This window comes from Leisingera sp. ANG-S5, from assembly GCF_000813925.1.
In the GTDB taxonomy this organism is placed as follows: Bacteria; Pseudomonadota; Alphaproteobacteria; order Rhodobacterales; family Rhodobacteraceae; genus Leisingera.
Map to the genome: position 1 here is coordinate 459 of NZ_JWLH01000029.1, position 57335 is coordinate 57793.

50 protein-coding genes and 1 pseudogene (1 of these 51 only partly in view) are annotated in these 57335 nt (G+C 63.2%); 27 read left to right on the forward strand and 24 right to left on the reverse strand.

What is annotated here, in order from left to right; all coding sequences use genetic code 11:
- Window positions 1-89: 89 nt before the first annotated feature.
- A pseudogene (locus RA25_RS21620) lies at window positions 90-994 on the forward strand (IS3 family transposase); the annotation flags it as partial.
- Between the two features lie 218 nt (window positions 995-1212).
- Here the strand turns inward: RA25_RS21620 and RA25_RS22545 are convergent.
- Both RA25_RS22545 and RA25_RS21630 read right to left on the reverse strand, forming a co-directional pair.
- Window positions 1213-2334 (reverse strand): flavin-containing monooxygenase, encoded by a 1122-nt coding sequence (locus tag RA25_RS22545; protein WP_082023131.1) that lies wholly within the window; start codon window positions 2332-2334, stop codon window positions 1213-1215.
- A complete protein-coding gene (locus RA25_RS21630; RefSeq protein WP_241477462.1) occupies window positions 2331-3326 on the reverse strand; it encodes a class I SAM-dependent methyltransferase in 996 nt (331 codons plus the stop codon). Before RA25_RS21630 ends, RA25_RS22545 begins: the two co-directional genes overlap by 4 nt.
- A 203-nt stretch (window positions 3327-3529) precedes the next feature.
- Between RA25_RS21630 and RA25_RS21635 the strand changes: the two genes are divergently transcribed.
- Entirely contained in the window at window positions 3530-4570 is a 1041-nt protein-coding gene (locus RA25_RS21635; protein WP_039174938.1) for a GlxA family transcriptional regulator, read from the forward strand.
- A gap of 302 nt (window positions 4571-4872) precedes the next feature.
- Entirely contained in the window at window positions 4873-5454 is a 582-nt protein-coding gene (locus tag RA25_RS21640; protein ID WP_019295373.1) for a GNAT family N-acetyltransferase, read from the forward strand.
- A 333-nt stretch (window positions 5455-5787) separates the two neighbouring features.
- On the opposite strand, the gene RA25_RS21645 is transcribed toward RA25_RS21640, so the two are convergent.
- Window positions 5788-6480, reverse strand: a complete 693-nt coding sequence (locus RA25_RS21645) for a winged helix-turn-helix transcriptional regulator (RefSeq protein WP_039175028.1) — start codon at window positions 6478-6480, stop codon at window positions 5788-5790.
- A gap of 239 nt (window positions 6481-6719) precedes the next feature.
- Between RA25_RS21645 and RA25_RS21650 the strand changes: the two genes are divergently transcribed.
- The gene (locus RA25_RS21650) at window positions 6720-7862 is read left to right on the forward strand and encodes a hypothetical protein (RefSeq protein WP_039174940.1); all 1143 of its coding nucleotides are present in this window, start codon (window positions 6720-6722) and stop codon (window positions 7860-7862) included.
- A 391-nt stretch (window positions 7863-8253) separates the two neighbouring features.
- Here the strand turns inward: RA25_RS21650 and RA25_RS21655 are convergent, their stop codons facing one another.
- Together RA25_RS21655 and RA25_RS21660 are read right to left on the reverse strand one after the other, a co-directional pair.
- On the reverse strand, window positions 8254-9351 hold the full coding sequence (locus RA25_RS21655) for an AAA family ATPase (protein WP_039174942.1): 1098 nt from the start codon (window positions 9349-9351) through the stop codon (window positions 8254-8256).
- 324 nt (window positions 9352-9675) lie between these two features.
- On the reverse strand, window positions 9676-11961 hold the full coding sequence (locus RA25_RS21660) for an adenosylcobalamin-dependent ribonucleoside-diphosphate reductase (RefSeq protein ID WP_039174946.1): 2286 nt from the start codon (window positions 11959-11961) through the stop codon (window positions 9676-9678).
- A gap of 194 nt (window positions 11962-12155) precedes the next feature.
- On the opposite strand from RA25_RS21660, the gene RA25_RS21665 reads away from it, so the two are divergent.
- On the forward strand, window positions 12156-12587 hold the full coding sequence (locus RA25_RS21665; protein WP_019294802.1) for a DUF1489 family protein: 432 nt from the start codon (window positions 12156-12158) through the stop codon (window positions 12585-12587).
- A gap of 224 nt (window positions 12588-12811) precedes the next feature.
- Here the strand turns inward: RA25_RS21665 and hisG are convergent, their stop codons facing one another.
- From hisG to hisS, 3 genes are read right to left on the reverse strand one after another with little or no spacing between them, the layout of a single operon-like run.
- On the reverse strand, window positions 12812-13510 hold the full coding sequence (hisG, locus tag RA25_RS21670) for an ATP phosphoribosyltransferase (RefSeq protein WP_019294801.1): 699 nt from the start codon (window positions 13508-13510) through the stop codon (window positions 12812-12814).
- Complete coding sequence (locus RA25_RS21675) at window positions 13507-14595, reverse strand: ATP phosphoribosyltransferase regulatory subunit (RefSeq protein ID WP_039174948.1); 1089 nt, start codon at window positions 14593-14595, stop codon at window positions 13507-13509. Before RA25_RS21675 ends, hisG begins: the two co-directional genes overlap by 4 nt.
- A gap of 2 nt (window positions 14596-14597) precedes the next feature.
- A complete protein-coding gene (hisS, locus tag RA25_RS21680) occupies window positions 14598-16085 on the reverse strand; it encodes a histidine--tRNA ligase (RefSeq protein ID WP_039174950.1) in 1488 nt (495 codons plus the stop codon).
- A gap of 275 nt (window positions 16086-16360) precedes the next feature.
- Here hisS and RA25_RS21685 point away from each other — a divergent pair, with 275 nt between their 5' ends.
- Window positions 16361-16555: a SlyX family protein gene (locus tag RA25_RS21685; RefSeq protein WP_019294798.1), complete on the forward strand. Its 195-nt coding sequence runs from the start codon at window positions 16361-16363 to the stop codon at window positions 16553-16555.
- A 100-nt stretch (window positions 16556-16655) separates the two neighbouring features.
- Window positions 16656-17279 (forward strand): hypothetical protein, encoded by a 624-nt coding sequence (locus RA25_RS21690; protein ID WP_039174953.1) that lies wholly within the window; start codon window positions 16656-16658, stop codon window positions 17277-17279.
- 223 nt (window positions 17280-17502) lie between these two features.
- Here RA25_RS21690 and RA25_RS22895 read toward each other — a convergent pair whose 3' ends face one another.
- Entirely contained in the window at window positions 17503-18270 is a 768-nt protein-coding gene (locus RA25_RS22895; RefSeq protein ID WP_152612269.1) for a hypothetical protein, read from the reverse strand.
- A gap of 75 nt (window positions 18271-18345) precedes the next feature.
- Window positions 18346-21858: a DNA polymerase III subunit alpha gene (dnaE, locus tag RA25_RS21700; protein WP_039174956.1), complete on the reverse strand. Its 3513-nt coding sequence runs from the start codon at window positions 21856-21858 to the stop codon at window positions 18346-18348.
- A 361-nt stretch (window positions 21859-22219) separates the two neighbouring features.
- Here dnaE and RA25_RS21705 point away from each other — a divergent pair, with 361 nt between their 5' ends.
- From RA25_RS21705 to RA25_RS21745, 9 genes are all read left to right on the forward strand, one after another.
- A complete protein-coding gene (locus tag RA25_RS21705; protein ID WP_039174958.1) occupies window positions 22220-23581 on the forward strand; it encodes a xanthine dehydrogenase small subunit in 1362 nt (453 codons plus the stop codon).
- Window positions 23578-25872 carry a xanthine dehydrogenase molybdopterin binding subunit gene (gene xdhB, locus RA25_RS21710; protein ID WP_039174960.1) on the forward strand — a complete coding sequence of 765 codons (2295 nt, stop codon included), beginning with the start codon at window positions 23578-23580 and terminating at the stop codon, window positions 25870-25872. The genes RA25_RS21705 and xdhB overlap by 4 nt, the downstream gene beginning before the upstream one ends.
- Complete coding sequence (xdhC, locus tag RA25_RS21715) at window positions 25862-26797, forward strand: xanthine dehydrogenase accessory protein XdhC (RefSeq protein WP_039174962.1); 936 nt, start codon at window positions 25862-25864, stop codon at window positions 26795-26797. The genes xdhB and xdhC overlap by 11 nt, the downstream gene beginning before the upstream one ends.
- Window positions 26794-28311, forward strand: coding sequence for an ABC transporter ATP-binding protein (locus RA25_RS21720; RefSeq protein WP_019294791.1), 1518 nt, complete (start codon window positions 26794-26796; stop codon window positions 28309-28311). Before xdhC ends, RA25_RS21720 begins: the two co-directional genes overlap by 4 nt.
- A 42-nt stretch (window positions 28312-28353) precedes the next feature.
- Window positions 28354-29436 (forward strand): ABC transporter permease, encoded by a 1083-nt coding sequence (locus RA25_RS21725; protein WP_019294790.1) that lies wholly within the window; start codon window positions 28354-28356, stop codon window positions 29434-29436.
- Window positions 29436-29732 carry a hypothetical protein gene (locus RA25_RS21730; RefSeq protein ID WP_039174964.1) on the forward strand — a complete coding sequence of 99 codons (297 nt, stop codon included), beginning with the start codon at window positions 29436-29438 and terminating at the stop codon, window positions 29730-29732. The genes RA25_RS21725 and RA25_RS21730 overlap by 1 nt, the downstream gene beginning before the upstream one ends.
- Before the next feature lies 1 nt (window position 29733).
- Window positions 29734-30654 (forward strand): ABC transporter permease, encoded by a 921-nt coding sequence (locus tag RA25_RS21735; protein ID WP_039148584.1) that lies wholly within the window; start codon window positions 29734-29736, stop codon window positions 30652-30654.
- 58 nt (window positions 30655-30712) lie between these two features.
- On the forward strand, window positions 30713-31789 hold the full coding sequence (locus RA25_RS21740; RefSeq protein WP_039174965.1) for a BMP family ABC transporter substrate-binding protein: 1077 nt from the start codon (window positions 30713-30715) through the stop codon (window positions 31787-31789).
- A gap of 178 nt (window positions 31790-31967) precedes the next feature.
- Window positions 31968-32324 carry a VOC family protein gene (locus tag RA25_RS21745; RefSeq protein WP_019294787.1) on the forward strand — a complete coding sequence of 119 codons (357 nt, stop codon included), beginning with the start codon at window positions 31968-31970 and terminating at the stop codon, window positions 32322-32324.
- 66 nt (window positions 32325-32390) lie between these two features.
- On the opposite strand, the gene RA25_RS21750 is transcribed toward RA25_RS21745, so the two are convergent.
- Both RA25_RS21750 and RA25_RS21755 read right to left on the reverse strand, forming a co-directional pair.
- Window positions 32391-33626: an HlyD family secretion protein gene (locus RA25_RS21750; protein WP_019294786.1), complete on the reverse strand. Its 1236-nt coding sequence runs from the start codon at window positions 33624-33626 to the stop codon at window positions 32391-32393.
- A 3-nt stretch (window positions 33627-33629) separates the two neighbouring features.
- On the reverse strand, window positions 33630-34079 hold the full coding sequence (locus RA25_RS21755; RefSeq protein WP_039174967.1) for a hypothetical protein: 450 nt from the start codon (window positions 34077-34079) through the stop codon (window positions 33630-33632).
- 137 nt (window positions 34080-34216) lie between these two features.
- Here RA25_RS21755 and RA25_RS21760 point away from each other — a divergent pair, with 137 nt between their 5' ends.
- Genes RA25_RS21760 through RA25_RS21770 form a run of 3 tightly spaced genes read left to right on the forward strand, consistent with a single transcriptional unit; the run spans window position 34217 to window position 36922 of the window.
- Window positions 34217-35179, forward strand: a complete 963-nt coding sequence (locus RA25_RS21760; protein ID WP_039174970.1) for an aldo/keto reductase — start codon at window positions 34217-34219, stop codon at window positions 35177-35179.
- A gap of 4 nt (window positions 35180-35183) precedes the next feature.
- Window positions 35184-36254, forward strand: coding sequence for an NAD(P)/FAD-dependent oxidoreductase (locus RA25_RS21765; RefSeq protein WP_039174972.1), 1071 nt, complete (start codon window positions 35184-35186; stop codon window positions 36252-36254).
- On the forward strand, window positions 36254-36922 hold the full coding sequence (locus RA25_RS21770) for a DUF938 domain-containing protein (RefSeq protein WP_039174974.1): 669 nt from the start codon (window positions 36254-36256) through the stop codon (window positions 36920-36922). Before RA25_RS21765 ends, RA25_RS21770 begins: the two co-directional genes overlap by 1 nt.
- Here RA25_RS21770 and RA25_RS21775 read toward each other — a convergent pair.
- On the reverse strand, window positions 36919-37767 hold the full coding sequence (locus RA25_RS21775; RefSeq protein ID WP_241477461.1) for a LysR family transcriptional regulator: 849 nt from the start codon (window positions 37765-37767) through the stop codon (window positions 36919-36921). The two genes, RA25_RS21770 and RA25_RS21775, sit on opposite strands and share 4 nt — an antisense overlap.
- A gap of 99 nt (window positions 37768-37866) precedes the next feature.
- Between RA25_RS21775 and RA25_RS21780 the strand changes: the two genes are divergently transcribed.
- Entirely contained in the window at window positions 37867-38469 is a 603-nt protein-coding gene (locus RA25_RS21780; protein ID WP_039174977.1) for an HD domain-containing protein, read from the forward strand.
- 69 nt (window positions 38470-38538) lie between these two features.
- Here the strand turns inward: RA25_RS21780 and RA25_RS21785 are convergent, their stop codons facing one another.
- Window positions 38539-39459, reverse strand: coding sequence for a LytTR family DNA-binding domain-containing protein (locus RA25_RS21785; RefSeq protein ID WP_193748000.1), 921 nt, complete (start codon window positions 39457-39459; stop codon window positions 38539-38541).
- A 181-nt stretch (window positions 39460-39640) separates the two neighbouring features.
- On the opposite strand from RA25_RS21785, the gene RA25_RS21790 reads away from it, so the two are divergent.
- A complete protein-coding gene (locus tag RA25_RS21790; protein WP_019294778.1) occupies window positions 39641-39829 on the forward strand; it encodes a hypothetical protein in 189 nt (62 codons plus the stop codon).
- 339 nt (window positions 39830-40168) lie between these two features.
- On the opposite strand, the gene RA25_RS21795 is transcribed toward RA25_RS21790, so the two are convergent.
- The gene (locus RA25_RS21795; protein ID WP_039174981.1) at window positions 40169-41089 is read right to left on the reverse strand and encodes a LysR family transcriptional regulator; all 921 of its coding nucleotides are present in this window, start codon (window positions 41087-41089) and stop codon (window positions 40169-40171) included.
- Between the two features lie 112 nt (window positions 41090-41201).
- Between RA25_RS21795 and RA25_RS21800 the strand changes: the two genes are divergently transcribed.
- Window positions 41202-41825 carry an FMN-dependent NADH-azoreductase gene (locus RA25_RS21800; RefSeq protein WP_039174983.1) on the forward strand — a complete coding sequence of 208 codons (624 nt, stop codon included), beginning with the start codon at window positions 41202-41204 and terminating at the stop codon, window positions 41823-41825.
- Window positions 41826-41981: 156 nt separating this feature from the next.
- On the opposite strand, the gene RA25_RS21805 is transcribed toward RA25_RS21800, so the two are convergent.
- On the reverse strand, window positions 41982-42584 hold the full coding sequence (locus tag RA25_RS21805; protein WP_039174984.1) for a class I SAM-dependent DNA methyltransferase: 603 nt from the start codon (window positions 42582-42584) through the stop codon (window positions 41982-41984).
- 117 nt (window positions 42585-42701) lie between these two features.
- Window positions 42702-42923: a hypothetical protein gene (locus RA25_RS21810; protein ID WP_039174986.1), complete on the reverse strand. Its 222-nt coding sequence runs from the start codon at window positions 42921-42923 to the stop codon at window positions 42702-42704.
- 91 nt (window positions 42924-43014) lie between these two features.
- Here RA25_RS21810 and RA25_RS21815 point away from each other — a divergent pair, with 91 nt between their 5' ends.
- Both RA25_RS21815 and RA25_RS21820 read left to right on the forward strand, forming a co-directional pair.
- On the forward strand, window positions 43015-43926 hold the full coding sequence (locus RA25_RS21815) for a LysR family transcriptional regulator (RefSeq protein WP_039174988.1): 912 nt from the start codon (window positions 43015-43017) through the stop codon (window positions 43924-43926).
- A gap of 58 nt (window positions 43927-43984) precedes the next feature.
- Window positions 43985-44554, forward strand: a complete 570-nt coding sequence (locus RA25_RS21820; RefSeq protein WP_039175029.1) for a carboxymuconolactone decarboxylase family protein — start codon at window positions 43985-43987, stop codon at window positions 44552-44554.
- Between the two features lie 70 nt (window positions 44555-44624).
- Here RA25_RS21820 and RA25_RS21825 read toward each other — a convergent pair whose 3' ends face one another.
- The 3 genes from RA25_RS21825 to RA25_RS21835 form a co-directional block, all read right to left on the reverse strand.
- Window positions 44625-47132 carry a GcvT family protein gene (locus RA25_RS21825; RefSeq protein WP_039175031.1) on the reverse strand — a complete coding sequence of 836 codons (2508 nt, stop codon included), beginning with the start codon at window positions 47130-47132 and terminating at the stop codon, window positions 44625-44627.
- Between the two features lie 219 nt (window positions 47133-47351).
- Window positions 47352-47639, reverse strand: coding sequence for a hypothetical protein (locus tag RA25_RS21830; protein ID WP_019298478.1), 288 nt, complete (start codon window positions 47637-47639; stop codon window positions 47352-47354).
- Between the two features lie 139 nt (window positions 47640-47778).
- Window positions 47779-49047, reverse strand: coding sequence for a hypothetical protein (locus tag RA25_RS21835; protein ID WP_039174990.1), 1269 nt, complete (start codon window positions 49045-49047; stop codon window positions 47779-47781).
- Between the two features lie 507 nt (window positions 49048-49554).
- Between RA25_RS21835 and aqpZ the strand changes: the two genes are divergently transcribed.
- Entirely contained in the window at window positions 49555-50238 is a 684-nt protein-coding gene (gene aqpZ, locus RA25_RS21840) for an aquaporin Z (RefSeq protein ID WP_019298476.1), read from the forward strand.
- A 46-nt stretch (window positions 50239-50284) separates the two neighbouring features.
- Here aqpZ and RA25_RS21845 read toward each other — a convergent pair whose 3' ends face one another.
- The 4 genes from RA25_RS21845 to RA25_RS21860 all read right to left on the reverse strand — a co-directional run bounded on the left by RA25_RS21845 (window position 50285) and on the right by RA25_RS21860 (window position 55731).
- On the reverse strand, window positions 50285-51298 hold the full coding sequence (locus tag RA25_RS21845; protein WP_039174992.1) for a VOC family protein: 1014 nt from the start codon (window positions 51296-51298) through the stop codon (window positions 50285-50287).
- A 104-nt stretch (window positions 51299-51402) separates the two neighbouring features.
- Entirely contained in the window at window positions 51403-52806 is a 1404-nt protein-coding gene (locus RA25_RS21850; RefSeq protein WP_039174993.1) for an FAD-binding oxidoreductase, read from the reverse strand.
- A gap of 117 nt (window positions 52807-52923) precedes the next feature.
- Window positions 52924-54705: a gamma-glutamyltransferase gene (gene ggt / locus RA25_RS21855; RefSeq protein ID WP_039174995.1), complete on the reverse strand. Its 1782-nt coding sequence runs from the start codon at window positions 54703-54705 to the stop codon at window positions 52924-52926.
- A 39-nt stretch (window positions 54706-54744) separates the two neighbouring features.
- Window positions 54745-55731 (reverse strand): 2-hydroxyacid dehydrogenase, encoded by a 987-nt coding sequence (locus RA25_RS21860; RefSeq protein ID WP_039174997.1) that lies wholly within the window; start codon window positions 55729-55731, stop codon window positions 54745-54747.
- 218 nt (window positions 55732-55949) lie between these two features.
- On the opposite strand from RA25_RS21860, the gene RA25_RS21865 reads away from it, so the two are divergent.
- Entirely contained in the window at window positions 55950-56447 is a 498-nt protein-coding gene (locus RA25_RS21865) for an SH3 domain-containing protein (protein WP_039174999.1), read from the forward strand.
- 364 nt (window positions 56448-56811) lie between these two features.
- Window positions 56812-57335, forward strand: partial view of an NADP-dependent isocitrate dehydrogenase gene (locus RA25_RS21870; protein WP_039175001.1) — the 5' end (the start) only. 1690 nt of this gene lie beyond the right edge of the window; only the first 524 of its 2214 coding nucleotides appear in the window; the start codon lies at window positions 56812-56814; the stop codon falls past the right edge of the window.

Here is a 57335-nt window from a genome sequence, read left to right on the forward strand (position 1 = left end):
CGCTGGACTTCGTCTCGGACGGTAATCCCCCCATTTTTGCGGGGGCTTGGTCGTAGAATTTTCTCGGCAGGATGAACGAGGAGATTCCGATGAAGAAGACACGTTTCCCTGAGGCCCAGATCATGGGTATTCTGCGGCAGATGGAGAACGGCGTGCCCGTATCCGAGCTGTGCCGCGAGCACGGTATGAGCAGTGCCACGGTCTACAAGTGGCGGGCCAAGTATGGCGGGATGGACGCCAGCCTCATCAGTGAGATGAAGGCTATGGCCGAGGAGAACCGCCGGCTGAAGCGCATGTACGCCGACGTCAGCATGCAGAACGACCTGCTGAAGGAGGCGCTCGGAAAAAAATGATACGGCCAGCTCAGCGCCGAGAGTTGGCCGTGAAAGCGGTGGCGATGAAAGGCGTCAGCATTGCGCTGGCCTGCCGGGCATTTGGCGTCAGCGAGACATGCTACCGATACAGCCCGAAGCTAAACGAGGAGAACGAACAGATCGCCGATCTGCTCCTCGGACTGACAACGGCGAGGAAGACCTGGGGGTTTGGCCTGAGCTTCCTGTATCTGCGCAATGTCCAGGGGCATTCATGGAACCACAAGCGCGTTTACAGGATCTACCGTGAACTGGAGCTGAACCTTCGGATCAAGCCGCGCAAGCGTTTGAAGCGGGAGAAGCCGGATGAACTGGCGGTTCCAGAGGTGCCAAACGAGGTCTGGTCGATGGATTTCATGGCGGATCGTCAGGAGGACGGTCGCCAGTTCCGGCTGCTGAACGTCTTGGATGATTTCAACCGAGAGGGTCTGGGCATAGAGGTGGACTTCTCGCTACTGGCTGAACGGGTCGTGCGCGCGCTGAACCAGATCATCGAATGGCGCGGCGCACCCAGGACAATTCGAGTCGACAACGGCCCCGAATACGTCAGCGGAACGCTCATGGAGTGGGCTGAGAACAGGGGCATCACCCTGGCGACCAGCCTGGCGGGCCAGCACATGCAGGTCGGGCGGTAAGCGGCCATTTGCTGCGACAGCGAGGACAGTTCGTGAGACCAAAAAAGAGGACAATCCCAACTGGGAAGTTTTAGGGTCCAAGCCGTTTGATTTCCAAGGTCGGCAAAGCCCTGTTTCCGGATTTGCAGTGCCGACAGGGTGCGCGGAACTCGGCTCGCTCACCGTACTTCGTTTGCCTGCCGGGTCGTGCAAACAGCCTTGATGCCTCAATTCAAATCTCGCGCGATTGAACGGGCAATCACCGGTGCTTTCTTTGAGATCGCCCGCAGCGATCCGCCAAGGGGCGGCGGCATCAGCGCGAACCGAAGCCCTGGCCGAACGGCTGTCCCGCAGCATCGCGGCCGTCCGGCTTCGTCCAGCACTCCAAGATGCCCGGCAATGCTTTCCAGCCCGCTGCGGTAGCCTGTCGCTGCAATAACAAAATCAGGCCGCAGTGTTCGGCCGTCATCAAAATGCACTTGATCGGATGCGAACCTGGCGATCTGCGGAAACACCGGGATCTTGCCGCGTTTCAGCTCTGCAACGAAGCCGCGGTCCACTGCTGGTGCCACATGCTCGTTTTTCAGGCGGGACGCCGCTCCCGCGCGGTATCGGTTCAGCCCGAGCTTGGATAGATCGCCAAAAGCAACCCGTTCCACCCCTGACAGTACTCCATCAGCCAAACGGGCGGGGAGATGTTCCAGGAGAGGCGCAGTCAACTGTAAAGGAAAGCCAAATAGTTCCGCGGGCACCGTCGTGCCGCCAGTACGCACCGAAACACTTAGATCAGCGGTTTCAGCCCGCGCCAGTACGTTCAGGCAGTCTACGGCTGAGTTTCCGGCGCCCGCGACCAGCATTGACTTGTTTCGGTATCTTCTTGCATCACCCATGTCCCGGGAATGCAAAATCGAACCGGAAAAGCCGCTGGACCCAGGCCAGTCGGGAAGAACTGGAGTGTGATCGAAGCCGGTTGCAAGAACGGCTTGATCCGCACGTATCTTGCCCTTGCCGGTTTTCAGTAACCATGTGCCTGCGTCGTGTTCCAGTTTTTGCACCGTGCAATTCACTTCGATCCGGCACCGGGATTGCCTGGCAATGCGGTCGAGGTAGGCGACATAGTCTGGTAGCGCTGGCCAGGTGCCTGCGGTGCGTGGTATCGGCTGGCCCCTCAGGCCTGAGTTCACACGGTGCGTATTCAACTGCAGTTGCGGATGGCGGGACCGCCAGGCGGAGGCCACTGCGCTGCCGCGTTCCAGAATGAGCGGGTCAAACCCCAGCCTGCGGAGTTCACGCCCCAGCGCCAGCCCGAACGGGCCGGCGCCGACGACAACAATACGTTCATGCCTCATACCGGCGCCTCTTTCCGGCTGACAAACCAGACGTTCATCGGGTCATGCGGCAGAACACTGCGCACCGGTCTCTGGAAACCTGCCTGGCGCAGCATCGTTTCAGCCGTCTCCCAGCCCCACATGGTGCCGAGGCCCTTGCCCCCCTGCGCCAGAGACACTGGAGTGCAGTGGCTGCAGGAAATGGCATAGAGAAAGGCGGCGAAGGGAAAATCGAGGTTGTTTTCGAGCCGCACCGACCCGCCGATGTCCTGCATGAGGTGAACGCCGCCAGGACGCAATGCCCGGTGATAGGATTTCAAAAGTTCCTCGGGGTCCTTGGTGTCATGCACAGCATCGAAAGAGGTGATCAGATCGTAGGCTGAGGCTTCATCGAAACCGGACAGGTCCCGCACCTCAAACCCCACATTGCTCACGCCGCGTGACGCTGCGGTGCCCTGGGCCATCTCGATAGCATCCGGACAAAGATCAATCCCTTTGAACCGGCTGTTTGGATGCAGTTCAGCCAGCCGGATCAGCGCAAGCCCGGCACCGCAACCGGCGTCCAGAACGTCGATGCCCTGATCCAGCCGTTCGGCGAGATCGGGGGCCAGCGTTTGAATGATCTCGCCGATGCCTGCGACGACGGTCTGTTCACTGTCCTCGGACATGATTTGGTGAAAACAGGGATAATCGCTGTAAGGAATTCCTTCGCCGTCTCGGAAGGCTTGCATCAAGCGGTCCTCGACCTTGCCGAAAAGCGCAACCGACTGAGCATAGACAGCCAGGTTCCCGAACGGTGCGCCGGCAGTCAGGCACGCGGCGTGTTCGGACGGCAGGCTGTAGGTTCCTTCTTGCGGCGCATAGTCAACGATCTGCCCCGTGACCATTACCGCAAGCCATTCCCGCACGTAACGCTCGGCCAGCCCTGCGGTTTTGGCAATTGTGGCGCTTTGGCTGGGCGGCAGTGAGGCAAGCGTGTCAAACAGACCCAGGCGGTGGCCGACTGAAATCATAGCGGCCACGGCACCGTTGTTCAGGGTTGCTGCAACTGTGTCAAGAAATGCTTCGGCCCTGGTTTGGTCGAACACAGGAGGGAGGGCAGCGTGGTGGGTCATTGGTGGTTCCTTTCGAAATTTCTACCCCTGCCTACCCCCGGCCCGCGCATGCCGTCAGATCGGCTATGGACAGAAACGGCCCTTTTCGGACAAAATCCCACATGGAAGGTAAGACCCGGGACACAAAGTTTGCGCTTTTGGCGCTGCCCCAAGCGACGCCGCTGGCCTTGTACGGGCTTTATGAAGTGTTCCAATCGGTCGGCCGGGCATGGTTGGACATGACCGGCGAAGAAAACACACCTGTCCGCTTCTCACCGGCAATCGTAGCGCGGTCCCTTGCCACAATTCCGACCGCAATCGGCATTGAGATCACGCCTCAGGCGAAACTTGGCCTGGCCGATGTTGTGATTGTGCCCGACATCGCCGTCGGCGCTTCATTTGATCCGCGCGGCAGCTGGCCGGAAGAATGCGCCTGGCTGCGCGAATGCTTCGACCAAGGAGCCATCATCTGTTCGGTCTGCACAGGCTCGCTGGTTCTCGCTGAGGCTGGGCTTATCAACGGGCAGCAAGCTACCTGCCATTGGGCAAGTGTTGAACAGTTCAAAAAATTCTATCCGTCTGTAAATCTGGCGCCGGAGCGCATCCTGAGCACAGCCGGCGAGGCGGACCGCATCGTGACCAGTGGCGGGGCGTCGTCCTGGGAAGATCTCGCGTTGTATCTTGTCGCGCGGTTTGCCGGCGGACAAGAAGCGGTCCGGATCGCAAAGATATTCCTGTTTGGCGAGCGGGCAGAGGGGCAGTTGATGTATGCCGGCGCGCGGACCGCCCACCGGCACGCGGACTCCGTGATCGCGGATGCCCAGAGCTGGATCGCTGAAAACTACCACGAGAGTAACATCGTTGGCAGGCTTGCGCGCCGCTCTAACCTCAATGAGCGAACATTTAACCGGCGTTTCCGCGCGGCGACCGGTTATACACCTATCGACTACGTTCAAACTTTGCGCATCGAAGAAGCAAAGCAATTGCTGGAAACGACCGGCCTGCAGATCGATGAGATCAGTGAAGAAGTGGGTTATGCAAATCCCTCCTATTTTCGCAAGCTGTTCCGGCGGCGGACAGGTGTGCCGCCGGCCCGCTACCGGCAAAGGTTTTCCCCGATTGCCTTGGCAGGAAATTTACCGAAGCATAACGAAACGTCCTGAAGCCGAAGATCGGCAATTTACTGGTTTCGTCATATTTTGCTTTCGTCCGGAATTTCTATTGCTTGACGGCGGCCATATGAACATTCGCTTCTTCCATCAGGGCAATTCGACCCGATGGCGGCTTCGGGCTGAGCTGCTGTCATCCAGATGGTCTGACGACCTCGAGACGGGAAGGAAATGGAGCTGCGGTACCACAAGGCAGCTTTGAGCTGTGTCGCCTATATCGAAGGCGTTAAAACCGTTACGCTTGTTCGGGCACACGGACCGACGCCAACTCCACAACCCAAACACTGGAGGGGTGAATGATAGAGTTAGAACCACCGCTGCGACTGGCCAGGGAATCGGATGCATCTCAGCTCGCCGATCTCGTGAACTATGCCGGAGAAGGGCTGCCTTACTACATCTGGACCGGCCTTGCGGAAGATGGCCAAGACCCTTGGAAGATCGGCCGTGCAAGACAGGCCGAAAAGGCGCGTGACGGACAGATTGTCGTGGTGGATTTCGGAAGCGGTGCGGTGGCGAGCCTGACCGGCTACAAGATCGGGGCGGAACCGGTGGAGATAGGCGAGGATTTCCCGGCCCTGTTTCGGCCATTGCAGGAATTGGAGAACCAGGCACTCGAAAGCTGGTATGTGAACGTTCTGGCTTGCTATCCCGAGCACCGCGGTAAGGGTTATGGATCACGCTTGCTGGATCTGGCAGACGAAATTGCTTTGGCCGAGGGTTTAACCAGGATGAGCGTCATCGTGGCCGGAGACAACATTGGCGCGCGTCGTCTGTACGAACGAAAGGGATACAAAGAGGCCGCTCAAGCCCCGTGTCAGAAAGAGGATTGGGAAACAGACACCGAGTGCTGGGTGCTTCTGATGAAATCACTATCGTGATCACGATCCTTATGGGGCCGCGCTGCCGGAATTCCCGGGCTCCGTGTTTAAGCAAGCGCAGCGAAAAGGCAGCTATGAGGGGCCGCACTGAGGCATTAAGGTGCTAGGTCGAGCTTCCGGTGCGGGACGGTCGTGACAAGCTGGCTTGGGTCAAGGCGGATGCTGCGCCGCATCCGAGGTCGACTGCGAGCCAATTTTGCAAATGCTTAATATTTCACGAAAGACCGCTTTCCTGAGAAACTGGTTTCGCGGCATCCTTTTTTAGAGGCCGCCAATCTGAGTACGCGTAGGAATTGCAGCAGCACCGGCCTTGCTTGCGGCATCGCGCCCAACCTATTTATTCCCGGCCCCTTTCGCAGGTGGAATATCGGCAAAGTAATTGCGGCCCAGCCAGGTTGCGATGTCCCGTTTCAATCTGCCGGAACCGGACAGCCTGATACGATAATCGCGCAGGGCCTGTCCCAAGGCTGTGTCCCCCATCCAGACGCCGGTCAGCGTGCGGATGTCGGTCGTAATCGACATATCAATATCATGCCCGGGGTCCTTCATGCAGACGTCGACCTCGCCACTCTCGACAACCAGCCACCAGCGGCGGGACTTGGCGGTGAAATCGCTGAACTCGACATAGATCGTTGTCCTGCCGTCACTAAAATAGTCGACATTCATGGTTCTGTGGATGTCCCACATGAGCATGGAAGGATCCAGCTCGTCCGGCGTAAGGTTGCTCCGGGCCCAACGATGCCCCCAGATCCCCATCTGTACGATGATTGGCTTCAGCTCGCGCCCTGCCTCCGTCAGCGTATACCTGACGCCTCTGCCGGCTTCGGTGCGCGAGACCACGCCGGCGTGTTCCAGAGATTTCAATCGCGCTGACAGCGTCGAGGGCGGGATCAGCGGCATCCCGCGCCGTAGGTCATTGAAGGTCTCACTGCCGGCACCCAGCTCGCGGATCACGAGATTGGTCCAGCGCTCTCCGAGGATTTCGGAGGTCTTGGCGATCGGGCAGAACTGTCCATAGGTACTCATGCCCGAGAGCATAAAGGAAAAATCAAATCCACTCAGTACAAATTTCGTATTAAACTTTTCCCGGGTAAGACTAACTCGCCAATCGTCGAACCGGTATTATTCAACAATAACAATAAGTAAAACTTGCATCGACATAATTCCAGCGCCATCGAAGATGAACTAATACAATCTTCATACTGGAAATTTTAGGAGCCAGTTTCGATCCTCTAACCGTGAAGACTTCCAAAGGAGGGAACGAAATGCTGCCTGCAATACTCAGATATTGGCTGTTCGATACGATGTCGGTGAAAACTATGCGCTATGTCCGCGCTGTACCTGCCCGCAAGGCCACGGGCTTGACGAAAACGGTCTACGACATGATCCGCGAGGACTTTTTCAAAAACGGCTCTCTGACAAGCCGGTCGAAAGTGCCCGAATTGATGGCCGCTATCTGGACCGGCGGGCGTGAATCCATGCTTGTTGCAGACCGGGTTGACCGAACCACAAAGGACGCCATCAGCGCCGTGCTGTCACAGCTGAACGATTGCCCCTATTGCGAGGACATGCTTGTCAGCCTCGTGCATGCCGCCGGCGACCACGAAGCTGCCGGAGACATCTTCGCCCGCAACGAACTGAGAGCAACGGATGCAAAGCTGCGCGCCCGCCTGGACTGGGTCCGGCAGGTCGCGACACCGGGAAATACCGGGGTCTCCAAGCCGCCCTTTACCCCGGAGCAGATGCCAGAAGTTTTGGGAACGATCATGGGCATGGGCGATATCAACCGCTTTAGCCATGTGGTGATGGAAGATTCGCCCGTGAGTTCCCCGTTCGGACTACAGGCGGCCAAAGCCATTCTGCTGCGGCTGTTTGGATCCGAGCTGGAAGTGACACGAAGACTCCCGCTGAAGCCCGGCCGTGCGCTACCACTATTGCCAGAGGCAGAACTGCCGGAAGACATGAATTGGGCGAAGCCCAATCCCCGCGTCGCAGATGCCTTGGCACGCTGGACCTCCGCCGTGGAACGCGAAGCCAATCAGGCAGTGTCACCGCGCGTGAAGCAAGTCGTTTCTCAGTCGCTGTCGGTCTGGCAGGGCGAACAGATGCCGCTCAGCCGGTCTTGGGCTGCGCACGAAGTGCAGGGCCTTTCAGGACAGGAACGGGCGATCGCAGAGCTTGCCATCGTTCTCGCCAAGGCTCCTTATCAGGTGGATGAAAAGATGGCCGAAGCAATTTTGGATTTCGACCCCGACGAGGCCCGCTTTATCCGGATCCTTGCCTGGGCATCGTTCTCCGGCTCGCGCCGGGTCACACAGCTTATCGCAGAGCGAGCGCAGCAAGCGATGCCTGCGCCTGCGGTTCCGGTGGAGCGCAACCTGCAATCTGAGGCGCGACTGGTGGCATGAACCCACGATCTGCGTTGGGTAATGAGCGTCAGATGCAAGCCCCCAAAAAACCGGCTCCCGCAAAAGGGAGCCGGCTACCGCTTTTTGCTGTTTGTCCGGGATCAGCGCCTGCAAGCTTGATTAATAAAGAGCAGCACGCATCAAAGATAGCGGGCCTACTTTAACAGGAAGCAAACTTTGGTTTTGCAAGGCCTGACGGCTGCAAAAGTCCGGCACACTGTGAGTTCGCCGGTCATCAGATTTTTCTCTTGCAGTGAATGGCGGCAATGCGGGCTGCGGCTGCAGCATCGAGATCAGCTGCTGGATGTCGGCTCAGGGCCGTCCTCGCCTTGATCAAGGATAGCCATACCGCCTGCCAGCCCCTATTTTGCAATGTCCGGAAACGACATCCTCAATGACAGATCCAAGCCGCCTCCATCACTTCACCCCGGGTCAGCATCCGGATGACATGCCGAAGGTTCAGCTCCGCACCGCTTCCGGCAATTTCCAACGCTTCGGCCACAGCCTCGACAGAGTCTTGCGTCAATCCACGCCGGCAGCCCTCACGGCGAGCAAAAGCGGCTAGTTCGGATACTGAAACTGGCGGGAGGCGGATGACCTCCAGACGGCTAAGCAGAGGGGCTGGTAGAGTGACCAAGGTGTTGGAGGTCAGCACCCAGCTGATCCAAGACATGTCGAAACCCACCTGGTAAAAGGGGCACTGCCACAAAGTTGCAGAAGATGGCTCCAGGAGGGACAGCAGCCCCTCGGTCAGGCCGAAGCTGTTTCCTTTGGTGGAAGTTGCAACCCCGGCCTTTTCCACTTCGTCAACAACGACCACCGGGTTCGCAATCAGGTGCTTCAGGATCGTCATCAAAGGGCGTCCCGGCTGCGCGTTGGACCAGCCGCGCTGAGAGCCCACGATACCGAACGACGCTTGCTCCGCCGTCGCCTCCACACCACAGCGGGGCACGCCAAGTGCGTTGCTCAGCCGACGGGCCCACATGCTCTTTCCAATTCCCGGAGGACCGTCCAGCAGCACCGGAGGCAGGCGGAAGCCTGCATCCCCATTGCGGACTGAGCGCCGCATGGACTTCCAAAGAAGATCGGTCGCAGGCGCCATCCAAGGCATATCGGCGTGGATCCCGGCAGCGATTTCATCCGCCTGGTGCTCTGTCCGGATCCGGATCAGCTCCGCACCGTTGCGCAGAACCTCCAAGGCTCTCCGGTCGTCGAGCTTAAGGTGGGAGAGACCTGCGGCCGCTGCCCGCCGTTCCGCCAGCCTGCTCACCCGGCGGTCCACGCGGTCCTGACCTTCGCGCCCGAGACCGATCTGCATCAATTCGGTTTCCCACCGAAGGCGGTCATCGCGATCCTCAGGGTCCGGAGGCACGATACCGCGTTCGAGCGCGCGGCGCGTTTTCAGGAACCGCTCCAGGCGCTGCCGAATTGCCTGCCGGTCTTTGTCGGCATTGTGGAACTCTGCCTCGATGAACTTGATCTTGGACATAGCTGGCCCTTTCCCGGCGCGCCGCGCCGTTTGGCTTCCGATTGCACACAGTGCGTTCGGACAATTGAAGGAAAGAACCTGGCCAGGTTTGAGCTTCAGTCCTGCTCAATATGGCCATTTCAGTCAACAGGCGGTGCTGATCTTCGGAGGGGAAAGGCACCCCTTCAGCATGCAGAAGGCAGATATCACATAAGTCATTGTTTTAAAACAAAACCACCGACCGAAGATCGGCCGGTGGCAATTAACCTCGTGTCGGAATGGCAGAAAACCCCCATCAATGGCAGTTATTTCATGGGTCCGACACGAAAACAGGACAAAGCCCGCTCACCCGCATTTCGAATGACCGCAGCTGCGGCAGGTCATGCAACCTTCGACCATCTGCATATCGAACTGGCCGCAGCTCGGGCAGGCTTTGCCGCGGGGCTGGTTCAGGTTCACCACCTGCGCCTGCGGGTCGGACTTCAGGCCCATGCCCTCGCCTTCCAGGAAACCGGTTTTTACCATATGGGTCTCGATCACACCGCCGATCGCCGCCAGGATCGAGGGAATGTACTTGCCCTGCACCCAGGCGCCGCCGCGCGGGTCGAACACCGCCTTCAGCTCTTCGACGACAAAGGACACGTCCCCGCCGCGGCGGAACACGGCTGAGATCATCCGGGTCAGCGCCAGCGTCCAGGCGTAATGCTCCATGTTCTTGGAGTTGATGAACACTTCGAACGGGCGGCGGTGGCCGTTGATGATGATGTCGTTGATGGTGAGGTAGATCGCGTGCTCGCTGTCCGGCCACTTCAGCTTGTAGGTATGGCCTTCCAGCGACTGCGGGCGGTCCAGCGGCTCGGACATATAGACCACTTCTGCGCTGTCGCTTTCATGCGGCGCCTGCGCGGTCTCGCCCGGCGCGGTGTCGGCGCTCTCGCTCACCGACAGGACCGAACCGGTCACGTCGTTCGGCCGGTAAGTGGTGCAGCCTTTGCAGCCCTGATCCCAGGCCTGCATGTAGACGTCCTTGAAGTCGTCAAAGGAGATATCTTCCGGACAGTTGATGGTCTTGGAGATCGACGAGTCGATCCACTTCTGCGCCGCCGCCTGCATCTTGACATGGGCCGCCGGGCTCAACGTCTGGGCGTTCACGAAGTAGTCCGGCAGCTTGGCGTCCGCGCCAAACTTCTCACGGTACATCTGCACTGCGTAGTCGACCACTTCCTCCTCGGTGCGGCTGCCGTCCTTCTGCAGCACCTTTCGGGTATAGGCATAGGCGAAGACCGGCTCAATGCCCGAGGACACGTTGCCCGCATAAAGCGAAATGGTCCCGGTCGGCGCGATGGAAGTCAGCAGCGCGTTGCGGATGCCGTGTTCGCGGATGGCGTCGCGCACGTCCTCATCCATGTTCAGCATATTGCCGGAATTGAGGTACTTCTCGGCGTCGAACAGCGGGAAGGCGCCTTTTTCCTTGGCAAGGTCCACCGACGCCAGATAGGCGGCGCGTGCGATCGCGTGCAGCCATTCGTCGGTCTGGCGCGCCGCCTCGTCGGAGCCGTATTCCAGCCCAAGCATCAGCAGCGCATCGGCGAGGCCGGTCACGCCCAGGCCGATCCGGCGCTTGTTCTTCGCTTCCTGCGCCTGCGCCTCCAGCGGAAACTTGGAGACGTCGACCACGTTGTCCATCATCCGCACTGCGGTGGCGACCAGTTCCTGCATTGCGGCCTGGTCCAGATGGGCGTCTTTCTCAAACGGGCTGGCCACCAGCCGCGCCATGTTGATCGAACCCAGCAGGCAGGCGCCATAGGGCGGCAGCGGCTGCTCGCCGCAGGGGTTGGTGGCGCAGATATTCTCGATGTAGTTGAGGTTGTTGGCCTTGTTGATGCGGTCGATGAAGATCACGCCCGGTTCGGCATAGTCATAGGTCGCCTGCATGATCTTGTTCCACAGGTCGCGCGCCTCGACGGTGTGATAGACCTTGCCGTCGAACTGCAGCTCCCAGGAGCCGTCGGATTTCACCGCATCCATGAAGTCATCTGTGACCAGCACCGACATGTTAAACATGCGCAGGCGGGCCGAGTCGGATTTGGCGGTGATGAAGGCCTCGATATCCGGGTGGTCGCAGCGCATGGTCGCCATCATCGCACCCCGGCGGGAGCCTGCGGACATGATGGTGCGGCACATCGCGTCCCACACATCCATGAACGACAGCGGGCCGGAGGCATCCGCCGCTACGCCTTTTACATCGGCACCGCGCGGCCGGATGGTGGAGAAGTCATAGCCGATGCCGCCACCCTGCTGCATGGTCAGCGCCGCCTCTTTCAGCATGTCGAAGATGCCCGACATGCTGTCCGGCACCGTGCCCATCACAAAGCAGTTGAACAGGGTCACCTGGCGCGCGGTGCCGGCGCCTGCGGTGATGCGGCCTGCGGGCAGGTATTTGAAGTCCTCCAGCGCGCCATAGAACTTCTCTTCCCATACGTCCGGCTTCTTCTCCGCCCGCGCCAAGTCACGCGCGATGCGCCGCCAGGTGTCCTCAACGGTCACGTCGATCGGCGCGCCATCGGCCTGCTTGAAACGGTATTTCATATCCCAGATCTGCTCGGCGATGGGGGCGGCAAAGCGGCTCATGTGTCGGTCCTTCGGCTCGTTCGGGCTTCATGAAAACGGCTCCGCTGCGGCAGCTCTTTCCGGGCACCGTGGCGAATCCATTTTTTGTTAAGGCTTACTTGCAGCAATAGCGTGGAGAAACACAATACCTTGAAGTCGGTGATCCGTAAACTACTATATACTGTCAAAGCTCTGGACGACTCTGTGGGGAACCTGTGGATAAGCGCGTGAATCTTGTGAAGCTTTCGGTCGGCACCGAAAGCGTCGACAGCCTGATGGCCTGGCAGGAAATGCGCCGTGCGGAACTGCCGGAGGGCCTGCCGCGGCACGTCACCCGCATGTGGCCCAAGCGCGAGGCAGAGATCCTGAACGGCGGCTCGATCTACTGGGTGATCAAGGGGCTGATCCAGTGCCGCCAGCGCATCCTGCGGCTGGATGAGGTCATCGGCGAAGACGGCATCCGCCGCTGCGCCATCATCCTGGACCCGGAGCTGCAGCGCACCCACACGGCGCCGAAACGCCCGTTCCAGGGCTGGCGCTACCTGAAGGCTGAAGACTCCCCTGCCGACCTGCCCGCAGGTAAAAAACAGGAGGAGCCGTTGCCGCTGGAACTTTCCCAGGCACTGGCGGAAATCGGGGTTATCTGAGGCAATCCGCTCCCCCCGCGGCAGCCTCGCCAGCGCCGGGCGTCAGCCCGGCGCACGGCCCAACCGAGGCGGAAACATCTGTGAAGTTTCCAGCAACGGGCGGGAGCACCCCGGCATACGGCATGCACCCGGAACCAAAAATGCGCTCCCGCCCCCTTTTCAGGCATCCATAGATGCCTTGAAGGCGTTGGGCCAAGCCCGCGCGGGCGCGCGGGCAGCAGCGCTTATTTGCGGTGTTCCAGCAGGTCCAGCAGCGTGTTCAGCGCCGCCTTCTCATCGGTGCCGTACTTCGCCACCCGGCTGCGCCACAGGGTGGCCTGCGACTTCAGCACCAGACCGTCGTTCAAGAGCTTCAGGTGATTGGCCCGCAGCGTCTCGCCTGTGGAAGTGATGTCGGCCACCATTTCGGCGGTCTCGTTCTTCACCGTGCCTTCGGTCGCGCCCTGGCTGTCGACCAGCTGGTAATCCGCCACTCCGGCGTCGGTCAGGAACTCCCGCACCAGCCGGTGGTATTTGGTGGCGATCCGCAGCCGGTGGCCATGCGCCGCGCGGAACGCCGATGCGGCAGCGTCCAGATCATCCAGGGTGTCCACGTCGATCCAGAACTGCGGCACCGCCAGGATCAGATCGGCATGGCCGAAGCCCATTTCCGCCAGATCTTCCACCTGCTGCTCGAACCGTGGCAGCTTCTCCTGCACCAGATCGGTGCCGGTGACGCCCAGATGGATCCGCCCCGCTGCCAGTTCGCGCGGGACCTCTCCCGCCGACAGCAGCACCAGCTCCATATTCGACACACCTTCAACCGCGCCCGCGTATTCGCGGTCCGACCCGGTGCGAGACAGCGTCACGCCGCGTTTGGCAAACCAGTCAAAGGTCTTTTCCATCAGCCGCCCCTTGGACGGCACTCCCAGCTTCAGGGTCATTTGCGCGCCTCCTCAAGCTGCAGCATCAGGTCCGGGCGCAGCACGCCGCCCACGGCCGGGATCTCCTCGCCCTCACCCAGCTGCCGGGTCAGCGCATCATAGCGCCCGCCGCTGGCCACCGGCGGCAGGTCCGGGCGTGCCTCGGCATAGAAGCCAAAGACAAACCCGTCGTAATATTCCATCGAGGTGCGCCCGTAGGAAGCTTCGAAATCGAGGTTCTCCACATCCACGCCGCGCGCCTTCATCGCAGCCGTGCGCGCATCCAGCCGGTCCAGAGCCGGGTTGATCTGCGGCAAGTCCACCGCGATGTCGCGCATCTGCTCAGTGGCAAAGGGCACAGTTTCCCGCACCGCCATCAGCGCTTCCAGCGCCAGCAATTCGTTTTCGGCTATTGGCGGATGCTTGGCATCCTCGCGCAACGCCTCCACCCGCGCCTGCACCTCTGCCGCACGGCGCTTGCCGATCTCCACGGCGGAGCCGGTCAGGTCGCCCTCGGTTTCCAACAGCTTCCTGCGGCTTTCCGGCACCGGGCTGCGGCCTGCAAAACGGTCCAGCAAGGAGCGGAAGCGGCGCGGCCGCCAGATGTGGCGCATCAGCGCCGCCTTGCGCTTGTCCGTGGTGTTCAGCCCCTCAACCGCCGCCATCAGAATGCCGATGTCACCGGTTGCCGCCCGCAAGGGCAGCCCGCGCACCTGCAGAGCAAACAGCGAAAATACTTCCGCGTCCGCCGCCGCGGCATCGTCACGCTCGAACACCTCATAGCCAACCTGCAAGTATTCGTTGGGCCGGTCCGGGTCGATCTCCTGGCGCCGGAACACCTCGCCGGAATAGGTATAGCGCGCAGGCTCGGCACCATGGCGCATATGCGCCTCCACCACCGGCACGGTGAAGTCCGGGCGCAGCATCTGCTCGCCGCGCAGCGCGTCAGTGGTCACATAGGCACGCGCCCGGATGTCCTCGCCGTAAAGATCCAGCAACGTGCCGGCCCGCTGCAGCAGCGGTGTGTCCACCACCTGCGCCCCTGCGGCCTCAAAGCGGACCCTCAGCTGGGCGGCGCGGGCCTGTATGTCGGAACGAAGCGTCATGATCAGCCCTGCCCGTCCAGAATTTCGCGCACCTTGGCGACCAGTTCGCTGCGGGGCACTTCGAACTGGCTGGGGCGTTCCTTCCACTCTTCCAGCGTCGCGCTTTCGGCGATCTTGGCGCCCAGGATCAGGTCCTTGATCTGCACCACGCCATTGGCCTTCTCGTCACCGCCTTCAATCACCGCGACCGGAGAGTTCCGCTTGTCCGCGTACTTCAGCTGGTTGCCGAAGTTCTTGGGGTTGCCCAGATAGACCTCAGCCCGGATACCCGCATTGCGCAGCTCTGCCACCATCGCCTGATAATCCGCCATCCGGTCGCGGTCCATCACTGTGACCACAACCGGGCCGGTTGCCTCGGCGCTCAAACGCCCCTTGGCATGCAGCGCCGCCAGCAGCCGGTCAACGCCGACCGAGACACCCACCGCAGGCACTTCCTGCCCTGTAAAGCGCTTGACCAGCCCGTCATAACGGCCACCACCAGAGACCGAGCCGAACTGCCGCTTGCGGCCTTTCTCGTCGAGGATCTCAAAGGTCAGCTCCGCCTCGAACACCGGCCCGGTGTAATAGCCCAGCCCGCGCACGACCGAGGGGTCAATCTCGATCCGGTCCTTGCCGTAGCCGCCCGCGGCCAGCAGCTCACCGATCTGCTCGAGCTCGGCAATGCCGTCCTGACCGACCTTGCTGTCGCCCACGGCAGCGCGCAAGTTGGCGATGGTGCCCGCCGCATCTGCCGCCTTGGATGTCAGGAACGCCAGCACCGGCGCAGCCTGATCGTCCGACAGGCCCACACCGTCGATGAAGGCGCCGGAAGCATCCAGTCGGCCTTTAGTCAGCAGTTCGCGCACGCCGGCCTCGCCCACTTTGTCGAACTTGTCGATGGTGCGCAGCACGTCGTCGCGCTTGGCATCGCCATCACCCAGGCCCATCGCCTCCAGCACGCCGTTCAGAACCTTGCGGTTGTTGACCCGCACCAGGTAATCGCCGCGCGGAATGCCAACGGTTTCCAGCGTGTCGGACAGCATCGCGCAAATCTCTGCATCCGCCGCCATCGAGGCCGTGCCGACAGTATCCGCATCGCACTGATAGAACTGGCGGAAGCGGCCCGGCCCCGGCTTCTCGTTGCGCCAGACCGGCCCCATCGCATAGCGGCGGTAAGGTGTCGGCAGGTCGTTGCGGTGCTGGGCATAGACCCGCGCCAGCGGCGCCGTCAGGTCATAACGCAGCGCCATCCAGTCGCCGTTTCCGTCCTCTTCGGTTTCCTGCCAGGCGAACACGCCCTCGTTCGGACGGTCCACGTCGGGCAGGAATTTGCCCAGCGCCTCAACGGTTTCCACCGCCGAACTTTCCAGCGCCTCGAACCCGTAATGATGATACACACCCGCGATGGCCCGCAGCATCTCGCTGCGCTGGGTCACCTCCGCACCGAAATAGTCACGGAACCCCTTTGGCGTCTGCGCCTTGGGGCGGGGCTGTTTCTTCACTTTGGCCATATCCGGCCTCCTCACGGGTAGCGGTTTCACTCGCGTGGCGGTCTAGCGGAAGCAGGCCGCAACAGCAAGAAGGAGCCGCGGGAGGCAATGCCGCAGATGAGAAATTGGCCTCTCGGTTTCAACTCGAAGGGCAGCGCCCGTCCCGGCGGGGCAGGAAGCGAAGCGCCCGCCCCGTGGGGGGCGGGACGGGCGCTGCCCGGCCTGCCGGCCAGGCGGTTCCTTGCAATCTGCGTGAGCTTCTGTATCAGGCAATCCAGAACCCAAGGAGTCACCCCATGCAGCATCTGGAAGAGCAAATCGCCCATCTGACCCGCAGCGTGGACGAAATGAGCGACGTGATCGCCCGCCAGCAGCAGGAGATCGACGTGCTGACCCGCCGCGTTGCCATGCTGATGCAGCGCGAAGCCACCCGCGAGCAGGAAGGCACCGGCGGCGTGGTCTTCGCCGACGAACGCCCGCCGCATTACTGACGCCTGCCCCGAAAACCACGGTTTCCCTTGATCCAAACGCGCGCGCCGCGCAGGCTGTTACATGTGTATTCTGTGACAAGTGATTGGGGGGGGAAACGCCATGGCACCATCCAACGACCCGGTAGAATTCGTCGAAGAAGGCATCGAAAAGCTCCATACGCGGGTGATCTTCTATCTCAAGAAGGTCTGGAAGCGCGTCCGCTCCCTGCTGATGCCGCTGCGCAAGTTCATGAAAAGGATGCTCTCGGCGGCCAAGTCCATCGCCAAGACCGCCGGCAAGAAGGCAGTCGCGCAGGTCACCTCTGCCGGGCAAACGGTGCTCAATCTGCTGGACCGGGTGGAGCAGATGCTGAAGACCATGATCAAGCTGGGCCAGCGCATCCTTGATACCATCCGCAAGAACACCGACCGTTCCCGTCTGGTCCGGGTGCTGAAAACCGTGGTCCGCAAATACGTCGAGATGTTCCGCCAGGTCTGGGGCTGGGTGCAGGAGATCTGGGAGCAGATCGGCGTGCTCGACACCGCGCTGTCGATCCTCAACCGCTTTGCCTCGGTGCTGCAAATCGTCTTTGGCTGGATCAAGGAGCTTACCACGATCCTGGGCGGCGTGAAGAAGGTGAAGGGGATGCTGAAAAAGGTGGTAAAAACCCTGCGGCTGGAAATGAAGGATGCCATCCGCCTGCTGAAAGACACCGCCAAGCTGCCAGTGCCGAAGGAGGCCTAAGCCCGCGCCTGCCTCAAACGGGCCTGCGGCAGCCCGTGGGATGGCGCCCCGGCGGTTGTGTTTGGCAGTTTATCCCGGCCAAGTCCGTAGAACTTATCCGGCGGAGCACTTTGCCTCACCAGTGCGCCAGCCCGCCCGAACGGTCTGCCGCAGGCCCGGATCACTCCTCGCCTCTGTTCCGGGCCTATCTTCAAGTTCTGACTGTTAGACGCCGGTTGTGACTTCAGTCCGGGATCTGCTCCTTGTAGCTCTGCAGCATCAACCCGTACAGATCTGCAGGGCACTGCAAGGAATCAGTGGCCATGACCTCCCGGCAGTAAGCAGACAATTGAAGAAGCATAATTATCTCACTGTCATTTGAAAAGTCAGGCCGGTTTTGCTTGCTACCATACCTGAGCATATCAAACTCAAACTTTGCCGTGACTGGATGAACTCCCAGCGATGATACGAGACTATAGTTCAGACACCCCTGCTGAACAACTGACGGCTGACTGCTATCCACCACCATAATTAATGCCGCAATTACATTTTTTGCACTTGCGTTCCACTTTCCATAACAACCCGTTCCCAAATGGGTCAGCCCTGCATCAAGAATTGATTGGATTTTCGGCGACGCACCATCAAGAGAACTTTTGATACTCTGACGGAATAAAAGCGCATCATCGGGCAATCTCGTGGAAGACAAATCTTCAAACAAAACAACGTAATTAGCCTGCGCTGAAATTCCTAACCCTGGCGCAAACCATTCTTCAGCACTACCTACCAGTTCAAGCTTTGTTTCGGCGTAGTTTGATAAGGTTTCGAGATACGATGCGGTAGAAAAAGCCGTTTTGGCAGATACGTCCCCAACAATATCCAATTTGATTCCAGCTTCTTCCCAACGCGTTAAAGTCAGGGCGCCTTGGGCATCTCTAACATACCTGTTTGTTGGGACTGACAGATCGGTTGAAAGCTCCTGAGAAACCGTTTGCGTTGCGAAAAATGCGGCCAAGGCTGCACAAAAGTATCTAATCAAAATTCTAAACCTTACTTCTAGAAATCCTTAATGCAGATTTGAGAGCCTCCCTCAAATCTCCTCCACATCCATCACCCCGTCGAGCGACTTCAGTGCGCCCTTGATCTGCGGGTTGATCGGGAAGGGCTGGCCCAGATCCATTTCCACATCGCCGGGCAGGCCGGGGTCCTGCAGGTACATATAAACCTCGCCGCGGGACGCATTGCGGGCTGCCGCCTTGGCGTCCTCCAGCACCTGCGCCACGGTGCCGACAGCTGCCGCATCGCTCAGGTAGACCCGCAGGGAACTGCGCCCGGCATCGGCAATGGCACTGTCCACCGGACCAACCGAGCGCACCAGCAGTTTCAGCTGGTCGCTTTCCATTGTCGCCTCAGCCGTAATCACCACCTTGGCGCCGGTTTCCAGAAACTCGCGGCTCTTCTCCAGCACCTCGGAGAACAGCGTCACCTCATAGGCGCCTGACGGATCCGACAGCTGGGCAAAGGCAAAGCGGTTGCCGCGCGCCGACTTCCGCTCCTGCCGCCCGGCCACAACGCCGCCCATCTTGGCCATGAACGGCCCGCGTTCGGCCTTGGCCGTCACCTCGTCCAGCGTCATCACCTTCTTGCGCTTCAGCGCAGGCATGTAGTCGTCCAGAGGGTGGCCCGACAGATAAAAGCCAATCGCCTTGAATTCCTCAGACAGCCGCTCGGCAGGCAGCCAGTCCGGCACATTGGGCAGCCGCGGCTCCGGCAGGTCCTCACCCGCCTCGCCGAACAGCGACACCTGGCTGGAATTCCGCTGGTCGTGCACCGCGGCGGAGTAATCCACCAGTGCGCCCAGGCTCTCAAACACCCGGCGGCGGTTGCTGTCCAGCTGGTCAAAGGCCCCCGCCCGCGCCAGCATCTCCAGCGGCCGCTTGCCGACCTTTTTCAGGTTCACCCGGCGGGCAAAGTCGAAGACATTGACAAAGGGACGTTCGCGGCCGTCCTCGTTGCGTGCCTCGGCCACCAGCCGCATCACGTCCAGGCCGACATTCTTCAGCGCGCCCAGCGCATAAACCAGCTCACCGTTCACCACGTTGAAGGTCGCCAGCGACCGGTTGATGCAGGGCGGCACGTATTTCAGCCCCAGCCCCTTCTTCACTTCCTCGAAGTAGATCGCCAGCTTATCGGTCAGATGGATATCGCAGTTCATGACCCCGGCCATGAACTCCACCGGGTGGTTCGCCTTGAGCCAGCCGGTCTGATAGGACACCACCGCATAGGCCGCGGCGTGTGATTTGTTGAAGCCGTAGTTGGCGAATTTTTCCAGAAGGTCGAAGACCTCACTGGCCTTCTTCTTGTCGACCCCGTTTTCCGCCGCGCCCTTCTCGAATTTCGGGCGCTCGGCGTCCATCGCCTCCTTGATCTTCTTACCCATCGCCCGGCGCAGCAGGTCGGCGCCGCCCAGCGTGTAGTTCGCCATCACCTGGGCGATCTGCATCACCTGCTCCTGATAGACGATGATGCCTTGGGTTTCCTCCAGGATGTGGTCGATCAGCGGGTGCACCGAAGTGATCTCGCGCTGGCCGTTCTTGACCTCGCAATAGACCGGGATGTTTTCCATCGGGCCGGGGCGGTACAGCGCCACCAGCGCCACGATGTCCTCGATACAGGTGGGTTTCATGCGCTTCAGCGCATCCATCATGCCGGTGGATTCCACCTGGAACACCGCCACCGTCTTGGCGCGCGAGTAGAGGTCATAAGTGACCGTGTCGTCCAGCGGAATGGCGTTGATCTGGTTCTCCGCCCCCTCCGGCGGCTCATAGAGCTGGGTGCCGTCCTCGGCGATATGCAGGTCGCGCCCTGACTGGAAAATCAGGTCCATGGCGTTTTGAATGACGGTCAGCGTCTTCAGGCCCAGGAAGTCGAACTTCACGAGGCCCGCCTGCTCCACCCATTTCATGTTGAACTGGGTCGCCGGCATGTCCGAACGCGGATCGCGGTAAAGCGGCACCAGCGCGTCCAGCGGCCGGTCCCCGATCACCACTCCCGCCGCGTGGGTGCCGGCAGAGCGCAGCAGGCCTTCCACCTGCTGGCCGTAGGTCAAGAGCCGGTCCACCACCGGCTCGTTGCGGGCCTCCTCGCTGAGGCGCGGCTCTTCCTTCAGCGCGTCGGCGATCGACATCGGCTTCACGCCTTCGACCGGGATCAGCTTGGACAGCCGGTCCACCTGGCCGTAGGGCATCTGCAAGACCCGCCCCATGTCGCGCACCGCCGCCTTGGACAAAAGCGCGCCAAAGGTGATGATCTGCCCCACCTTGTCGCGCCCGTACTTCTCCTGCACGTAGCGGATCACCTCTTCCCGGCGGTCCATGCAGAAGTCGATGTCGAAGTCAGGCATCGACACCCGTTCCGGGTTCAGGAAGCGTTCGAACAGCAGGCTGTAGCGCAGCGGATCAAGGTCGGTAATGGTCAGCGCATAAGCCACCAGCGAGCCCGCACCGGAGCCCCGCCCCGGCCCGACCGGAATGTCGTGGTCCTTGGCCCATTGGATAAAGTCGGCAACGATCAGGAAGTAGCCCGGGAACCCCATCCCTTCGATGATGCCCAGCTCGAAATCTAGCCGTTCTTGGTATTCCTCAACGCTGACAGCATGCGGGATCACTGCAAGACGCTGCTGCAGGCCTTCGTTAGCGATGCGGCGCAGCTCCGCCACCTCGTCATCGGCGAACTTCGGCAGGATCGGATCGCGCCGGTAGGCCATGAAGGCGCAGCGCTTGGCGATTTCAACCGTGTTTTCAATCGCCTCCGGCAGGTCGGCAAACAGCGCAACCATCTCCTCCTGGCTCTTGAAGTAATGCTGCGCGGTCAGCCGCCGGCGCGGCTCCACCTGATCGACATAGGCGCCCTCGGCGATACAGATCATCGCGTCATGCGCCTCGAACATCTCCGTGCTGGGGAAATAGACGTCATTGGTGGCGACCAGCGGCAGCTCCATGGCATAGGCCATCTCCACATGGCCGCGCTCTGTCTGCTTCTCTGCCTCGGGCTGGCCGTGCTCGCCCGGGTGGCGCTGCAACTCGACATACAGGCGGTCCGGGAAGATTTCTTTCAGCCGCTGCATCAATGCTTCCGCTGCCGGGCGCTGGCCCATCTGCAGCAGCCGCCCCACCGGCCCGTCCGGCCCGCCGCTGAGGCAGATCACGTCACCGGCGTTCTCTACCAGCTCCTCCAGCGTCACATGCGGCAGCTCTCCCCCCTGCCGCAGATACAGGCAGGAGTTCAGCTTCATCAGATGCTCGTAGCCTGCCTCGCTCTGCGCCAGCAGCACCAGCGGCGCGGGCGGCTTCGGCCGCTCGCCCGGGGCCGGTTCGGTGAAGCGCAGATCCACCTGGCAGCCGATGATCGGCTGCACCCCGGCACCGCTGGCCGACACGGAAAACTCCAGCGCCGAGAACAGGTTGTTGGTGTCCGTCACCGCAATCGCGGGCATTTCATGCTTCTTGCACAGGTCCGGCAGCTTCTTCAGCCGCACGGCGCCTTCCAGCAGCGAATATTCGGTATGGGTGCGCAGGTGAATGAATCGGGGAGAGCTTGTCATGCCGCCACGCTATCTTATTGACACGCGGGGGTGAAAGGGCGATCTGCGCACTGAACACCCGCCAAAACCGGTGTGGTGGGCGCTGCATTTTATCCATTTTGTTGAAACTCTTTCGCATCCAGCGCGTAAAGCCCCCGCAAACATGCGGATAAAACGCATAAATATGAATGCTCTACCCGCATAGCCCGCAATTTTCTTGCTCCGCAAAATACTGCAGCGCAGCACCGGTTTTCCTTGCTTTGGTAACGGGCCGCTCCCTAGGCTGTTGTCAGCAAGCAATAAAACAGCCCGCTTCCCCCTCTGCGCCGCATCGAGGGGGCGGCACAGAGGGTCAACAGGGTAAAGCGGCGGTATCGGGAAGATGGCACTCACCTTTCGTCTGAATGGTGAAGAGGTCCGCATTCCGGACGCAGATCCGTCGGCAACTTTGCTGGACTGGCTGCGCGACGAAAGGGGGCTTACCGGCACCAAGGAAGGCTGCAACGAGGGCGATTGCGGCGCCTGCACCGTCATGGTCACCGACGCGCGCGGCTCCAAGGCTCTCAACGCCTGCATCCTGTTCCTGCCGCAGCTGAACGGTAAATCCGTCCGAACCGTCGAGGGTGCCGCAGGCCCGGACGGCAGCCTGCACCCAATGCAGCAGGCAATGGTGGACCATCACGGCAGCCAATGCGGCTTCTGCACCCCCGGCTTCATCATGTCGATGGTGACCGCCCACGCAAATGGCGCCACGGACTTCGACGACCAGCTGGCAGGTAACCTGTGCCGCTGCACCGGCTACGCCCCGATCATCCGCGCGGCTGAGGCCGCCAAGGATGCCCCAGTGCCGGACTGGATCACCCGCGACCGCCCGGTTGACCCCGGTCCGCAGCCGCTAATGCCGCAGTCGGCAGACGAACTGGCGGAACTCTGCGAACAAACCCCGGATGCAACGCTGATCGCCGGCGCCACTGACGTCGGCCTCTGGGTCACCAAGCAGCTGCGCCACCTGCCGCAGATGATCTTCCTTGATGGCTGCGCGGACCTGAAGGGCATCGAGGTCACCGGCACCACCGTCCGCATCGGTGCCATGGCCGACATGAACGCCCTGCGCGCCGCGATGGAACCGCTGCATCCCTCCTTTTCTGAAATGCTGCGCCGCTTCGCCTCCCAGCAGGTGCGCGCCGCGGCCACCGTCGGCGGCAATATCGCCAACGGCTCCCCCATTGGCGACACGCCGCCCGCCTTGATCGCGCTGGATGCCACCCTGCACCTGCGCAAGGGGAACAGCCGCCGCGAACTGCCGCTGGAGGATTTCTTCCTCGACTATGGCAAGCAGGACCGCCAGCCCGGAGAGTTTGTCGAGGCCGTCAGCTTCCCCCGCCAGCCTGATACCCTCAAGGTCTACAAGCTGTCCAAACGCTTCGACCAGGACATCTCCGCCGTGCTCGGCGCTTTCAATATCACCGTGGAGAACGGCCGGATCACCGCCGCCCGCATTGCATTCGGCGGCATGGCAGGCATCCCGAAACGCGCCGCAAATGTCGAGGCGGCGCTGACCGGCCAGCCCTGGGATGAGGCCTCGATCCAATCCGCCGCCGCCTCGTTTGATCAGGATTTCACCCCGATGACCGACATGCGCGCCTCCGCCGGCTACCGGCTGGAAACCGCGCGCAGCATGCTCACCCGCTACTTCGCCGAGAAGGACGGCCAGGCGGTTTCGGTGCTGGAGGTCCGCCCATGAGCGTCTCCAAACCCCATCCCCATGACGCCGCAGATCTGCATGTGACCGGCGCCGCCCGCTATGTGGACGACATTCCCACGCCCGTCGGCACGTTGCATCTGGCCTTCGGCCTTTCCCCCATCGCCCGCGGCCATATCACCGGCATGCACTTGACCGAAGTACAGCACAGCACCGGCGTCGTTGCGGTGATGACCGCCAAGGGGCTGCCGTTTTCCAACGACGTCTCCCCTTCGATCCATGACGAGCCGCTGCTCGCGGCGGGCACCGTCAACTACGTCGGCCAGCCGGTGTTTCTGGTGGTCGCCGACAGCCACCGCAATGCCCGCATCGCCGCCCGCAAGGGTAAGGTCGACTATCAGGAAGAACCCGCCCTGCTGACCCTGGACGCGGCGCTGGCCGCCGACAGCCGGTTCGAGGAAGGCCCGCGCATCTATCAGAAAGGCGACGCTGCTGCCGCAATCGACGCGGCCCCGCGGATCGTCGAAGGCAGCTTCGAACTCGGCGGGCAGGAGCATTTCTACCTCGAAGGCCAGGCGGCCATGGCCTGGCCGCAGGAGGACGGCGGCATGCATGTCTTCTCCTCCACCCAGCACCCGACCGAGATCCAGCACAAGGTCGCCGACGCTATCGGCCTGCCGATGCACGCCGTGCGCGTCGAGACCCGCCGCATGGGCGGCGGCTTCGGCGGCAAGGAAAGCCAGGGCAACGCTCTGGCTGTCGCCTGTGCGGTTGCGGCGCGGCTGACCGGCAAGCCCTGCAAGATGCGCTACGACCGCGACGACGACATGGTCATCACCGGCAAGCGTCACGCCTTCCGCATCTCCTACCGTGCTGGGTTTGGTGACGACGGCAAACTGCAGGGCATCGAGTTCCTGCATCTGGCCGATTGCGGCTGGGCGCAGGACCTGTCGCTGCCGGTTGCCGACCGTGCCATGCTGCACGCCGACAACGCTTATCTGATCCCCAATATCCGAATCGAAAGCCACCGCCTGCGCACCAACCGGCAAAGCGCCACCGCCTACCGCGGCTTCGGCGGCCCGCAGGGCATGGTCGGGATCGAGCGGGTGATGGACCACATCGCCCATGACCTCGGAATGGACCCGGCGGAGCTGCGGCAGCGGAACTATTATGCGGCACCGGCGGAGGCGAAGCCGGACAACACCACGCCCTACGGCATGGAAGTCACGGATTTCGAGCTGCACGGGATGACGGCGGATCTGCTGCGCTCCTCGGACTACGCTGCCCGCAAGGCGGCGATTGCCGAATGGAACAAGACCCAGCCCCACCTGAAACGCGGCATCGCCTTCTCCCCCGTGAAATTCGGGATTTCCTTCACCCTCACCCACCTCAACCAGGCCGGCGCTTTGCTGCATGTCTACCAGGACGGCTCGGTGCATCTGAACCACGGCGGCACCGAGATGGGCCAGGGGCTGTTCCAGAAGGTGGCGCAGGTTGCCGCCAGCCGCTTCGGCATCCCGCTGGAGAAGGTCAAGATCACCGCCACCGACACCGGCAAGGTGCCCAATACCTCTGCCACCGCCGCCTCTTCCGGCTCCGACCTCAACGGCATGGCGGTGAAGGCCGCCTGCGACACCATCCGCGACCGGATGGCCGAACATCTGGCGCTGCAGCATCAGGCGAGGCCCGGCGATGTGGTGTTCAAAAACGGCCAGGTGCGGGTCGGCCAGGACATAATGACCTTCGATCAGGCCGCCATGGCCTGCTACCAGGGCCGGGTCAGCCTGTCGGCCACCGGCTTCTACAAGACACCCAAGGTCGAATGGGACCGGATCAAGGGCCAGGGCCGCCCGTTCTACTATTTTGCCTATGGCGCCGCGGTGACAGAAGTGGCGGTGGATGCCCTGACCGGCGAGAACCGCATCCTGCGCTGCGATATCCTGCATGACGCCGGCGCCTCGCTGAACCCGGCGCTGGACGTGGGCCAGATCGAGGGCGGCTATGTCCAGGGCGCCGGCTGGCTGACCACCGAGGAGCTGGTCTGGGACGACGCCGGCCGCCTGCGCACCCACGCGCCCTCCACATACAAAATCCCCGCCTGCTCAGACCGGCCCGATGTGTTCAACGTGAAACTCTGGGACGGGCAGAACCGCGAGGACACCATCTACCGCTCCAAGGCGGTGGGCGAGCCGCCCTTCATGCTGGGCATCTCCGCCTGGCTGGCGCTCAGCGATGCAGTTTCCGCCTTCGGGCCGGCCTACCCGGCACTGAACGCGCCCGCGACGGCAGAGGAAGTCTGGCGCGCAATCCGGAGGGTGCGCGATGGGATTTGACCTGCAAGCCCTCCGCGCGGCAGTTGCCGAACATGGCCGCGTGACCCGGGTGGTCATTGCCGCCATCCGCGGCTCCTCCCCGCGCGAGCCGGGCACCGCCATGCTGGTCTGGGAATCAGGCCAGAGCGGCACCATCGGCGGCGGCACCTTGGAGTTCGAGGCTGCCGAAGCCGCGCGGGATCAGATCGCCCCAAAACGTTTCAGCACCCACGCGCTGGGTCCGGACCTGGGCCAGTGCTGCGGCGGCGCTGTCACCCTGCTGAGTGAAGTCTACGAGGCTTCCGATCTGGACAGCCTGGACAGCGAAATCATTGCCCGCCCCGCCGCCCCCGCGCCGATGCCGATGGCGGTGAAACGCATCCTTGCCGCCGCCCGCAGCCAAGGCATCCCGCCCGAACCGCAGCTGGTCGATGGCTGGATGATCGAACCGGTTCACCATCCCAGCCGCCCGGTCTGGATCTGGGGCGCCGGCCACGTCGGCCGCGCGCTGGTGAAAGTGCTGGCGCCGCTGCCGGACATGGCAATCACCTGGGCCGACACGGCGCCAGAACGGTTCCCGGCTGACGTCCCAACCGGTGTCACCACGGTTCCGGCTGCTGACGTTGCGCTCCTTGTGCCGCATGCACCTGAAAACGCTGCGCATTTGGTGCTGACCTATTCCCACGCGCTGGATCTGGCGCTATGCCACGCCTTGCTGGGCCACGGCTTCGCTTTTGCCGGGCTGATCGGCTCAAGAACTAAATGGGCGCGGTTCCGCTCCCGCTTGGCGGCCCTGGGCCACAGCCCGGAACAGATTTCACGGATCACCTGCCCGATCGGCGATCCGGAGCTTGGAAAACATCCGCAAATGATTGCGGTCGGCGTTGCGGCCCAGCTGCTGCGCCACAGTGCAAAAGATGAACTGAGAGAGGGCGCACGCGCGTGACTGTACCACTGTTGAGCCTGCAGGGCCTGACCAAGGCCTACCCCGGAGTGGTGGCAAATGACACCGTCTCCTTTGACATCGGCGAGGGCGAAGTGCATGCCCTCCTGGGCGAAAACGGCGCCGGCAAGTCGACGCTGGTCAAGATGATCTACGGGCTGGTGAAGCCCGACAACGGCAAGATGCTGCTGCGCGGCCAGCCCTATGAACCCGCCGAGCCGCGCCAGGCGCGCGCCGACGGCATCGCCATGGTGTTCCAGCATTTCTCGCTGTTCGACGCGCTCAATGTTGCCGAAAACATCGCGCTTGGCATGGAAAACCCGCCGGAAATGCGCGATCTTGCCGCCCGCATCCGCGAGGTGTCGGAAACTTATGGCCTGCCGCTGGATCCGTTCCGCACCGTCGGCGACCTGTCGGCAGGCGAGCGCCAGAGGGTCGAGATCATCCGCTGCCTGCTGCAGGACCCGAAACTGCTGATCATGGACGAACCGACCTCGGTTCTGACGCCGCAGGAGGTGGAGATCCTGTTCAAGACCCTGCAAAAGCTGCAGTCCGAGGGCACCTCGATCCTCTATATCTCCCACAAGCTGGAGGAAATCCGCACCCTCTGCGACCACGCCACTATCCTGCGGCTGGGCAAGAATGTGGGCGAATGCATCCCCTCCGAGACCTCCGCCCGCGACATGGCCGAGATGATGGTCGGCAGCACCCTGCAGACCCCCGAACGCGGCAGCCGTGAATTCGGCGCCGTGGCAATGGACATCTCCGGCCTGTCGGTGCCTGCCCCCTCCGCCTTTGGCACTGCGCTCAAGAACGTGCATCTGACCGTGCGCAAGGGCGAAATCCTCGGCATCGGCGGTGTTGCCGGCAACGGCCAGGACGAGCTGCTGGGCGTGCTGTCCGGCGAAACCCTGACCGAGGCCGACGCGGTGAAGCTGCACGGGGAACCGATCGGCAAGCTTGGCCCCACCGCCCGCCGCAAGCTCGGCGTGCTGGCCGCGCCGGAGGAACGCCTCGGCCACGCCGCCGCCCCGGACATGAGCCTCACGGAGAACGCCATGCTCACCGGCTCGGTGCGCGAGGGGCTGGAGAAAAACGGCTTCCTCGACTGGGGCGCCACCAAGGATTTTGCCGAGCGCATCATCAAGGCGTTTGACGTCCGCACACCGGGTCCCGGCAATGCTGCGCGGTCGCTGTCCGGCGGCAACCTGCAGAAGTTCGTGATCGGGCGCGAGGTGCTGCAGGACCCGGATGTGCTGGTTGTGAACCAGCCGACCTGGGGCGTCGATGCCGCTGCAGCCGCCGCCATCCGCCAGTCGCTGCTCGATCTGGCCGCCAAAGGCGCCGCGGTGATCTGCATCAGCCAGGATCTGGATGAGCTGATGGAAATCTCCGACAGCTTTGCCGCCCTCAACGAAGGCCGCCTCAGCGCCCCGCGCGAAGCCGCAGGCCTGACGGTGGACGAGATCGGCCTGATGATGGGCGGCGCCCACGGCATGGAGGTGGCGCATGTCTGACCTCCGCAACAGAAATCAAAAGAAGAAACAGGGAGCCGCTGCATGATCCGGCTTGAGAAACGGCCGCAACCGTCGCGCGCCTGGTCAATGGCGACGCCGCTGGTGGCGGTGATTGCCACCATGATCGTTGGCGGGCTCTTGTTCGCAGCACTTGGCAAACCGCCGGTTGAGGCGATCCGCACCATTTTCTGGGAACCGCTGTTTGGCGAGTTTTCCTTCTACTACCGCCCGCAACTGCTGGTCAAAGGCGCGCCGCTGGTGCTGATCGCCATCGGCCTGTCGCTGGGCTTCCGCGCCGGCATCTGGAACATCGGCGCCGAGGGCCAGTACATCATGGGCGCCATCTTTGGCGCCGGGGCGGGCCTTGCCTTCTACCCTTCCGAGTCCTTCCTGATCTTCCCGTTCATGGTCCTCGCAGGCGCCTTTGGCGGCTGGATCTGGGCAATGATCCCGGCGGTGCTGAAAACCCGCTTCGGCACCAACGAAATCCTGGTCTCGCTGATGCTGGTCTATGTGGCCGAACAGTTCCTGGCCTCGGTCTCGCTGGGCCTGTTGAAGAACCCCGAAGGCTTCGGCTTCCCCGGTTCCCGCAACCTTCAGTCCTGGGACGCCGCCCATAACGCCGAGCTGATTGCAGGCACCGGCATGCATTGGGGCGTGGTGGCGGCGCTGATTGCGGTGATCTTTGCCTATGTGCTGCTGAACCGCCACATGACCGGCTACCACATCCGCCTGACCGGCGAGGCGCCGCGCGCCGCCAAATTCGCCGGTGTGAACCCTACCCGGCTGGTGCTGTTCTGCCTCGGCACCTCCGGCGCGCTGGCGGGCCTTGCCGGCCTGTTTGAGGTCTCAGGCCCGTCGGGCCAGATCAGCATCGACTTCAACGTGGGCTATGGCTTCACCGCGATCATCGTCGCCTTCCTGGGCCGCCTGCACCCCGTCGGCATCCTGCTGGCAGGCGGGCTGATGGCGCTGACCTACATCGGCGGCGACATCGCGCAGTCGAACCTGCAGCTGCCCGCAGCCGCCATTCAGGTCTTCCAGGGGATGCTTCTGTTCTTCCTGCTGGCCTTCGACCTGCTGACCAATTTCCGCATCGCAATCGGCAAGCCGGAGGTGGCGTGATGAAGCAAGTTGCTACCGTATTCGCAAAATCCGGATTCATCAGCTTCCTGGCACTCATCATTCTTGCAATGACACCGATGTCGTACCTTCCACAGTTTCTGAGCCTTGCGGCCGCGGGCTGGGAAGGGCTCGTTCTGGTTCTAATAATTGGTGGTGTCCCATTCGGAGGGTTTCTTCTGACCTTCATCATCAGCCGCTCCGGTGAACGCCTCCTCAATGCGGCATCGCTTGCGGGTTTCTGGATTGGCTCAATCTCAGGCTCTCTGGCCGGCACTAAACTGATGGGGGCTTCCTGATATGGATCTTTCTGCAATCAACCCGGTCCTGCTCATCGCCTCGCTGATGGTGGCGGCAACCCCGCTGCTGCTGGCTGCGATCGGCGAACTGGTGGTCGAAAAGGCCGGCGTGCTGAACCTCGGGGTCGAGGGGATGATGATCGTCGGTGCAATCGCAGGCTTTGCCACCGCGGTGGAAAGCGGCTCGCCCTTCCTTGGCTTCATCGCCGCCGCCATCGCAGGCGCGGCGCTGTCGATCCTGTTTGCCATTCTCACCCAGTTTGCCCAGGCAAACCAGGTGGCCTCCGGCCTGTCGCTGACGCTGTTCGGGCTGGGGCTGTCGGCGCTGATGGGGCAGTCCTATGTCGGCATCAAGCCGCCGCAGATGGGCGATATCCACATCCCCGTGCTCAGCGACCTGCCGGTGGTGGGCCCGATCCTGTTCGGCCATGACATCATCCTCTACTTCGGCATCGCGCTGACCGCCGCGGTCTGGTGGATGCTGAAATACTCCCGGCTCGGCCTGGTGCTGCGCGCGGTCGGCGAGAACCACGACGCCGCCCATGCGCTGGGATACAAAGTGCTGAAAATCCGCCTGCTGGCGATCATGTTCGGCGGTGCCTGCGCGGGCCTCGGCGGCGCCTACATCAGCCTGATCCGCGTGCCGCAATGGACCGAAGGCATGACCGCCGGCATCGGCTGGATTGCGCTGGCACTGGTGGTCTTTGCCAGCTGGAAACCCTGGCGCGCACTGCTGGGTGCCTATCTCTTTGGCGGCGTCACTGTGGTGCAGCTCAATCTGCAGGCCGCAGGCGTTGCCATTCCGGTCGAGTATCTGGCAATGTCGCCCTATCTGATTACAATCATTGTGCTTGTTATCCTTTCGGCGGACAAAAGCAGCGCACCTGCCTCGCTTGGCCGCAACTTCCACGCCTCCCGCTAGACGGGGGGCTTTTCACTGCCCCCTGCCGGGGCCAATAGATCCAACTGGGGAGAACCTGATGAAACTGACCAACCTTCTGACCAGCGCCGCCGTGGCGCTTGGCCTGGCCGCAGGCGCGGCCTGGGCCGAAGACAAAACCAAGGTGGGCTTTGTCTATGTCGGCCCCGTCGGCGACGGCGGCTGGACCTATGAGCACGACCAGGGCCGCAAGGCGGTTGAAGCCGAATTCGGCGATCAGGTCGAAACCGTCTACGTGGAAAACGTCGCCGAAGGCCCGGATGCCGAGCGCGTGATGACCCAGATGGCGCTGGAAGGCGCTGACCTGATCTTCACCACCTCCTTTGGCTACATGGACCCGACCATCAACGTCGCCAAGAAATTCCCGAACGTGAAATTCGAGCACGCCACCGGCTACAAGCGCGCCGACAACGTTTCGACCTACTCCGCCCGCTTTTATGAGGGCCGCGCGGTGCAAGGCACCATCGCGGGCCATATGACCGAGTCGAACATCATCGGCTACATTGGTTCCTACCCGATCCCGGAAGTGATCCGCGGCATCAACTCCGCCTATCTCCACGCCAAGAAGGTGAACCCCGACGTCCAGTTCAAGATCGTCTGGGCCTTCACCTGGTTCGATCCGGCGAAAGAGGCTGATGCCGCCAAGGTGCTGATCGAACAGGGCGCCGACGTGATCCTGCAGCACACCGACTCCACCGCGCCGCAGGCCGCCGCACAGGCCGCCGGCAACGTGATCACCTTCGGCCAAGCCTCCGACATGTCGGAATACGCGCCGAAACCGCGCGTCTCCTCCATCATCGACGACTGGGCGCCCTACTACATCGCCCGCACCAAGGCCGTGATCGACGGCACCTGGGAATCGGTTGATACCTGGGACGGCATTGGCGCCGGCATGGTTGGCATCGGCGAAATTTCTGATGTGGTGCCTGCGGACGTCAAAGCCGCTGCACTGGCAATCAAGGACGCACAGGCCAACGGCACCTACCACGCCTTCACCGGCCCGATTAACAAGCAGGACGGCTCTGCCTGGCTGGCAGAGGGCGAAACAGCCGATGACGGCACCCTGGCCGGCATGAACTTCTATGTCGAAGGCATCGAAGGCGACATCCCGCAGTAAGCGGCCCCTCCTATGACACACAAAGGCCCGCCATTTGGCGGGCCTTTTTTGTTGCCCCAAGAACGTCTGAGCTCAGCAAAGCCTGCTGACACACCCTGTCACTGCCCTGATGTACTCCCCGCTCCACAAGCCCGCGGGATCCTGCCCGCGGCGCGCTCAGGCACTTTGGAGATTGCTTTTGAAACTGAATTACTTCGTTGTCGGCACCAACAACATGGACGCCGCGGTCAAATTCTATGACGCGCTTTTTGAAAACCAGGGGTTCACCCAGGTCCGGCCCAGCGAACGGATGACCTATTGGCTGAAGGACGATTTTGCCTTTGCCGCCGCCCTCCCCTTTGACGGCGCACCGGCCGCCAATGGCAATGGAACCATGGCAGGCTTCAGCCTCGGCTCCGCAGATGAGGCCGCCCGGCTACACAAAAAGGCGCTCGAACTCGGCGGCACCTGCGAAGGCGCGCCGGGGCAGCGCGGACCGCGGTTCTCGGCCTATGTGCGGGACCTGGACGGGAATAAGCTTTGCTTTGCGGACTGAGCAAGCCGCAATGGCAAAAGGCGGACCCGCAGGCCCGCCTTTCCTGTCCTTTCGGCAAGACCCGCCTCAGTGCCCGGACAGCACCAGCGTCTGCACCGGCATCAGCAAGAGCCGCAGCCGCAGGCCCGCCGCATGGACCACGCCGATGGTGTCCACCACATGCAGGAAGGCCCACTCAGCGGTGCCGATGCTGTCGTCATGCTCCAGCCGCTCGTGGTTGCTGGTATAGACATTGGCCAGGCAATTGCTGCCCGGCGGCAGCGCCTCGGCAGTGCCCTCGTAAAGCGGCTCCATGAAGACGGTGATGGTGCCGGGCTTGCGCATGTTGCCCAAGTCGCGCAGCTCATCCGTGGGGCGCAGCTGGCCGGTTGCGATCACGTCCTGCACTTCGACCACCACCATAGGGATCACCGTGAAGGGCTTGGTCATGCAGCCGATCTCACCAATCATGCCGGGCTTGATCACCTGCGCCGACATCTGGTTGAACCCCGCCTGGAAGCGGTTCCTGCCAGAGGCCAAAGGCACCAGAATGCCTGCCGGGCGCAGCACCGGACTGACGTAGTCGCCGACCTGCAGCGCGAACTGCTCCACCCGGCCATCGACACCGGCACTGATCAGCGTTTTGTCCAGCTCCGCCTGCGCCAATTGCAGCTGCGCCTCGGCGCTGGCCATCTGGGCCGGGATCAGCACCTCGATCTGCTGCTCCACTGCTGCCTTCTGCGCCCGCGCAGCCTCAACCGAGGCCGCCCTCTGGTCCACAAGGTTCTCCAGCCGTTCGATCTCAGCCGGCCGCACCGCGCTGGAGCCCTGGTCCCGCAGCGTCTGGTTCCGTTCCAGATCATCGCGTGCCTGCGTCAGCGCCGCCTGCGCCTGGGCAATGCCCGCATCTGCCTGGGCCAAGTCTGTATCTGCCAGCTTGCGCGAGGCCTCAACCTGAGCAATCGCCGCATGGGCGGATTCAAGGGCAGCCTTTTGCGACAGCCCCTCCAGCCGCAGGATCGGATCGCCGGCCTTCACTTCCTGATTGTTGACGACATAGACCTCGGCCACCCGCCCGCCGACCTGCGGCAGGATGGTGACAGTGCGGAAGTAGGAGGCCACCGTATTGGTCGCCGGATGGAAATAGAACAGCGTGGTCAGCACCGTCAGGGTCAGCATCACGCAGGCCGTCAGACCCCAGCGCAACTCGTACCAGACAGAAAACAGCGTCAGCTCCTGGCCGACCCGCTTGCCCTGCACAAAGCGGCGGAACAGGAAGTCCGGCAGGATGGTGACCAGCGCGCACAGAAGTGTCTCGATCATGGTTCAGTGCCCCTCTGCCACGGGTTCGCCTTGCACCGGCACAGGCGCGTCCGGTTTCTCCGGCTGCGGATCGGGATCGCCACCGCCCTGCGCCGCAGGCGGCTCAGGCTCCCGCCCCAGACCGCGGACCGCATCGGCAATGGACCGTAGAGGCGCGGCCAGATCCGGGATCTGGAACCCCGCCATCAGGATCGCGGCCACCCAGAAGATATTGTTGTGGGTGAACAGCGCCAGCAGCGCCAGAATGCCGACCAGCTGGAATTGCGGGTGATTGCTCTTGTGCGCCATCTTCTCCGGCAGCGCGTGCAGGGTGAAATAGGCAACCCCGATCAACAGGATCAGGGTGATGGTGAACACCGCCATGAAGGTAAAAAGGAAATCGCTTCCGTCCGCCGCAGTGACATAAGAAGGAATATGCCCCGCAGCCATCGGATGTGCATTGGGCGTCGTCATCGTCCGTCCCCCGTTTCAATTTATTTTCTTGAACTGCATCTGATAGTTGCACTGCCCGGCCCTTTGACCAAGCATTTTGTCTGGCCGGCGCCGGAATTGCCCTTTGCCTGCCCTTCCTTGCGTGCCACTCTCCCGCCATGACACAGAGCCCCCGCACGCCCCTCACCAGCCCCGACGGTACCCCCGCCAGCCGCTTTGCCTTTGGCTGCATGCAGTTCGGCGGCCGCGCCACTGAGGCGCAGTCGGCAGATATGTACGCCGCCTGCCGCGCCGCCGGCATCACTCATTTCGACACTGCCTGGGTCTATACCGATGGCAAGTCCGAACAGATCCTTGGCCGCCTCATCAAGCAGGAGCGCGACCAGCTGCTGATCGCCACCAAGGCGGGCTACGAGGGTGGCGCAGGGGCCGCCAATATGCGCGCCCAGCTGGACGAAAGCCGCCGCCGGCTGGACCTGGATATGGTCGATGTCTTCTACCTGCACCGCTTCGACCCGCACACCGACCTGCGCGAAACCATGGACTGCTTCGCGGCACTGAAGGCAGAGGGCGTGATCCGTTATGCGGCGCTGTCCAACTTCGCCGCCTGGCAGGTGATGAAAGCACAGATGGCCGGGCTGGCCTCCGGCGTTTCCGTCGACATCCTGCAGCCAATGTATTCGCTGGTGAAACGCCAGGCAGAGGTGGAGATCTTGCCGATGTGCGCCGACCAGGGCATCACCGCGGTGCCCTACTCGCCCCTCGGCGGCGGTCTGCTGACAGGCAAATACGCCACCGGCGGCACCGGCCGCATCACCGAGGACAAGGGTTATGGCATCCGCTACAGCCCGGCCGCCATGCACGAAACGGCCACCGCGCTGACAGAGCTAGCAGCCCAGCGCGGCACCCATCCCGCCACCCTCGCCGTGGCCTGGGCCGCGGCCCATCCTTCCGCGCCGGTTCCGATCATCTCTGCCCGCAACGCGGAACAGCTTCAGCCCTCGCTGGCAGCGCTGGACTACGCGATGGACGCAGACCTCTACCGCGCGATCGAGGCGCTCAGCCCGCGCCCCGCGCCCGCCACCGACCGGCTGGAAGAACAACAAGACGACAAGGACTAGACCCATGCAGGATTTCATCGTCATCGGCGGCGGCATGGCAGGCACCAGCGCCGCCGCCCGGCTGGCAGCCCTCGGCAGCGTCACCCTGCTCGAAATGGAGGACGCGCTTGGCTACCATTCCTCCGGCCGCTCCGCTGCGCTGTTTGAGGAAAACTACGGCCACGGCCCCACCATCGACCTGAACCGCGCCAGCGCCGCGCATCTGCGCGAGAACGGTTACCTGTCGCCACGCGGGCTGATGCTGGTCGGAGCCAAGGACGAAGGCGATCTCTTTGCACGCGACGTGGATGAACTGGGCATGGCGACGCTGGAGCTGGACGAGGCCCGCGCCATGGTGCCGATCCTGAACCCGGAAACCGTAGGCTTCACCGCCATCAGCGGTGCCGCCGAGGATATCGACACCGACCGGATGCTGCAGGACTTCGCCAAATCCCTGCGTGCCGCGGGCGGCCAGACTGTGACCAAGGCACCCGTCACCGCCATCACCCGCATTGCAGGCGGCTGGCAGGTCACCGCGGGCGGCACCGTTTATGAGGCGCGCAACCTGGTCAACGCCGCGGGAGCCTGGGCCGATAAGGTTGCCGCGCTTGCCGGGGTCGCCGCCATCGGCCTGCAGCCCAAGCGCCGCTCGATGGCACGGCTGCCCGCCCCCGGCGGCCATGATGTCAGCGGCTGGCCGATGCTGCTGGGCGCAGGTGAGACCTGGTACGCCAAACCTGATGCCGGCAAGCTGCTGGTCTCCCCCGCCGACGCCGATCCGGTGGAGCCGCATGACGCCTATGCCGACGACATGGTGCTGGCCGAAGGGCTGGCCCGCTATGAGGAGATGGTGACTGAGCCGGTGACGCGGGTCGAAAGCAATTTTGCCGGCCTGCGCAGCTTTGTCGCTGACGGCACCCTGGTGCTGGGGCCGGATCCGGATCAGCCGGAGTTCATCTGGTGTGCCGGTCAGGGCGGCTACGGCATCATGACTGCCCCCGCCGCCTCGCAGCTGATTGCCGATCTGGTGGCAGGCCGCGCGCCGGTGCTGGATGCCGCCACCGTCGCCGCGCTGTCGCCCGCGCGGCTGCGCTGATGCCGGTGCGCTCCGTTCCCGGCACGGCCTCTGTCGCGGAACCGCAGGGGGGCAAGCTGTTTGCCCCCTCCGCCGCCCGCAACAGCCGTCCCATCTGCGATCTGCTGGCGGACGCGGCACCAGCGCAGGGCCGCGCCCTGGAGCTGGCCAGCGGCACCGGCCAGCATGTGATTGAATACGCGGCCCGTCTGCCCGGCCTGATGTGGCAGCCAACCGAGGTGGACGCCACCCGCCGCGCCAGCATCCAGGCCTATGCCGAGGAGGCAGGCCTGCCCAATATCGCACCGCCCATCGAGCTGGACGCCACCGCCCCCGGCTGGGGCACGGATCAAGCAGGCCAGGACCTGATCGTTCTGGTGAACCTCTTGCATCTCATCAGTGAAAGCGAGGCCCGCACCCTGATCCAAGAGGCCGCTGCTGCCCTCGCCCCCGGCGGGCGGTTTGTGATCTACGGCCCCTTCATGCGCGGCGGCAACCTCATCAGCGAAGGCGACCGCGCCTTCCACGCCACCATCACCGCCCATGATCCGGAAACCGGCTACAAGGATGATGCTGAGGTCATCCGCTGGCTGCAGGCCGCCGGACTGGAGCTGGTTCAAACCGTGGACATGCCCGCCAACAACCTGGCGCTGGTTTCGGAAAAGCCCGTGCCGGAACTTTTCTCCTAGCCGCCGCGCACCTGCTGCAGCCCACGGACCACCTGGCGGATATGCTCCAGCGCCGGGTTGTCGGGCAAGTACAGCGCGCGGCAGCCGAGGCTGATCTCCGGCGCCCCCTCGACTGCATGCAGCGCACCCGCCGCCAGCGCCTCTGCTGCCATATAGGCCGGGAAATATCCTATGCCGCCGCGTTTTTGCAGATAGCGCAGCCCCATCAGCGCATTCCCCAGCACGATGTGCTGACGGCTGCGGGCGGGCAGAACATCATGCAATTGCGCATCGTACTCAGCGCCGAATTCCAGGTTGATGAAGAGGGGCAGCGCATCCCGCCCCAGCCGCAAGGGCTGGTCCGCCACCAGCACCAGCCGCTCGGGCGGCAGCTCCTCAACCGATAGCCGCGCACCCGCCGGCACCTCGTTCACAATCGCCACGTCCAGCAGACGGCGCGCCACCGCCTCGCCCATGTTCATCGCGTGGTCATAGTTCAGCGTGAAGGGCACCGTGCCCTGCACCTCCTCCAGCCACACCGCCACATCCACCAGAAGCGGGTCCCAGACCGACAGCTGCGCCCCCAGCCGCAGCGGCACCCGGCCCGCCAGGCTCGCCTTAAGATCACCCGCGACAAACTCCCATGTCCGCATCATCTGCTCGGCATAGGGCAGAAACTGCCGCCCCGCCGCGCTCAGCCGCGTGCCGCCGGGTCCGCGGTCGAACAGCGGCGTGCCCAGTGCTTCCTCCAGCGCCTTGATCCTGGCACTGACGGCAGTTTGCGTCACATTCAGCGCCCGCGCCGCGCCGTGAAAGCTGCCCGCGGCCTCGATCGCCAAAAAGGTTTTGAACGCGCTGATCTGCATACTGATCACTATTTCCTTTCGTCTTGAGCAAATCAATTCGTTTTCCTGCTCAGGCCAAACTCGCTAGCTTGTCCGCAGATCAATCAAAGGACCCGCGCCATGCTGGACAAAAGCCACAAGCCAACCTGGACCAGTTTCACAGAAGCCACCGCCGAGGACTGGAAAGCCGTTGAAGCCTACGAGGAGGCCTATAACGCCGCCCTGCCCGACCGCATCCTCGACGCGATCCGCTCGCTGGACGAGGACTGGACCCCCTACCCGGTGAACCGCTACCAGCACAGCCTGCAGGCCGCGACCCGCGCCTGGGAAGACGGCGCCGATGACGAGATCATCGTGGCCGCGCTGGTGCATGACACCGGCGACATCCTGTCCCCCTACAATCACGGTGAGCTGTCGGCGGCGATGATGAAGCCCTATGTCAGCGAAAAGACCTACTGGATCCTCAAGCATCACTGCGTTTTCCAGGGCTTCTACTACAACCACCACTTCGGCGGCGACCGCAACGCCCGCGACAAGTACCGCGACAGCCCCCATTGGGAGGACTGCCGGTATTTCTGCGAAAAATACGACCAATGCGCCTTTGACCCGGAGTATCCCACCAAACCGCTGGAGTTTTTCGAGCCGATCCTGCGCAAGGTTCTGTCGCGCGGCTGGGGCCATATGGAGCTGGCCGAAACAGCAGAGGAGCAGCCTGCGGGCTAGACCCTTTGCCAATCAGGAACAGCACCCCGCCCGGCCAGGTCCAGGCGGGGTGTTTCTGTCAGCGGCCCGTCATTCCGTTCCGATCTGCCAGGCCTGCACAATCTCCCGCACATGGGCGCGCCGGCCGCGGGCCACCGGCACCTCACCGCCATCCGCCAGCAGCAGCACATCGCTCTGCCCGCCGCGCCTCAGCCCCGCGACCGCATCCCGGGCCACCCACCAGGACCGGTGCGGCTGCAGGCCCGCATCCTGCGGCACTTGTGCCAGCAAGTCAGCCAGCCGCCCGCGCAGGGTCAGCTCACTGCCCCCTGCCGAAACCCGCAGATAATGCTCCTCGGATTTCACATAGCGCAGCTGGTCCAGTGCGAACTTCTGCCCGCCCAGGACAACTGCGGTCCCGTTCAGACCGGCAGTTGCATCGCCAGCGTTTTGCGCGGCCGGCTCCGGCTGCGTTGAGGCAGGTTCGGGCATTGCTGTCACGGCAGGTCTATCGATGCCCCGCGGCTTGCGCCCGTACAGGTCCAGGCCCAGCGCCGTATTGGCCTGCGGCAGGATGAACAGGAACAAAAGCGTCTCGAACGTATAGCTGAGCACAACATTGTAGGGAAAGAGCTGCAGAACCACCCGCCAGCTGACACCCGTTCCAGTATAGGGCGCGGCCAGCGCCACCACCATCACCGTGACCAGTGCCATGGACACAATATTCGGCACCGCACGCAGCATCCGCACAACCCGCCCTCCCGGTGCCAGTGCGATCCAGGCTATCAGGATCCCTGCATAAGCACTTACAAACCCTGCAACGCAGATCACCCACAAAAGCAGGTTCACGTGCAGCGGCATGCCGGCCTCCCGGTATCCGTCTGTGTCAAACGCCGCCAGCAGCACCACTATTGCCGCGGCGTATTTCAGAAACACTCCGCTGCGCAAAACCAGCGTCATTTCATGCACCGTGAACTGCGGCGGTTCACCGAACATGTCAAAAAGCTGCATTTCGCGGCTTTGGAGATTGTCCTTGATCGTCCCCAAACCTATCAGCCCCCCGTTATCAGGTTTTCTGTTGATGAGTGGCCGGAGATGGCTTCTTTCCTTGTATTGCCGCACAAAGGAAGCTGTCTCCGCGCTCACCCGTTCGCTTTCGTCATTTCCTTTCCCCATCCATGGCAGATCCAGAATGCGCCAGTTTGTTCCCGCAGATTTCGACAAGGCCGCCAGCGATCTCGACCGTCTCAAAGATATCTATTTCGCTGCCGGCGCAGACCCGGCCGCGCGCGATACTGCCGAAGCGGCCCTCGCTGCGGCGATGCGGTGGATTGGCGTGGCCCTGGACAGCTATCCGCTGCAGGGTACCCGCCGGGACTAGGCCCTGCGCCCGCACCCGCGCTATGTGCAGTCCGTAAAACCTCCGTCCGGGCATCGGCCCCGCAGAAGCCCGGCATTGCGGCTGTCTGATACCTCCGGTTTCCATGCTCCAAGCTTAGCCAGAGGCATTCCGGATTGTGAATGGGTAAATGCATGTTTTCGCAGGGAAACTGGCGGATTTTTCCCTCTGGCGGATTCTTTTGATTGTGGTAAAATTCGCCCCAATCCACCCGGGCTCTGATTAATTGTCGCCATCTGCGATCCGCAGGCGGGGCACTGCCACCCCCTTGCGCACGCAGCGGACAGGTAAACGCGCCAGCCTTACAGCGCCAAACTTTGCTTAGCGCCTGCCGCGGCGCTGCCCGGCCCGCCCGCCTGGCAACGCACTGGCCAGGTGGTCCGCAAACGCCCGCGTCTTGGGCTCAAGATGGCGCCGCGACGAATAGACCGCATAAACCGGTGTCGATGCCGGAATGGCGCCGAAACCAGCCAGCACCGGAACCAGCGTGCCGCTCTCCAGCTCCCGGGCAGCCGCCCATTCCGGGATCATCACAATGCCGCAGCCGGAAACGGCCAGGCTTTTCAGAAATTCCAGCCCGTTGGCCTGAACCCGCCCGGCAACCGGCACAGAGCATTCGCCTTGCGGCGTCTGGAACCGCCACACCACCTTCTGCGCCTCAGAGCGGAAGGAGAGGCATTGGTGGCCGGCGAGTTCCTCCGGATGGTCCGGAGTGCCGAAGGCCTCCAGATACCCGGGGCTGGCATAAAGCTGAGAGCGGCTATCGAAGATCTTGCGGGCAATCAGGCTGGAATCCTTCAGCTGCCCCATGCGGACGGCCACGTCGATCCGGCCTTCTACCAGATCCTCAAGCGCTGAGGAAAACTGAAGCTTCACCTGGATATCCGGATGGGCGGCCAGAAAGCCGGGCATCAGCGGCGCGATCAGGGCTGTGGCCAGATCAGGCTCTGCCGTGACCGTCAGGACACCGGAAGGCGCGCCGGAGAGCCGGGATATGGCAGCCCGGGCGGTCTCCAGCTCTTCCACCGCGCGTTTTGCGTGCCGGTAATAAAGCTCGCCAGCCTCAGACAGGCTCTGTTTGCGGGTGGTGCGCTGAAACAGCCGGGTGCCGAGCCCGTCCTCCAGCTGCTTGATCTGGCGCGCCACCGATGATGGCGCCACGCCCAGCACCCGGGCCGCTGCCGAGAAGCTGCCCTCCTCGACCACCTGAACAAACAGACTGGCGCTTGCCCCCTGAATCATCTTTGCACTTTGCGCACAAATCCTTTGCATTTCAAACTGTTTTCGCCAAGGTCAAGCGCTCTCATGTTGCTCCTGTGAAACCCCGCAGTATTTCAGACAGGAGACCCTGAATATGACCAAACTGCTGTTTATCAAGGCTTCGCCCCGCGGCAGCCAGTCGAAGTCCAGCGCGCTCGCCAGCGCCTATCTTGCCAAACTGCAGGAAACGGACAGCCGGATCGAAATTGACGTGCTGGACTTGTCCAGCGAGCCGCTACCGGATTTTGACGGTGACAAGGTTGCCGCCAAGATGAACGTCATCACCGGCCAGGACCAGGATGGCAGCCAGCGGACGGCCTGGGACGAAATCACCACTATGGCCAGCCGGTTCGCTACCGCCGACATCTACCTGATCGCCGCGCCGATGTGGAACGGCAGCATCCCCTACAAGCTCAAGCAGTACATCGACCTGATCCATCAGCCCGGCCTGCTGTGGGGGCTTGATCCTGAAACAGGATACTTCGGCCTGCTGGAGGGCAAGAGGGCCGTGCTGGCGCTGACCAGCGGCGCCTACGGGCCGGACATGCCGTCGCCAGCCTTTGGGGTGGATCACCAGTCCGCCTATCTGAAGTTCTGGCTGAACCAGGCCGGAGTGGAGGACATCGCGGAACTCCGCTTCCAGCCAACGCTGCTGACGGCCGACCCGGAGGCCGGTTTCCAGGCCGCCATTGCAGAGGCGGAAAAGCTGGCCTCCTGAGGGGTGCGCCGCGCATTGCGCACCGCCACGGGGGCCAGGCAGGCCGCGCCTGCGGCGCGGCCTGCCTGGCCCAACCGGACCCTTCGGATTTCAGATCCGAAGCGGGACGGGCGGGAGTGCTCCGCGCCGCTTTGCCCCGCTACCGCGGGGTGCGGCTTACTCCGCGGCGCGGGTGCCTGAACCCATCAGCACCGGCATCGCCTGACCGCCGCTCTCCATCTCAAACACCCGTTCAACACGCACAGCCTCAAGACCCGCGGCGCGCAGCGCCTCCCGCACCTGCGGTTCCGTCAGCCCGGAGCCGCCCGCGTCCGCGGCCAGCCAGTCCCACTGCACAAAGACGCCGCCGTTATTCAGAAGCCCAGCCAGCACCTCCACGGCGCCGCGGTAGTCCGGCAGGAAGCTGCAGACGGAGGACGCGCAGATCATGTCGAAACCGCCAAGCATGCCCGCTGCTTCCCGTGCGCCGCCGTCCAGAATATCCGTGCACAGCGCCCTGACCTTGGGCAGCGCCTTCTCCTGCAGCACCGCAATCATCCGCTCCGAAGTGTCAGCAGCCACCACTTCCCGCACATGCGGCGCCAGCTTTTCACTGAGAAGCCCGGTGCCGCAGCCGAAGTCCAGCACCCGCTTGTCCTGCCAGCCGCCGCCGGTGATGCCGGCCGAACCATCCAGCGCGGCAAAGGCCCGGTCCGCATAAAGCCGGACATCGCTGTTGCCGTCCCAGCCGTCGGCGTAGTCATTCCAGTCGTCGCTCATTTGCCTGCGTGCTCCGCCTTGGTTGTTCAGATCCGGGACCGTGACCCGGCGGGCGGGCAGCGTCAACAGACAGGGCACCTGGAACAGGAAGAAAATCGCCGGTCCTGGCGGCTGCGTTCAGAATCGGGACGGATAGTGTTGCATGACGTATTGAACGTCCAAATCGCTGTGAAAGGCCTCCGGGTGGCTTTGCATCATTTCAAGGATGAATTCCCGTTCATTCAAGGCATCTTCTGCGGGGGCTGCTTGCTGCGCAGGCCTGTCTGCAAGGGCGGATGGCTTGAACAGAAACTGCAGAAAACTCCAGTTTCCAATCTGCGGGATGCCGGGCGAAAACATGGTCAGTCCTCCATTCAACGGGTTCTGACAACAGGTTACCCGCCTGCCGGGGTGTCTGGTATCAGCCGTGAAATTGTGCTGTTCTTCAAAAATGCAGAGCCAAAACTGGAACTGGTCGGACCTCCGTGTCTTTCTGGCGGTTGCCAGGGAAGGGTCGACCCTGGCAGCCTCCCGCAAGCTCGGCATGGCGCAGCCCACTGTGGCGCGGCGGATCGATGCCCTGGAACATGCCACCGGCCTGGTGCTGTTTGAGCGGGACACCCGCGGCTTCCAGCTTACCGGGAACGGGCGGGACCTGGTGACATGCGCTGAGGCGGTTGAAACCGCGGCCCGGGCCTTTGCCAGCCAGGCGGCAGAGCTGGCGGAGGCAAAACCGATCCGCATCACCGCCTATTCGGCGAACTTTTCCCCGCGGATGATTGATATCGTGAACGGGTTCTCCGCCGAAAACCCGGGTGTGGCCTTTGAGTTTCTGCCCTCCGTCAAAACCCTGGACCTGTTGGCGGGTGAGGCGGACATTGCGCTGCGGCTGGCCCGCACCGAACCCTCCCCCAGCCTGATCGCGCGGAAGATCAGCGACGCCAAATGGTCTCTGTTCGGCGGAACGGACTATGCGGCTCGGTTCGGGCTGCCCGGCACTCCCGGCGACCTGAAAGGCCACAGGTTTGTCACTTTCCAGCGCGGCGATGTTCCGAACGTGTTTCACGAATGGCTGATGGAGCGTGTCGGCCCTGACCAGATCGTGGCCAGCTACAGCGAGCTGGACCTGATGCATGCGGCCATCCGGTCTGGTCAAGGGCTGGGTATTACCAATGTCAAACTGGTTGAGCCGGACACCTCCCTGATCCGGTGTTTCGACGAGATCAAGGAACTTTCCGTTCCGCATCTGATGCTCATCTCACCGGACGCCTACAGGCGGTCTGAGGTTCGCGCTTTCGTCAAATACTTCGCCCCCCGCTATGCGGCGATTTACAAGGAAAGCGGCGAAGAAACCAAAGATTGATAAGCTGCACAGCCCGCCCCGCAGGCGGTTCCTGCCAAGCCACAACGGAGGTATGAAAATGAAGCGCTTGTTCCCGTCCCTGCCCGAAGACGCCACACTTGGCAGCGTCTACCGCGCCTTCCCGGAGAAGCTTGCACCGCTGGCGGAATACACAAACCGGGTGATGCGGGGGCAAAGCGATCTCTCCGTTGCGGAGCGGGAACTGATCGGGGCCTATGTCTCCGGCCTCAACGCTTGTGCCTTTTGCCATGGTGCGCATACGATCTTTGCCAGGGCCTATGGGGTGGCACCTGAAACCATTGACGCCCTGATGCAGGATCTGGAGACGGCACCGGTTAAAGCGAAGCTGAAGCCCGTGCTTGCCTATGTCCGCAAGCTCACCCTGACGCCGTCCCGCATGACCGAAGAGGATGCCAATGCGGTTTACGCAGCGGGCTGGAGCGAAAGCGCGCTGTTTGATGCCATTCAGGTCTGCGGGGTCTTCAGCCTGGCAAACCGCTTTGTGGAGGGCACCGGCATCAATGAGTACCACATGGACCCAAAGGCCGTGGACCAAGCACTGCTGGACGAATGCCGCAGCGACACCAGCTACACGGATTTCGGCCGGGAGAATGGCCTGGACATGTAACCGGCACGCCCTCCCCCAACAAAAAAGCCCCGGCCAATGACCGGGGCTTCTTCATTTCTTCCGTCAGGGCTTAGCCGTTCTGACGGATGGTCTCGTTCTTCGGATCGTAGGGGCTGTCGCAGGTGACGACCGCATCCCACAGCTTGTCCTGGATCTTGACCTGCAGCTTGGTGCCTTCCACCGCGTAGTCGGGCTTCACGTAGCCCATGCCGATGGATTTCTCGAAGGCCACCGAGTAGCCGCCGGAGGTCAGGCGGCCCACACGGGTGCCGTCTGCGGCATAGAGCGCTTCGCGGCCCCAGGGATCGGCATCGGCGGGGCCGTCGATCAGCAGGGTGCAGCATTTCACGCGGACGCCGGTCTCGACCAGCTTGTCCTTGCCGTGGAAATCCTTCTCCAGGTCAACAAAGCGCGGCAGGTCGGCTTCCAGCGGGGTCGCGTCGCGGCCCAGTTCGTTGCCGAAGGCACGGTAGGATTTCTCCTGGCGCAGCCAGTTCTGGGCGCGGGCGCCGACCAGCTTCATGCCGTGCTTCTCGCCGGCCTTCTCCAGCAGGTCGAACAGGTAGTTCTGCATCTCGATCGGGTGATGCAGTTCCCAGCCCAGTTCACCGGTGTAGGCCACGCGGATCGCATTGACCGGGCACATGCCCAGTTCGATCTGCTTGGCCGACAGCCAGGGGAAGCGCTTGTTGCTGAGTGCGGTTTCCGGATCGGCGTCGACGATCACCTCTTTCAGCACATCGCGGGACTTGGGGCCTGCGATGGCGAAGACGCCCCACTGGGTGGTCACGTCCTGGATCTCGATGTAGCCGAACTCTTCCATCTTGTCCTCAGCCGCCTTGCGCAGGAAGTCGGCGTCATACTCGGACCAGGCGCCGGCGGAGACCAGGTAGTAGTTGTTCTCGCCGTTGCGGACGATGGTGTATTCGGTGCGGGTGGTGCCGAATGCAGTCAGCGCGTAGGTCAGGTTGATGCGGCCAACCTTCGGCAGCTTGTTGCAGGTGAACCAATCCAGGAACTGGGTGGCACCGGGGCCTTTGACGACATGCTTGGTGAAGGCGGTCGCGTCAATGAGGCCAACGCCTTCACGCACGGCTTTGGCTTCGTCCACGGCGTGCTGCCACCAGCCGCCGCGGCGGAAAGAGCGGGCGTCGTGGTCGTAGTTCTGCGGCGCATCGACGGGGCCGAAGTAGTTCGGGCGTTCCCACCCGTTGACCCAGCCGAACTGTGCGCCGCGGGCCTTCTGGCGGTCGTATGCCGGTGCGGTGCGCAGCGGACGGCAGGCTTCGCGCTCTTCGTCCGGGTGGTGCAGGATGTAGACGTGCTCATAGCACTCTTCGTTCTTGCGGGCCGCGAACTCGGTGGTCATCCAGTTGGAGGAGTAGCGTTTCGGGTCGAGCGACGCCATGTCGATCTCGGCCTCGCCGTCCACCATCATCTGGGCCAGGTAGTAGCCGGTGCCGCCTGCGGCGGTGATGCCGAAGGAGAAGCCTTCCGCCAGCCACATGTTGCGCAGGCCCGGTGCCGGGCCGACCAGCGGGTTGCCGTCGGGGGTGTAGCAGATCGGGCCGTTGAAGTCGTCTTTCAGGCCGCTCTCGGCACAGGACGGAACGCGCTCTGCCATCGCCATGTACTGTTCGGCGATCCGGTCCAGATCCAGCGGGAACAGGTCAGCGCGGAAGCTGTCCGGCACGCCGTGCTCGAACTGGGCGGGCGCGCCGCGCTCGTAGATACCCAGGATCCAGCCGCCGCGCTCTTCGCGGGCATAGGATTCATTGTCGGCGTCGCGCACAACGGGGTGCTCGGGGTTGCCGGCTTCACGCCATTTGACCAGCTCGGGGTCCTTGTCCATGACGATGAAGGTGTGCTCGACCGGGATGGCCGGCATCTTGATGCCCAGCATTTTCGCGGTGCGCTGCGCGTGGTTGCCGGATGCGGTCACGACGTGCTCGGCGGTGATTACCACCTGCTCGTCGGAAGGAACCAGGTTGCCGCCCTTTTCGACCATCTTGGTGCAGGTGACTTCCCAGTGGGTGCCGGTCCAGTGGAACGCGTCGGCCTGCATTTTGCGAACGATATCGACGCCGCGCTGACGGGCACCCTTGGCCATCGCCTGGGTCACGTCTGCCGGGTTAATGTAGCCGTCCTCGGTGTGGTAGATCGCGCCCTTCAGGTCGCCGGTCTCGATCAGCGGCCAGCGTTCCTTGATCTGATCCGGGGTCAGCCACTCATAGTCCACGTCGCAGGTCTCTGCGGTGGAGGCATAGAGCATGTATTCGTCCATGCGCTCCTGGGTCTGCGCCATACGCAGGTTGCCCACCACGGCAAAGCCGGCGTTCAGGCCGGTTTCCTCTTCCAGGGTCTTGTAGAAATCGACCGAGTACTTGTGGATGTGGGTGGTCGCATAGGACATGTTGAACAGCGGCAGCAGGCCCGCCGCGTGCCAGGTCGAGCCGGAGGTCAGCTCGTCACGCTCGATCAGCATGACGTCTTCCCAGCCGGCTTTGGCCAGGTGATAGGCAATCGAGGTGCCGACGGCGCCGCCGCCAACAACAAGTGCTTTGACTTGGGTTTTCATTCTCCCGCTCTCCAGCTTAATGAGATTCTTGGCGACGGTTATGCCCGCGCATTGAAATCCGCGCAAAATCAGGCCGACGCAAAAACACTCAAAACCGACCTTGCGCGCCACAGCATACCGGATTCTGCGGGTGGCAGTGCCGGAAATGGCGTTTTTCTGCGCAAGCAAAAGGGGGCCGCGGCCCCCTGAAGTCTGTGTCTTACGCTGTTCTGCCAGGCGTCAGCATTCGGCCTCATTGCTGCGGCGGATGCAGACCGGCTGGTCGCCTGAGGTGCTGCTGCCCAGTGCGGCCAGCCTGTCCCAGCTGCCGGCATCTCCCCCGCTGCGGGCGGCGTGCTCCTTGGCGGCGCGGGCGCGGGCAAAGCGCTCCTGCACGATGGTGCCGTAGTCGGTGGCGCTCAGATCGCCCCAGCCAAGGCCTGCGTCACGGGTCTGGAAGTAATAGTCGGCACCAATCACCGCCTGGGTGCTGAACACCAGGATGCCCATTGCTTTCTTCAGTCCCATTTCCGTCCTCCGGGTCCGCATGTGCCTTGCTGTTCACCTCAGATTCAAACCTGGCGCAGAATTGCGGCAGCTTTCCGGCAATTCGGGGAAAAGCCCATGCAATTGCGCGGACCCTGCCGTGCCGCTTGCCCCGCTGGGATCAGTCGCAGGTCCGCGTGGTGCCGCTCCGGATGCAGCCGCTGCCTTCGCCGCCGTCACCCGCCAGCCCCTTGCTGACCTTGACCGGCGACACGCCGCTGCTGTCCTGCGGTGCCGGGCTGCCTTCCTGACTGGAGCCGCCCGTGAAGACACCAAGCAGCGAACCCGCCAGCCCTGCCAGCTTGCCGGAGGTGGCGCCGCTGCTGTTCCCGCCAGCCTCCATCGCGGCGGGGTCTTCCGCTTCGATTGCTACGCCGTCCCTAACCGCACCGGCCTCTGCCATCAGCCGGGTCAGCCGTTCGCGGTAGGCCGCTTCCAGCACCGCACCGGGGTCCGGCACATCGCCGCTGGTCACATCAATAAAGGCTGTGGTGCCGGTCACCGCGCCGGCCAGCAGTTTGCCGGGATCAATGTTTTCGATCTTCAGCTGCGCGGCCTTGGCTTCGATGCTCTGCAACTCGCTGCGCAGCCGGGTGATATCCCTTGCCAGCTCCTGCTCAGCGGCGGCGGGCACGGTCACGTCATTGCCCACGGTGGGAACCGGCTGTTCCAGCAGGCCGTTCAGCCCGTCATAGTCGATGGCCGCCAGAACCTCCCTGATGGTGCTGTCCGGCGCATCCGCATGGACCACGATGGTGGCGCGTTCGCCGAAGCCCAAAACCCCTTCGAATTTGCGCATCTTGCCGCTGCTGCGCTTGTAGATGCCCTGATCGCGGCCAAAGGCGACACCGCCGATGACGGCATAAGGTTCCTCAGGCAGCCCCATGCCGCGCATCGAGGACACAACCATCCCCCCCAGGGTGTTCGGGTTCTGCAGGCCGCGCAGATGGACGCTGAGCACGACCACTTCACCGTCCTTGGCGTAGCCCCAGCTGTGCGGGTCCATCTTGGCTGCCCGTTTCTGCAGGCGGACGCTATCCAGCGCCTGATCCAGTTCCGCCAGCGGATCGCTCTCCGCCTCCGCGCCGCCACCCCCTGCCGCCAGCACTTCTGGCCGTTCAAGCAGGCTGAAACGCTCCATGCCGGCGGGCGCTTCGGGCAGATACGCCTTGCCGCCCTGCCGCCAGCGGTCTCGGCGCTCCTGCTCCAGATCCGCCAGGCGCTGCTCTGCCTTATGGCCCAGGTAGCGGCTTTCGATGGTGCCGGCATAGCCGGAAAGGCTCAGACTGCCAAAGTCCAGCCCTGCCCGGCGGGTCTGCTGTTCATAGTCAACGCCCAGAAATACCAGCCCGCACACAGCTGCGAAGCCTGCCAGATGCTTGATGCTCATAATGTCCTCATGGAAATGCCCGAAATCTTTCCATCCGGCTAATGGGCATTTGGGGCGGGATTGCGGCGTAAACGCGAAAAGAGCGCGCGCCACGCCCGCACAGATTGAATCTGCCGGACCGGGTTCCGTTCTGCTGTTTCTGTCTGGCCTGTTCCGCTATGCTGTATCGTCTGTGTCTGCCAGCGGTAAGGAGTGGCGGCGCCGCCAAGGGGCGGAGGCGGGACGGGAGGGTTGCTCCCGCACGCGAAACGTCGTCTGTGCGTGCCCGTGCCAATGGGCCCTGTTCCTGGATGCCGGGGGTGTCAGGCCCGACAGTGACCGCGATCGGGAAGCAGTGTGACATAAGGAGCTTAAAAGGCCGTAAGCTATGCGTACGCTGCCGACGCAACGGCTGGCAGGCGGGCAGAGCTCCCCTGCCCCTGACATCCAGACCGGATATTTCCCCCTGTGCCGCCGCCCCGCCCTGCTACACTGCAAGCGGATGGCAGCCTCAGAAGGGGATTACCAATGAAGAAACAAGTTGCAGAATTTCTGGGTACTTTCACGCTTGTCCTGTTCGGGTGCGGTTCCGCGGTGATCGCGGGGGCCGACATCGGGCTGACAGGTATCAGTCTTGCCTTCGGGCTGGCCCTGACCGGCATGGCCTATGGGATCGGGCCGGTGTCGGGCTGTCATATCAACCCTGCGGTTTCCCTTGGCATGGTGGCGGCAGGCCGGATGCCGCTGCCGGAGGCGGTGAAATACATTCTGGCACAGATCGCAGGCGCAATCGCCGCGGCATTGGTGCTGCTGATCATTGCCAGCGGCAAGGCGGACTACGATGTTGCCGTCAACGGGCTGGGTCAGAACGGCTGGGGCGCAGGCTATCTGGGAGAGTACAACATCCTGGCCGCCTTCTTGTTCGAGGCCGTGGCAACCTTCCTGTTCATGGTTGTCATCCTAGGGGCCACGGGCAGCCGGGCGCCGGCCGCGCTGGCCGGGCTTGCGATTGGCCTGGCGCTGGTTGCAATCCACCTCGTGGGCATCAACGTCACCGGCGTTTCGGTGAACCCTGCCCGTTCCATCGGGCCCGCGCTGTTTGCCGGTTCAACGGCCTTGTCGCAGCTTTGGCTGTTTATCGTCGCTCCGGTTCTGGGCGCGGTTGCAGCAGGGGTGCTGTTCAAGTCCGGCCTGCTTGATCAGTCTGAATGAAGCACCGGCACCGGCTAGGCGCATTCCGGTCCGGTTCAGGCCAAGGCTACAACGCCCCCAGTGCCCCGGCAATCACCCAGAGGCTTAGCCCGATCCAAGTGCCGGTCAGCCCCCAGAACAGCAAGGGATGGGTGCTGCGGCGGACGGGTTCAATGAAATCGGCCCGTCCCGTGCGCAGCGCGGGCCAGCTCCAGAGCAGGAACAGCACGCCCCAGAACAAAGGGACATCCAGCACCACCGCCAGCCAGATGCACAAGAGGCCCAGCCCGGCCTTCCACGGCAGTCTGGCTCCCGGCGCGGCCCGGTTTCCACTGCTGTCTTCCGGCTCCAGCGCCCGGATCATGAAAGCCGCCCCCTGCGGGTCGGCCGCCATCAGGCGCCCGTCCTGCAGGTCCACCGTGACCTCGCCGCCCAGCGCGGACAGTTTCTCCGCCGCCTGTTCCAGCGAGCCGACAGCGAAACAAGGCATCCAGTACCGGAACTTGCCGCGGATTTCCTCCGGCACCTCCTCGGCGACGGCCACCAGGCTGCCGTCCGGGTGGCGGATATCGTAGACCGGCCAGGGCGACTCCGCCGTCTTGTGGAAGGTCCAGCCGAACAGGTCCTTGTAGAAATCCGCGATCAGCGCGATATCCGGCAGGTGATGGAAACGGCGGACCACATGGCCGGGCTGCGGCGGCCCTTCCGGCGGCGTAAGGCTGCTGCCCTCCACCATGGTGAAGCCGGCACCGGAAGGATCGCGCACCAGCGCGATGCGGCTGTGTTCGTCAAACGGCTGCGGCTCGATCTCGATGATTGCGCCCTCGTGGCGGCGGGCGGCTTCGACCCTGGCGTCCAGATCCTCGACATGCACATAGGACATCCAGAAGGACGGCATGTTTATCTTCACCAGGAACTCCGGCATCGGGAACACTGCGGCGGCGGCCTGTGTCTTGTCCTGGGCAAAGTCGTAGCTGTCATCGCCGTCGAACGACCAGCCGAACAGGTCCGCATAGGTCTTGCGCGCCAGCGCCATGTCGAAGGTGGAAAGATCGGTCCAGATGAAATGCCCGATGGTCATTGCGGCCTGCTCCCTCGTGTTATGCCTGATCATGATCTAGGCATTGGGACGGGAAAGCGGAACGCACAAATCTTGCTGTTTTGCAGCCGCGCCTGGCCGGGGGCCTACATCTCCACGATTTTCCCGGGGTTTAGGATGTTCTCCGGGTCCAGCGCCGCCTTGATCGCCGCCATGTAGCGGGTGGCCTCGCCCAGTTCCTGCTGCAAATAGGGGCGCTTGCCCTGGCCGATGCCGTGCTCGCCGGTGCAGGTGCCGTCCATTTCGATCGCCATCTCGTTGAGCCAGCCGATGTACTCGTCCGCCTTCTGCCGTTCCGTGTCGCTGTCCATGTCAATGAGCAGGAGCGCGTGGAAGTTGCCATCGCCCACATGGCCGACCATCGGTGCCAGCAGCCCCATGCTTTCGGCCTTTTCCCGCGCCGCGCTGACGCATTCCGCCAGCCGCGAGATCGGCACGCAAACGTCGGTGGACAGACCCTTGGCGCCGGGACGCAGCTGCAGGCTGGCCCAGTACATGTCGTGGCGCGCCTGCCAGAGCTTGCTCCGCTCCTCCGGCGTCGAGGTGGCGGAGATGTCGAAACCGCCGAATTCTTCTGCGATGGAGGCGAACATGTCCGACTGCTCCACCACGCCGGCATCCGAGCCGTGAAATTCCAGCAGCAGCAGCGGCGTTTCCGGCAGGTCGAGGCCGGAATAGGCATTGGCGGCGCGCACGCTCATCTCGTCCAAGAGTTCGATCCGGGCGACCGGGATGCCGTACTGGATGGTCATCATCACCGCGCGGCAGGCCTCATCCACGGTGCGGAAGGAGCAGCGGGCAGAGCGGATCGCCTCCGGGATGCCCTGCAGTTTCAGGGTCAGTTCGGTGATCAGGCCCAGCGTGCCCTCGCTGCCGACCAGCAGACGGGTGAGATCATAGCCAGCGGAGGATTTCTTGGCCCGTTGCGCAGTGCGGATCACGGCGCCGTCGGCCATCACCGCCTCCAGAGCCAGCACGTTGTCCTTCATGGTGCCGTACCGCACCGCATTGGTGCCGGAGGCGCGGGTCGCCGCCATACCGCCAAGCGAGGCATTGGCGCCGGGATCAATCGGGAAGAACAGGCCCTGATCGCGCAGGTAGGTGTTCAGCTGCTCGCGGGTGACGCCGGGCTGCACCACCACGTCCAGATCCTCGGCATGAACCGCGATGATCTGGTCCATCCGCATCATGTCCACGCAGATGCCGCCAGCGGGCGCGTTCACATGCCCCTCCAGCGAAGTGCCGGTGCCGAAGGGAATGACCGGCACGCCGTATTCGGCGCAGACCGCGACGATCTCCGATACCTCCCGCGTGGTGGTCGGGAAGACCACCGCATCCGGCGCCTGGTTGGTGATCCAGGTGGTGGTGTGGCCGTGCTGCTCGCAGATGGCCTGGCCGGTCTGCAGCCGGTCGCCGAACTGCTGGCTCAGCGCATCAATCGCGGCGGCGATCCCGGCCTCGTTGCGCGGCAGTGATGTGGCTTGGACCATGGCGGCCTCCCCTGGCAGCGGGGCGCGATACCCCGGAACAATTCACCTGTTAACTTACGGCCAGCCACCGGAGTTCAGCAATACCCAGAACCCCGTAGCCGCCCCAGCCCACCCGGCCTATCCGCCCAGTGCGATCCCTTCCCGCCGCGGATCCGCCGCACCTTTCAGCCCATCGCCGATTTCAATCGCATGCAGGCCGGAGGTCAGGTCGCGGGCATTGACCTCATAGCCCATGTCTGTCAGCGCCTCTGACAGCTCCTCTGCGCTGGTGCCCGCCTCCACATCATAAGTGCCAAAACGGTTGACCAGATGCGGCAGTGCCAGCGCGGCCTGGATATCCATCCCCCAATCCGCCCAGGCGATGATCGACTTGGCCACATAGCCAATGATGCGGCTGCCGCCGGGGGATCCGATGGCCAGTACCGGCTTGCCATCCTTCAGCACAATCGTCGGCGCCATCGAGGACCGCGGCCGCTTGCCCGGCTCCAGCCGGTTGGCGATGGGCACCCCGTTCGCATGGGTCCGGAAGGAAAAATCCGTCAGCTCATTGTTCAACAGGAACCCGGCCGCCATCAGCCGCGAGCCAAAGGCATTTTCAATCGTCGTGGTCATCGACAGCACGTTGCCGTACTGGTCCACAATCGAGATATGGGAGGTCGAGGGCAGCTCGATCGACTCATCATCCGCCAGCATCAGCGCGTGATCAAATTCCGGGGCGCCCGGCGCCACTTCGGGCAGTGCATCATCGCCCTGCAAGAGCTCTGCCCGGCCCGCCAGATAGTCCGCCGCCACCAGCCCATGGGTGGGCACCGGCACATAATCGCTGTCCGCCATGTAGCGGCCCCGGTCGGCAAAGGCGAGGCGCGAGGCATCGCCGATCAGCCGCCAGGCCTCGGCGCTTTCCGCCCCCAGCTCCGCCAGATCGTAGTTACCCAGCATCCCCAGGATCTGCCCCACGGTCAGCGCACCAGAGGACGGCGGCCCCATGCCGCAGGCCTCGAATTCGCGGTAGGCTGCACAGACCGCCGGGCGCTCCTTGACCTGATACAGCGCCAGATCGGTGGCGGAGAGCACACCGGGGTTGCCCTCAGCCGTGGTCACTGCGCGCACGATCTCTGCCGCGATGGGGCCTGCGTAGAACGCCCCCGCCCCGCCCTCTGCCAGCGCCCGCAGGGTGGCGGCATAGTCCGGGTTCAGCAGGGTTGCGCCCTCGGCAATGGGTTCGCCCTCAGGCAGGAAATAGGCCGCGGTGGCCGGGGCACGTGCGAGCCGTTCAGCGTCGCCCTCGACCAGCGCGGCCAAACGCGGCGAGACGGCAAAGCCATCCTCCGCCAGCCGGATGGCCGGCTCAAACAGCGATGGCCAGTTGGCACGGCCCCAGCGGCGGTGCGCCTCTTCCAGCAAGGCAGGCGTGCCAGGCGTGCCGACAGACCGGCCCCCGACCACCGCATCAAAGAACTTCAGCGGCTCGCCGTTTTCATCCTGAAACAGGGTCGGCGCCGCCGCCAGCGGCGCAGTCTCGCGCCCGTCCAGCGTGGTCAGCTCGCCCGTGGCGGCGTCATACCAGACCAGAAACGCGCCGCCGCCCAGGCCGGAGGATTGCGGCTCCACCAGACCCAGCACGGTTTGCACCGCCACCATCGCATCCGCCGCAGTGCCGCCCGCGCGCAGCACGGCAGCACCGGCCTCCACCGCGTGCGGGTTGGCGGCGGCGACCATCCAGTTGTCCGCTTCCACCGGCTGGCCTTCGGCCTTGGCCTCCAGCGCAGCGGCCACCTCGGGGGAAATCGCCTCAAAGGTGCCTGCGGTTGCAGCCTCGGGGGCCACCGCATCTGCGGCCTCCTGCGCGGCGGCAGGGCCAGCAGCAAATGCGGCAGCGGCCAGAATCAGATACTTCATGAAAAGTCCTCCTTGATAATTCCAGCCCTGCAGCCGCAGTTACAGCATGGACGGCACAACCTGATCCGGCGGCCGGTGGCCGTCTTCAAACGTCTTGATGTTCAAAAGCACTTTCTCGCCCATCTCGATCCGCCCCTCGATGGTGGCCGATCCCATATGGGGCAGCAGCACCACATTGGGCAGCTCGCGCAGGCGGGGGTTGATGTCGGTGCCGTGCTCATAAACATCCAGCCCCGCGCCCGCGATCTCATCCGAGCGCAGCATCCGGGTCAGCGCGTGCTCGTCGATCACCTCGCCGCGCGACGTGTTCACGATCACCGCCGAAGGTTTCATCAGCTTCAGCCGCCGCGCGTTCATCAGGTGGAAGGTGGAAGGCGTCGAAGGGCAGTTGACGGAAATCACATCCATCCGCGCCACCATCTGGTCAAGGCTCTCCCAATAGGTGGCCTCCAGCTTCTCCTCAATCTCCGGGCGCAGGCGGCGGCGGTTATGGTAATGGATCTGCATCCCGAAGGCGGCGGCGCGCTTGGCGACCGCCTGGCCGATCCGGCCCATGCCCAGGATACCCAGACGGCGCCCGGCGATGCGGCCGCCGAGGAACGCGGTCGGCGCCCAGCCCTGCCAGTCGCCCTTCTGCATAACCGCCAGCCCTTCTGGCATTCGGCGCACCACCGCCATGATCAGCGCCATGGTCATATCAGCGGTGTCATCGGTCAAAACACCGGGGGTGTTCGACACCAGAATGCCGCGCTGGCGGGCGGTGGCAACGTCGATGTGATCCACGCCGGCGCCGTAATTGGCGATCAGCTTCAGCCGCTCGCCGGCCTGCCCCAGCAGGCCCGCATCAATGGTATCGGTGACCGTCGGCACCAGCACATCGGCGTCCTTCAGCGCCGCGGCCAGCTCGCTGCGGGTCATCGGCGTGTCATCCTCGCGCAGGCGCACATCGAACAGCTCACTCAGCCGGGTTTCCACAGGTTCCGGCAACCGTCGCGTAACGACAACACTCAATCGGTCTCTTGGCACTTGTGCTCTCCCTTGGGCTTTTCAATCCGCACGCCTCCATGGCATCGTGGCGCAGGATGCGCAGAGGCACAAGAACCCAACCGCATTCCCTTGCCTCTCGGCCGGAAATTTCCCGGACGCAGCAGGGGCATAACCAGACGGGCGGAAGACCGGAACAAGAGGCTGGGCATAACCCGGCTGGGCAACGAAGAGGCGAGCAAGCAGTGAGAAACGCGGCAATGGCACTCCGCCATCTGGCAGCGGCAGCAGCAATGACAGTGCTGACGGCCACCGTTTGTGCGGCCGAATCCCGCGGCCCGGTCACCAACCTGCCCCTGCCCCGCTATGTCTCGATGAAGGCCGCAACCGGCAATGTGCGCCGCGGCCCGTCGCTGACCCACAAGATCGACTGGGTGTTCAAACGCCGCGGCATGCCGCTGGAGATCACCGCGGAATACGGCCACTGGCGCCGGGTGCAGGACCGCGACGGCGCCGGCGGCTGGGTGCATTACGCGCTCCTGTCCGGCGTGCGCACTGTGCTGGTCGAGGAGGACATGCTGACCGTGCACGCCCGCCCCGACACCCGCGCGCCGGTGACTGCCGCCTTTGAACTGGGCGTGGTGGCGCGGCTGGGCGAATGCGCCAGTGACTGGTGCGAGATCTCGGCCGGCGGCTACAGCGGCTGGGCGCCGAAGAAAAAGCTCTGGGGCGTCGCCCCGGACGAGCTGCGCGAGTAACCCCGGCTCCTTAATCTTTCCCGAAAAACTCCGGGGTGAATAGCGCCGGCGGCCCAAGAGGGGCAGCGCCCCTCTTTAAATCAGGCCTGCGGGGCAGCGCCCCTCTTCCAATCAAGCCCTGGGGGCAGCGCCCCTCACCGCCCTACATTTCAGCGTTGCGGCAATCCGCGCGGTGGCGCAGATGCGCCAAACCATTGCACCCGCAGCAATCGTGTTCTACATGGGGGCCACACACATGGCTGCCCAGGCCGGTCCCGCCCGAAACACGGGCGCCGCTGCGGCAGCACCGGACTACCCGAAACCGGCGCGGCCTGTCCGCGCTGATGCCCTATAAGCCTCCGAGATCGCTGAAAGGTTGTGGAACATGGCAGAAAATCAAACCCCGGACATATTGTATACCATTGTAGACGAAGCGCCCGAACTGGCCTCGGCATCCTTCCTGCCGATCATCCGCAAGTTCGCGTCTGCCGCCGGTGTGACCGTCGGCACCAAGGACATTTCGCTGGCCGGCCGTATCATCGCCTCCTTCCCGGAGAACCTGACCGAAGCACAGCGCCAGAGCGATGATCTGGCCGAGCTGGGCCAGCTGGTGAAAACTCCGGACGCCAATGTGATCAAGCTGCCGAACATCTCCGCTTCGGTGCCGCAGCTGACCGCGGCCATCAAGGAACTGCAGGGCCAGGGCTATGACATCCCGGACTACCCGGAAGAGCCGAAGAGTGACGCCGAGAAAGACGTGCGCGCCCGCTACGACGCGATCAAGGGCTCCGCGGTGAACCCGGTCCTGCGCGAAGGCAACTCCGACCGCCGCGCTGCCAAGGCGGTGAAGAACTTCGCCCAGAAGAACCCCCATTCGATGGGCGCATGGTCGGCGGACAGCAAGACCAA

Coding starts and splice junctions, on each gene's coding strand:
- RA25_RS22545 (WP_082023131.1), bottom strand. CDS start 2,334: ATGAGGCATGAACGTATTGTTGTCGTCGGCGCCGGCCCGTTCGGGCTG.
- RA25_RS21630 (WP_241477462.1), bottom strand. CDS start 3,326: ATGATTTCAGTCGGCCACCGCCTGGGTCTGTTTGACACGCTTGCCTCA.
- RA25_RS21635 (WP_039174938.1), top strand. CDS start 3,530: ATGGAAGGTAAGACCCGGGACACAAAGTTTGCGCTTTTGGCGCTGCCC.
- RA25_RS21640 (WP_019295373.1), top strand. CDS start 4,873: ATGATAGAGTTAGAACCACCGCTGCGACTGGCCAGGGAATCGGATGCA.
- RA25_RS21645 (WP_039175028.1), bottom strand. CDS start 6,480: ATGAGTACCTATGGACAGTTCTGCCCGATCGCCAAGACCTCCGAAATC.
- RA25_RS21650 (WP_039174940.1), top strand. CDS start 6,720: ATGCTGCCTGCAATACTCAGATATTGGCTGTTCGATACGATGTCGGTG.
- RA25_RS21655 (WP_039174942.1), bottom strand. CDS start 9,351: ATGTCCAAGATCAAGTTCATCGAGGCAGAGTTCCACAATGCCGACAAA.
- RA25_RS21660 (WP_039174946.1), bottom strand. CDS start 11,961: ATGAGCCGCTTTGCCGCCCCCATCGCCGAGCAGATCTGGGATATGAAA.
- hisG (WP_019294801.1), bottom strand. CDS start 13,510: ATGACCCTGAAGCTGGGAGTGCCGTCCAAGGGGCGGCTGATGGAAAAG.
- RA25_RS21675 (WP_039174948.1), bottom strand. CDS start 14,595: ATGACGCTTCGTTCCGACATACAGGCCCGCGCCGCCCAGCTGAGGGTC.
- hisS (WP_039174950.1), bottom strand. CDS start 16,085: ATGGCCAAAGTGAAGAAACAGCCCCGCCCCAAGGCGCAGACGCCAAAG.
- RA25_RS21685 (WP_019294798.1), top strand. CDS start 16,361: ATGCAGCATCTGGAAGAGCAAATCGCCCATCTGACCCGCAGCGTGGAC.
- RA25_RS21690 (WP_039174953.1), top strand. CDS start 16,656: ATGGCACCATCCAACGACCCGGTAGAATTCGTCGAAGAAGGCATCGAA.
- dnaE (WP_039174956.1), bottom strand. CDS start 21,858: ATGACAAGCTCTCCCCGATTCATTCACCTGCGCACCCATACCGAATAT.
- RA25_RS21705 (WP_039174958.1), top strand. CDS start 22,220: ATGGCACTCACCTTTCGTCTGAATGGTGAAGAGGTCCGCATTCCGGAC.
- xdhB (WP_039174960.1), top strand. CDS start 23,578: ATGAGCGTCTCCAAACCCCATCCCCATGACGCCGCAGATCTGCATGTG.
- xdhC (WP_039174962.1), top strand. CDS start 25,862: ATGGGATTTGACCTGCAAGCCCTCCGCGCGGCAGTTGCCGAACATGGC.
- RA25_RS21725 (WP_019294790.1), top strand. CDS start 28,354: ATGATCCGGCTTGAGAAACGGCCGCAACCGTCGCGCGCCTGGTCAATG.
- RA25_RS21730 (WP_039174964.1), top strand. CDS start 29,436: ATGAAGCAAGTTGCTACCGTATTCGCAAAATCCGGATTCATCAGCTTC.
- RA25_RS21735 (WP_039148584.1), top strand. CDS start 29,734: ATGGATCTTTCTGCAATCAACCCGGTCCTGCTCATCGCCTCGCTGATG.
- RA25_RS21740 (WP_039174965.1), top strand. CDS start 30,713: ATGAAACTGACCAACCTTCTGACCAGCGCCGCCGTGGCGCTTGGCCTG.
- RA25_RS21750 (WP_019294786.1), bottom strand. CDS start 33,626: ATGATCGAGACACTTCTGTGCGCGCTGGTCACCATCCTGCCGGACTTC.
- RA25_RS21755 (WP_039174967.1), bottom strand. CDS start 34,079: ATGACGACGCCCAATGCACATCCGATGGCTGCGGGGCATATTCCTTCT.
- RA25_RS21760 (WP_039174970.1), top strand. CDS start 34,217: ATGACACAGAGCCCCCGCACGCCCCTCACCAGCCCCGACGGTACCCCC.
- RA25_RS21765 (WP_039174972.1), top strand. CDS start 35,184: ATGCAGGATTTCATCGTCATCGGCGGCGGCATGGCAGGCACCAGCGCC.
- RA25_RS21770 (WP_039174974.1), top strand. CDS start 36,254: ATGCCGGTGCGCTCCGTTCCCGGCACGGCCTCTGTCGCGGAACCGCAG.
- RA25_RS21775 (WP_241477461.1), bottom strand. CDS start 37,767: ATGCAGATCAGCGCGTTCAAAACCTTTTTGGCGATCGAGGCCGCGGGC.
- RA25_RS21780 (WP_039174977.1), top strand. CDS start 37,867: ATGCTGGACAAAAGCCACAAGCCAACCTGGACCAGTTTCACAGAAGCC.
- RA25_RS21785 (WP_193748000.1), bottom strand. CDS start 39,459: ATGCAGCTTTTTGACATGTTCGGTGAACCGCCGCAGTTCACGGTGCAT.
- RA25_RS21790 (WP_019294778.1), top strand. CDS start 39,641: ATGCGCCAGTTTGTTCCCGCAGATTTCGACAAGGCCGCCAGCGATCTC.
- RA25_RS21795 (WP_039174981.1), bottom strand. CDS start 41,089: ATGATTCAGGGGGCAAGCGCCAGTCTGTTTGTTCAGGTGGTCGAGGAG.
- RA25_RS21800 (WP_039174983.1), top strand. CDS start 41,202: ATGACCAAACTGCTGTTTATCAAGGCTTCGCCCCGCGGCAGCCAGTCG.
- RA25_RS21805 (WP_039174984.1), bottom strand. CDS start 42,584: ATGAGCGACGACTGGAATGACTACGCCGACGGCTGGGACGGCAACAGC.
- RA25_RS21810 (WP_039174986.1), bottom strand. CDS start 42,923: ATGTTTTCGCCCGGCATCCCGCAGATTGGAAACTGGAGTTTTCTGCAG.
- RA25_RS21815 (WP_039174988.1), top strand. CDS start 43,015: ATGCAGAGCCAAAACTGGAACTGGTCGGACCTCCGTGTCTTTCTGGCG.
- RA25_RS21820 (WP_039175029.1), top strand. CDS start 43,985: ATGAAGCGCTTGTTCCCGTCCCTGCCCGAAGACGCCACACTTGGCAGC.
- RA25_RS21825 (WP_039175031.1), bottom strand. CDS start 47,132: ATGAAAACCCAAGTCAAAGCACTTGTTGTTGGCGGCGGCGCCGTCGGC.
- RA25_RS21830 (WP_019298478.1), bottom strand. CDS start 47,639: ATGGGACTGAAGAAAGCAATGGGCATCCTGGTGTTCAGCACCCAGGCG.
- RA25_RS21835 (WP_039174990.1), bottom strand. CDS start 49,047: ATGAGCATCAAGCATCTGGCAGGCTTCGCAGCTGTGTGCGGGCTGGTA.
- aqpZ (WP_019298476.1), top strand. CDS start 49,555: ATGAAGAAACAAGTTGCAGAATTTCTGGGTACTTTCACGCTTGTCCTG.
- RA25_RS21845 (WP_039174992.1), bottom strand. CDS start 51,298: ATGACCATCGGGCATTTCATCTGGACCGATCTTTCCACCTTCGACATG.
- RA25_RS21850 (WP_039174993.1), bottom strand. CDS start 52,806: ATGGTCCAAGCCACATCACTGCCGCGCAACGAGGCCGGGATCGCCGCC.
- ggt (WP_039174995.1), bottom strand. CDS start 54,705: ATGAAGTATCTGATTCTGGCCGCTGCCGCATTTGCTGCTGGCCCTGCC.
- RA25_RS21865 (WP_039174999.1), top strand. CDS start 55,950: ATGGCACTCCGCCATCTGGCAGCGGCAGCAGCAATGACAGTGCTGACG.